Origin of the sequence: Mycobacterium neglectum (assembly GCF_002591975.1) — a bacterium.
In the GTDB taxonomy this organism is placed as follows: domain Bacteria; phylum Actinomycetota; class Actinomycetes; order Mycobacteriales; family Mycobacteriaceae; genus Mycobacterium; species Mycobacterium neglectum.
Genome location: NZ_NVQE01000007.1, coordinates 112,494 through 168,205, shown reverse-complemented (window position 1 = coordinate 168,205; position 55,712 = coordinate 112,494). Strand labels below are relative to the sequence as shown.

General features: G+C 65.4%; 58 protein-coding genes (2 of these 58 cut by a window edge). 30 read left to right on the top strand and 28 right to left on the bottom strand.

Annotation, left to right across the window (positions count from 1 at the left end; genetic code table 11):
• Together CSQ99_RS08665 and CSQ99_RS08660 are read left to right on the top strand one after the other, a co-directional pair.
• Positions 1-672 carry the 3' portion of an MFS transporter gene (locus CSQ99_RS08665; RefSeq protein ID WP_176560935.1) on the top strand. It extends 765 nt beyond the left edge of the window, so the window shows 672 of its 1,437 coding nt (coding positions 766-1,437); the start codon falls outside the window, past its left edge; it ends in the stop codon at positions 670-672.
• The gene (locus CSQ99_RS08660; RefSeq protein ID WP_099038643.1) at positions 662-1,090 is read left to right on the top strand and encodes a MarR family winged helix-turn-helix transcriptional regulator; all 429 of its coding nucleotides are present in this window, start codon (positions 662-664) and stop codon (positions 1,088-1,090) included. The genes CSQ99_RS08665 and CSQ99_RS08660 overlap by 11 nt, the downstream gene beginning before the upstream one ends.
• 10 nt (positions 1,091-1,100) lie before the next feature.
• Here CSQ99_RS08660 and CSQ99_RS08655 read toward each other — a convergent pair whose 3' ends face one another.
• A complete protein-coding gene (locus CSQ99_RS08655) occupies positions 1,101-2,573 on the bottom strand; it encodes a phytoene desaturase family protein (protein ID WP_245908824.1) in 1,473 nt (490 codons plus the stop codon).
• On the opposite strand from CSQ99_RS08655, the gene CSQ99_RS31275 reads away from it, so the two are divergent.
• Complete coding sequence (locus CSQ99_RS31275) at positions 2,499-2,684, top strand: hypothetical protein (protein WP_245908801.1); 186 nt, start codon at positions 2,499-2,501, stop codon at positions 2,682-2,684. The genes CSQ99_RS08655 and CSQ99_RS31275 overlap by 75 nt on opposite strands.
• Here the strand turns inward: CSQ99_RS31275 and CSQ99_RS08650 are convergent.
• A complete protein-coding gene (locus CSQ99_RS08650) occupies positions 2,672-2,920 on the bottom strand; it encodes a DUF2630 family protein (RefSeq protein ID WP_099038641.1) in 249 nt (82 codons plus the stop codon). The two genes, CSQ99_RS31275 and CSQ99_RS08650, sit on opposite strands and share 13 nt — an antisense overlap.
• On the opposite strand from CSQ99_RS08650, the gene CSQ99_RS08645 reads away from it, so the two are divergent.
• A complete protein-coding gene (locus CSQ99_RS08645) occupies positions 2,919-3,326 on the top strand; it encodes an FKBP-type peptidyl-prolyl cis-trans isomerase (RefSeq protein WP_099038640.1) in 408 nt (135 codons plus the stop codon). The two genes, CSQ99_RS08650 and CSQ99_RS08645, sit on opposite strands and share 2 nt — an antisense overlap.
• A 16-nt stretch (positions 3,327-3,342) precedes the next feature.
• Here the strand turns inward: CSQ99_RS08645 and CSQ99_RS08640 are convergent, their stop codons facing one another.
• Together CSQ99_RS08640 and prrA are read right to left on the bottom strand one after the other, a co-directional pair.
• On the bottom strand, positions 3,343-4,683 hold the full coding sequence (locus CSQ99_RS08640) for a sensor histidine kinase (RefSeq protein ID WP_099038639.1): 1,341 nt from the start codon (positions 4,681-4,683) through the stop codon (positions 3,343-3,345).
• A 4-nt stretch (positions 4,684-4,687) separates the two neighbouring features.
• Positions 4,688-5,398, bottom strand: coding sequence for a two-component system response regulator PrrA (gene prrA / locus CSQ99_RS08635; protein ID WP_099038638.1), 711 nt, complete (start codon positions 5,396-5,398; stop codon positions 4,688-4,690).
• Positions 5,399-5,557: 159 nt separating this feature from the next.
• Here prrA and CSQ99_RS08630 point away from each other — a divergent pair, with 159 nt between their 5' ends.
• The 7 genes from CSQ99_RS08630 (at position 5,558) to CSQ99_RS08600 (ending at position 14,398) form a co-directional block, all read left to right on the top strand.
• Entirely contained in the window at positions 5,558-6,547 is a 990-nt protein-coding gene (locus CSQ99_RS08630) for a phospholipase D-like domain-containing protein (RefSeq protein WP_099038637.1), read from the top strand.
• Positions 6,540-7,109 (top strand): chromate transporter, encoded by a 570-nt coding sequence (locus CSQ99_RS08625; protein ID WP_099038636.1) that lies wholly within the window; start codon positions 6,540-6,542, stop codon positions 7,107-7,109. The genes CSQ99_RS08630 and CSQ99_RS08625 overlap by 8 nt, the downstream gene beginning before the upstream one ends.
• Entirely contained in the window at positions 7,106-7,651 is a 546-nt protein-coding gene (locus tag CSQ99_RS08620) for a chromate transporter (protein WP_099038670.1), read from the top strand. The genes CSQ99_RS08625 and CSQ99_RS08620 overlap by 4 nt, the downstream gene beginning before the upstream one ends.
• Positions 7,652-7,716: 65 nt before the next feature.
• Complete coding sequence (locus tag CSQ99_RS08615; protein ID WP_099038635.1) at positions 7,717-8,598, top strand: ion transporter; 882 nt, start codon at positions 7,717-7,719, stop codon at positions 8,596-8,598.
• Positions 8,599-8,682: 84 nt separating this feature from the next.
• The gene (locus tag CSQ99_RS08610; RefSeq protein WP_099038634.1) at positions 8,683-10,563 is read left to right on the top strand and encodes an ABC transporter ATP-binding protein; all 1,881 of its coding nucleotides are present in this window, start codon (positions 8,683-8,685) and stop codon (positions 10,561-10,563) included.
• A 59-nt stretch (positions 10,564-10,622) separates the two neighbouring features.
• Positions 10,623-12,551 carry an ABC transporter ATP-binding protein gene (locus CSQ99_RS08605; RefSeq protein ID WP_099038633.1) on the top strand — a complete coding sequence of 643 codons (1,929 nt, stop codon included), beginning with the start codon at positions 10,623-10,625 and terminating at the stop codon, positions 12,549-12,551.
• Entirely contained in the window at positions 12,548-14,398 is a 1,851-nt protein-coding gene (locus CSQ99_RS08600; RefSeq protein WP_099038632.1) for an ABC transporter ATP-binding protein, read from the top strand. Before CSQ99_RS08605 ends, CSQ99_RS08600 begins: the two co-directional genes overlap by 4 nt.
• Positions 14,399-14,407: 9 nt before the next feature.
• Here CSQ99_RS08600 and CSQ99_RS08595 read toward each other — a convergent pair whose 3' ends face one another.
• Entirely contained in the window at positions 14,408-15,022 is a 615-nt protein-coding gene (locus CSQ99_RS08595; RefSeq protein WP_099038631.1) for a TetR/AcrR family transcriptional regulator, read from the bottom strand.
• Between the two features lie 126 nt (positions 15,023-15,148).
• Between CSQ99_RS08595 and CSQ99_RS08590 the strand changes: the two genes are divergently transcribed.
• The 3 genes from CSQ99_RS08590 to CSQ99_RS08580 all read left to right on the top strand — a co-directional run bounded on the left by CSQ99_RS08590 (position 15,149) and on the right by CSQ99_RS08580 (position 17,197).
• Positions 15,149-15,883: an SDR family NAD(P)-dependent oxidoreductase gene (locus CSQ99_RS08590; protein ID WP_099038630.1), complete on the top strand. Its 735-nt coding sequence runs from the start codon at positions 15,149-15,151 to the stop codon at positions 15,881-15,883.
• A gap of 133 nt (positions 15,884-16,016) precedes the next feature.
• Entirely contained in the window at positions 16,017-16,439 is a 423-nt protein-coding gene (locus tag CSQ99_RS08585) for a nuclear transport factor 2 family protein (protein ID WP_099038629.1), read from the top strand.
• A 134-nt stretch (positions 16,440-16,573) separates the two neighbouring features.
• Positions 16,574-17,197, top strand: a complete 624-nt coding sequence (locus CSQ99_RS08580; RefSeq protein WP_099038628.1) for an NADPH-dependent F420 reductase — start codon at positions 16,574-16,576, stop codon at positions 17,195-17,197.
• Positions 17,198-17,241: 44 nt separating this feature from the next.
• Here the strand turns inward: CSQ99_RS08580 and CSQ99_RS08575 are convergent, their stop codons facing one another.
• The gene (locus tag CSQ99_RS08575) at positions 17,242-18,618 is read right to left on the bottom strand and encodes an NAD(P)-binding protein (protein ID WP_099038627.1); all 1,377 of its coding nucleotides are present in this window, start codon (positions 18,616-18,618) and stop codon (positions 17,242-17,244) included.
• Positions 18,619-18,626: 8 nt separating this feature from the next.
• On the bottom strand, positions 18,627-19,760 hold the full coding sequence (locus tag CSQ99_RS08570; protein WP_099038626.1) for an epoxide hydrolase family protein: 1,134 nt from the start codon (positions 19,758-19,760) through the stop codon (positions 18,627-18,629).
• A 98-nt stretch (positions 19,761-19,858) separates the two neighbouring features.
• Here CSQ99_RS08570 and CSQ99_RS08565 point away from each other — a divergent pair, with 98 nt between their 5' ends.
• Positions 19,859-21,487 carry an AMP-binding protein gene (locus CSQ99_RS08565; RefSeq protein WP_099038625.1) on the top strand — a complete coding sequence of 543 codons (1,629 nt, stop codon included), beginning with the start codon at positions 19,859-19,861 and terminating at the stop codon, positions 21,485-21,487.
• Positions 21,488-21,517: 30 nt separating this feature from the next.
• Positions 21,518-21,919 carry a hypothetical protein gene (locus tag CSQ99_RS08560; protein ID WP_099038624.1) on the top strand — a complete coding sequence of 134 codons (402 nt, stop codon included), beginning with the start codon at positions 21,518-21,520 and terminating at the stop codon, positions 21,917-21,919.
• Here CSQ99_RS08560 and CSQ99_RS08555 read toward each other — a convergent pair.
• Complete coding sequence (locus CSQ99_RS08555; protein ID WP_099038623.1) at positions 21,897-23,033, bottom strand: FAD-dependent oxidoreductase; 1,137 nt, start codon at positions 23,031-23,033, stop codon at positions 21,897-21,899. The genes CSQ99_RS08560 and CSQ99_RS08555 overlap by 23 nt on opposite strands.
• A gap of 102 nt (positions 23,034-23,135) precedes the next feature.
• Between CSQ99_RS08555 and CSQ99_RS08550 the strand changes: the two genes are divergently transcribed.
• Complete coding sequence (locus CSQ99_RS08550; protein WP_099038622.1) at positions 23,136-23,678, top strand: TetR/AcrR family transcriptional regulator; 543 nt, start codon at positions 23,136-23,138, stop codon at positions 23,676-23,678.
• A 13-nt stretch (positions 23,679-23,691) separates the two neighbouring features.
• Positions 23,692-24,138, top strand: a complete 447-nt coding sequence (locus CSQ99_RS08545; RefSeq protein WP_099038621.1) for a hypothetical protein — start codon at positions 23,692-23,694, stop codon at positions 24,136-24,138.
• Positions 24,139-24,157: 19 nt separating this feature from the next.
• Here CSQ99_RS08545 and CSQ99_RS08540 read toward each other — a convergent pair whose 3' ends face one another.
• Positions 24,158-24,850: a hypothetical protein gene (locus tag CSQ99_RS08540; RefSeq protein WP_099038669.1), complete on the bottom strand. Its 693-nt coding sequence runs from the start codon at positions 24,848-24,850 to the stop codon at positions 24,158-24,160.
• Between the two features lie 40 nt (positions 24,851-24,890).
• Between CSQ99_RS08540 and CSQ99_RS08535 the strand changes: the two genes are divergently transcribed.
• Together CSQ99_RS08535 and CSQ99_RS08530 are read left to right on the top strand one after the other, a co-directional pair.
• Positions 24,891-25,631 carry an ATP-binding cassette domain-containing protein gene (locus CSQ99_RS08535; protein WP_099038620.1) on the top strand — a complete coding sequence of 247 codons (741 nt, stop codon included), beginning with the start codon at positions 24,891-24,893 and terminating at the stop codon, positions 25,629-25,631.
• A 14-nt stretch (positions 25,632-25,645) separates the two neighbouring features.
• Positions 25,646-27,640 carry a YhgE/Pip domain-containing protein gene (locus CSQ99_RS08530; protein ID WP_176560932.1) on the top strand — a complete coding sequence of 665 codons (1,995 nt, stop codon included), beginning with the start codon at positions 25,646-25,648 and terminating at the stop codon, positions 27,638-27,640.
• 6 nt (positions 27,641-27,646) lie between these two features.
• Here CSQ99_RS08530 and CSQ99_RS08525 read toward each other — a convergent pair whose 3' ends face one another.
• Positions 27,647-29,176 (bottom strand): acetyl-coenzyme A carboxylase carboxyl transferase subunits beta/alpha, encoded by a 1,530-nt coding sequence (locus CSQ99_RS08525; RefSeq protein ID WP_099038618.1) that lies wholly within the window; start codon positions 29,174-29,176, stop codon positions 27,647-27,649.
• Between the two features lie 26 nt (positions 29,177-29,202).
• Between CSQ99_RS08525 and CSQ99_RS08520 the strand changes: the two genes are divergently transcribed.
• From CSQ99_RS08520 to CSQ99_RS08490, 7 genes are read left to right on the top strand one after another with little or no spacing between them, the layout of a single operon-like run.
• Entirely contained in the window at positions 29,203-29,937 is a 735-nt protein-coding gene (locus CSQ99_RS08520; RefSeq protein WP_099038617.1) for an enoyl-CoA hydratase, read from the top strand.
• Positions 29,937-31,046: an MBL fold metallo-hydrolase gene (locus CSQ99_RS08515; protein WP_099038616.1), complete on the top strand. Its 1,110-nt coding sequence runs from the start codon at positions 29,937-29,939 to the stop codon at positions 31,044-31,046. Before CSQ99_RS08520 ends, CSQ99_RS08515 begins: the two co-directional genes overlap by 1 nt.
• A gap of 27 nt (positions 31,047-31,073) precedes the next feature.
• The gene (locus CSQ99_RS08510) at positions 31,074-32,657 is read left to right on the top strand and encodes a serine hydrolase (RefSeq protein ID WP_099038668.1); all 1,584 of its coding nucleotides are present in this window, start codon (positions 31,074-31,076) and stop codon (positions 32,655-32,657) included.
• A complete protein-coding gene (locus CSQ99_RS08505) occupies positions 32,654-35,041 on the top strand; it encodes a cation-translocating P-type ATPase (RefSeq protein WP_099038615.1) in 2,388 nt (795 codons plus the stop codon). The genes CSQ99_RS08510 and CSQ99_RS08505 overlap by 4 nt, the downstream gene beginning before the upstream one ends.
• Positions 35,042-35,051: 10 nt before the next feature.
• Positions 35,052-35,336, top strand: a complete 285-nt coding sequence (locus tag CSQ99_RS08500) for an antitoxin (protein WP_099038614.1) — start codon at positions 35,052-35,054, stop codon at positions 35,334-35,336.
• A gap of 5 nt (positions 35,337-35,341) precedes the next feature.
• Positions 35,342-35,788 carry a type II toxin-antitoxin system Rv0910 family toxin gene (locus CSQ99_RS08495; protein WP_099038613.1) on the top strand — a complete coding sequence of 149 codons (447 nt, stop codon included), beginning with the start codon at positions 35,342-35,344 and terminating at the stop codon, positions 35,786-35,788.
• 4 nt (positions 35,789-35,792) lie between these two features.
• Positions 35,793-36,158 (top strand): glyoxalase superfamily protein, encoded by a 366-nt coding sequence (locus CSQ99_RS08490; RefSeq protein WP_099038612.1) that lies wholly within the window; start codon positions 35,793-35,795, stop codon positions 36,156-36,158.
• An 86-nt stretch (positions 36,159-36,244) separates the two neighbouring features.
• Here CSQ99_RS08490 and CSQ99_RS08485 read toward each other — a convergent pair whose 3' ends face one another.
• From CSQ99_RS08485 to CSQ99_RS08425, 14 genes are all read right to left on the bottom strand, one after another.
• Positions 36,245-36,811: an isomerase gene (locus CSQ99_RS08485; protein ID WP_099038611.1), complete on the bottom strand. Its 567-nt coding sequence runs from the start codon at positions 36,809-36,811 to the stop codon at positions 36,245-36,247.
• On the bottom strand, positions 36,811-38,037 hold the full coding sequence (locus tag CSQ99_RS08480; protein ID WP_099038610.1) for a cytochrome P450: 1,227 nt from the start codon (positions 38,035-38,037) through the stop codon (positions 36,811-36,813). Before CSQ99_RS08480 ends, CSQ99_RS08485 begins: the two co-directional genes overlap by 1 nt.
• A complete protein-coding gene (locus CSQ99_RS08475; protein ID WP_099038609.1) occupies positions 38,034-38,444 on the bottom strand; it encodes a hypothetical protein in 411 nt (136 codons plus the stop codon). The genes CSQ99_RS08480 and CSQ99_RS08475 overlap by 4 nt, the downstream gene beginning before the upstream one ends.
• Positions 38,444-39,496, bottom strand: coding sequence for an NAD(P)H-dependent amine dehydrogenase family protein (locus CSQ99_RS08470; RefSeq protein ID WP_099038608.1), 1,053 nt, complete (start codon positions 39,494-39,496; stop codon positions 38,444-38,446). Before CSQ99_RS08470 ends, CSQ99_RS08475 begins: the two co-directional genes overlap by 1 nt.
• A complete protein-coding gene (locus CSQ99_RS08465) occupies positions 39,489-40,538 on the bottom strand; it encodes an NAD(P)H-dependent amine dehydrogenase family protein (RefSeq protein ID WP_099038607.1) in 1,050 nt (349 codons plus the stop codon). The genes CSQ99_RS08470 and CSQ99_RS08465 overlap by 8 nt, the downstream gene beginning before the upstream one ends.
• Positions 40,535-41,752 (bottom strand): cytochrome P450, encoded by a 1,218-nt coding sequence (locus tag CSQ99_RS08460; protein ID WP_099038606.1) that lies wholly within the window; start codon positions 41,750-41,752, stop codon positions 40,535-40,537. Before CSQ99_RS08460 ends, CSQ99_RS08465 begins: the two co-directional genes overlap by 4 nt.
• Positions 41,749-42,168: a hypothetical protein gene (locus tag CSQ99_RS08455; protein WP_099038605.1), complete on the bottom strand. Its 420-nt coding sequence runs from the start codon at positions 42,166-42,168 to the stop codon at positions 41,749-41,751. The genes CSQ99_RS08460 and CSQ99_RS08455 overlap by 4 nt, the downstream gene beginning before the upstream one ends.
• Positions 42,169-42,202: 34 nt before the next feature.
• On the bottom strand, positions 42,203-42,898 hold the full coding sequence (locus CSQ99_RS08450; RefSeq protein ID WP_099038604.1) for a hypothetical protein: 696 nt from the start codon (positions 42,896-42,898) through the stop codon (positions 42,203-42,205).
• Positions 42,895-43,023 (bottom strand): hypothetical protein, encoded by a 129-nt coding sequence (locus tag CSQ99_RS31670; RefSeq protein ID WP_006241431.1) that lies wholly within the window; start codon positions 43,021-43,023, stop codon positions 42,895-42,897. Before CSQ99_RS31670 ends, CSQ99_RS08450 begins: the two co-directional genes overlap by 4 nt.
• 1 nt (position 43,024) lies before the next feature.
• Positions 43,025-43,810, bottom strand: a complete 786-nt coding sequence (locus CSQ99_RS08445; RefSeq protein ID WP_099038603.1) for a CbbQ/NirQ/NorQ/GpvN family protein — start codon at positions 43,808-43,810, stop codon at positions 43,025-43,027.
• A complete protein-coding gene (locus CSQ99_RS08440) occupies positions 43,807-45,339 on the bottom strand; it encodes a nitric oxide reductase activation protein NorD (protein WP_099038602.1) in 1,533 nt (510 codons plus the stop codon). Before CSQ99_RS08440 ends, CSQ99_RS08445 begins: the two co-directional genes overlap by 4 nt.
• A 121-nt stretch (positions 45,340-45,460) precedes the next feature.
• A complete protein-coding gene (locus CSQ99_RS08435) occupies positions 45,461-46,072 on the bottom strand; it encodes a TetR/AcrR family transcriptional regulator (protein WP_099038601.1) in 612 nt (203 codons plus the stop codon).
• 57 nt (positions 46,073-46,129) lie between these two features.
• A complete protein-coding gene (locus CSQ99_RS08430) occupies positions 46,130-46,861 on the bottom strand; it encodes a hypothetical protein (protein WP_099038600.1) in 732 nt (243 codons plus the stop codon).
• A 40-nt stretch (positions 46,862-46,901) separates the two neighbouring features.
• The gene (locus CSQ99_RS08425; protein WP_099038599.1) at positions 46,902-47,501 is read right to left on the bottom strand and encodes a TetR family transcriptional regulator; all 600 of its coding nucleotides are present in this window, start codon (positions 47,499-47,501) and stop codon (positions 46,902-46,904) included.
• Between the two features lie 100 nt (positions 47,502-47,601).
• Here CSQ99_RS08425 and CSQ99_RS08420 point away from each other — a divergent pair, with 100 nt between their 5' ends.
• Genes CSQ99_RS08420 through CSQ99_RS08410 form a run of 3 tightly spaced genes read left to right on the top strand, consistent with a single transcriptional unit; the run spans position 47,602 to position 51,733 of the window.
• Positions 47,602-48,390: an SDR family NAD(P)-dependent oxidoreductase gene (locus CSQ99_RS08420; protein ID WP_099038598.1), complete on the top strand. Its 789-nt coding sequence runs from the start codon at positions 47,602-47,604 to the stop codon at positions 48,388-48,390.
• Between the two features lie 12 nt (positions 48,391-48,402).
• Positions 48,403-49,476 carry an NAD(P)H-dependent amine dehydrogenase family protein gene (locus CSQ99_RS08415; protein WP_099038597.1) on the top strand — a complete coding sequence of 358 codons (1,074 nt, stop codon included), beginning with the start codon at positions 48,403-48,405 and terminating at the stop codon, positions 49,474-49,476.
• 52 nt (positions 49,477-49,528) lie between these two features.
• Positions 49,529-51,733: a molybdopterin-containing oxidoreductase family protein gene (locus tag CSQ99_RS08410; protein WP_099038596.1), complete on the top strand. Its 2,205-nt coding sequence runs from the start codon at positions 49,529-49,531 to the stop codon at positions 51,731-51,733.
• On the opposite strand, the gene CSQ99_RS08405 is transcribed toward CSQ99_RS08410, so the two are convergent.
• The 4 genes from CSQ99_RS08405 to CSQ99_RS08390 form a co-directional block, all read right to left on the bottom strand.
• Positions 51,717-52,376: an SDR family oxidoreductase gene (locus tag CSQ99_RS08405; RefSeq protein ID WP_099038595.1), complete on the bottom strand. Its 660-nt coding sequence runs from the start codon at positions 52,374-52,376 to the stop codon at positions 51,717-51,719. The genes CSQ99_RS08410 and CSQ99_RS08405 overlap by 17 nt on opposite strands.
• A gap of 109 nt (positions 52,377-52,485) precedes the next feature.
• Positions 52,486-53,949 (bottom strand): acyl-CoA synthetase, encoded by a 1,464-nt coding sequence (locus CSQ99_RS08400; RefSeq protein ID WP_099038594.1) that lies wholly within the window; start codon positions 53,947-53,949, stop codon positions 52,486-52,488.
• Entirely contained in the window at positions 53,946-54,719 is a 774-nt protein-coding gene (locus tag CSQ99_RS08395; protein ID WP_099038593.1) for an SDR family NAD(P)-dependent oxidoreductase, read from the bottom strand. Before CSQ99_RS08395 ends, CSQ99_RS08400 begins: the two co-directional genes overlap by 4 nt.
• Before the next feature lies 1 nt (position 54,720).
• On the bottom strand, positions 54,721-55,712 hold the 3' portion of the coding sequence (locus CSQ99_RS08390; RefSeq protein ID WP_099038592.1) for an AMP-binding protein. Its footprint extends 559 nt past the window's final position; only the last 992 of its 1,551 coding nucleotides appear in the window; the start codon falls outside the window, past its right edge — the gene reads right to left on this strand; its stop codon occupies positions 54,721-54,723.

The window sequence follows — 55,712 nt, the reverse complement described above, 5'->3', positions numbered from 1 at the left end:
CGGTTCTTCCGAAGCATCCCTTTCGCGTCCGCGACCGTGATCGCGGTGTGCGCGTTCGCCGCGTGGGGGGCCTTCTTGTTCATGATGTCGCTGTACCTGCAAGACGAGCGTGGCTTTTCGGCCATGAACACCGGGTTGATCTATCTGCCGGTAGCCATTGGCGCGCTTGTGTTCTCGCCGCTGTCGGGCCGGATGGTCGGGCGGTGGGGCAGTCGGCCGTCGCTGCTGATCGCCGGAATTCTCATCACCGCGGCGACATTGATGCTCAGCCAGCTGAATGCGACGACGCCCGTATGGCAGCTGCTCGTGATCTTCGCGGTGTTCGGCATCGGATTCTCGATGGTCAACGCGCCGATCACCACCGCAGCGGTCAGTGGTATGCCCACCGATCGGGCCGGTGCGGCTTCGGCGATCGCATCGACCAGCAGACAGATCGGCGTGAGTCTCGGTGTTGCGCTGTGTGGTTCGGTCGCGGGATCCGCACTTGCCACGATGGGTGCGGACTTCGCCGTGGCGGCACGCCCGCTGTGGTTCGTCGGTGCCGCGCTCGGCGTGATCATCTTCGTCCTTGGCTTCTACTCGACGTCGCCGCGCGCGCTGCGCTCGGCTGAACGTCTCGCACCGTTGATCGCAGGTCCGGCAACGCAAAGGGAGATCGTGGATGTCAAATAACCCGCTGGCCGACGAAGTCTGGCGCGCCATGGCCGCCGTGGTGATCGACAACCGCGACTCCTGGAAGCGGGCGGTGATCGAACGGTCAGGCCTGCCGTTCAGCAGGATCCGCATGCTCAAGCGGCTGAGCCGGCAATCGATGTCGGTCAAGGAGTTGGCGCATGCGGCCACCATCGACGCTCCCGCGGCGACGGTGGCGGTCAACGATCTCGAAGACCGCGGGCTGGTGGTACGCGAGATCGATCCGACGAATCGACGGTGCAAGATCGTCTCGCTCACCGAAGACGGCCGAGCAACGGTTCGCGAGATCGACGCGATAACCGACCCGGCGCCCGATGCTCTGGCGGCACTCGACGACGCCGAACTCAAAACGCTGATGGCGATTTTGGTGCGCGTACAGTCGCTCAGCGGTCGTTAGCGCACCGAAATCACATTTCCAGAACCGCCATGGCGGCGTTGTGCCCGCCGATGCCCGAGACCGCGCCTCCTCGGCGTGATCCTGAGCCGCACAACAGAATCCGGTCATGGTGTGTGGCCACGCCCCAACGCTGTGCGGGCGTCTCCAGTGGCTCGTCATCCTCGGCGAACGGCCACGACAGCGCACCGTGGAAGATGTTGCCCGCCGTCATGCCCAGCGAGTGCTCCAGATCGATCGTCGTCTTCGCTTCGATACACAGCCGGCCCGCCGCGTCCTGCATCAGCACATCCTGAATAGGTTCGGCCAGAACGGAGTTCAGTGAGTTGAGCACCGCGGAGGTCAAGGTATCGCGCATCCGGTCGGGGTCGCGTCCGGTGATCAAAGAGTGTGGTGTGTGCAGGCCGAACACCGTCAGCGTCTGCGCACCGGAGGCGCGCAGGTCGTCGGACAGGATGGTCGGATCGGTCAGCGAGTGGCAATAGATCTCGCACGGCAGTGGGTCGGGCACCACGCCGTGGTCAGCGCGCGTGTACGCGGTGTCGAGTTGGCGGTAGGTCTCGTTGATGTGAAACGTCCCGCCGAACGCCTGCTCCGGCGCGACGGTCTGGTCGTTCAGACGCGGCAGCCTGCGCAGCATCAGGTTCACCTTCACCTGCGCGCCGGGCGCCTGGTCGGGCGTGGGTTCGCCCAGTAATGCAGCCAGCGCGGTCGGAGTCACGTTCGCCAATACGTGCCCGGCTTGTACGCGGTGGTCCTTCCCGTCACGGTGATAACGCACCACCCCTTCGGGATCCATGGCGTAAACCTCTGCACCGCAGACGATTTCGACGCCATAGCCGGCGGCCGCGGCGGCCAGCGCGCCACTGACCGCACCCATCCCACCGATCGGGACGTCCCAGTCGCCGGTGCCGCCGCCGAGCAGGTGGTACAGAAAGCAGATGTTCTGCGTCAGCGAGGGATCGTCTACGCGCGCGAACGTGCCGATCAACGCATCGGTGGCCATCACGCCACGCACGAGGTCGTTGGACACGGCGTCGGTGATGGCGTGCCCGATCGGCTTGTCGACCATCGCGTGCCATGCGGCGTCGTCGCCCACCTGCTTGCGCGCGTCGGTACGGGTACCCAGCGGCCGCAGCAGCGTCGGCCACATCCGCGACGTCAGCGCGCGAGCACGCCGGTAGAACTCGTCGAAGCCCGCCTCGTCGGAGCCCGCGCCGATCGCGCCGAACGTCGACGGCGGTCCGATCAGCAGCCCGGTTCGGCCCTCAGTCGCCGGGTCGGGGGTATAGGACGAGTGGCGCCTGCGCACCAGCCGCACCCGGGCACCCAGATCCTCGACGATGGTCCGGGGCAGCAGGCTCACCAGATAGGAGTAGCGGGACAACCGCGCGTCCACACCGTCGAATGCGTGGGCGGACACCGCCGCACCACCGACGTGGTCGAGCCGCTCCAGCACCTGAACGCGACGGCCCGCACGGGCCAGGTACGCAGCGGCCGCCAGCCCGTTGTGTCCGCCGCCAACGATGACGACATCGAATGTCGCCGACGTCGCGGCTCCGGTGTCGAATGTCGCTGGACCGCTCAGTTGAGGTAGCCCTCGACCTCGTCGGGCGGACGCACGCTGGCCGCCCCCGGATCGCCGCCGGTCTCACGGAGCGCCCGGCGCTGACGCAGTAGGTCCCAGCACTGGTCCAACTGGACTTCGAGCGCACGAAGGCGCTGATGTTCCTCGGACTCGTCGATCTCGCGGTGCTGCAGCTGGGCCCGCAGCTCCTTTTCCTCGGCGACCAGCTGGTTCACCTGGTCGAGAATGTCTTGGTCCTTCGCCATGGGTTCAGTGTGCCCGACTACGGTGGATACGGTGACTTCCACATCAGGGCAGAAGCCCGAGATCGAATTCATCGACGGTCCCCCGCCTGCCGAACTGGTCATCAAGGATCTGGTGGTCGGCGAGGGTGCAGAGGCGGTGCCCGGTGGCACCGTCGAGGTGCACTACGTCGGCGTCGAGTTCGACACCGGCGAGGAGTTCGACAGTTCGTGGGCCCGCAACGAGTCGATCGAATTCCCGCTGCGCGGTCTGATCCAGGGATGGCAGGACGGCATCCCCGGCATGAAGGTCGGCGGTAGGCGCCAGCTGGTCATCCCGCCGGCGCAGGCCTACGGGCCCGCGGGCGGCGGGCACCGGCTGTCCGGCAAGACGTTGATCTTCGTGATCGACCTGCTTGGCACCAAGTAACACGGGCCGCGAACAACTAGCTCGGACCGGGCAGCCTCAGCAACAGTCGAGTGCCGCCGAGCGGGCTCTCGTCCAGAGCAGCTGTGCCGCCGTGCAATTCGGCCTGCTGGGCGACCAGCGCTAGCCCAAGCCCGGAGCCAGAGCGCGACGCGGTCGAGCCACGAATGAACCGGTCGAACACGACCTCGCGTTCCTCCTCGGGAACGCCGCTGCCGTCGTCGTCGATCGCGATCTCCACGCCGGCGCGCGAACTGACCGCCGAGAGCTGCACGCGGGACGCGCCACCGTGCTTGACCGCGTTGGCGATTGCGTTGTCCACCGCCAACCGCAGACCGGCGGGCAGTCCGACGATGATCACCGTCGGCGCGGGCACCAACGACACGTCCAACTCCGGGTACACGCGCATGGCGTCGTGTGCGGCGCGGTCGAGCAGTTCAGTGATGTCGACGGGCACGTGGTCGTCCGCCGTCGACAGCTCACCCTGCGCCAGCCGCTCCAGCGCCCCGAGGGTGGCCTCGATGCGCGACTGCGTGCGGATGACGTCGTTGACGACCTCCTTGCGCTGCTCCTCGGGCAGATCCAGGGTGGCCAGCACCTCGAGGTTGGTCCGCATCGCGGTCAGCGGGGTCCGTAGTTCGTGCGCCGACACCGACGCGAAGTCGCGGGCTGACGTCAGCGCGGCCTTGGTTTTGTCCTGTTCGTTCCACACCCGTTCGACGAGACCCTGCACCGCCTCGGCGATCTCGACGGCTTCGGTGGCTCCGCTGACCTCGATGTCGGGATCCTCGTCGCCCGCGTCGATCTGACGGGTCTGTTGGGCAAGGCGTTTGAACGGCCGCACGGCGAATGCGGCAAGCACCCACCCGCCGACCGTGGCGGCGCCGATCGCCAGGGTGCAGATGACGATCACCCTGCGATGCAGGTTGTTGATGTCGGCGATGGTCCCCTCGTAGGTCGCGCCGACGGCCACCGACATCGGCTCGGGCAGCCGGATGTCCACCGTGCGGACCCGGTAGCGCACACCGTCGACGTAGGTATCGGCGTACCCCGGCTCGAGCTGCGGCAGCACGACGTCGGAGTTCGACGTCACCTGCCCGCCCTTGCGCACGGTGATGATCGCGTCCTTGTCGTTGGGCGATTTCGGGATCTCGTCGAGCCCGCGCGGCAGGAACGGAATCGCAAACCCCGCCGCCTCGTCCAGCCTGCGGTCCAGCCGTTCGTTCCACGCGTCGGTGATGCCGAACCAGACCACGGTGCCCGCGATGACGACGACGATCGCCCCGGCGATGGCACTGGTGAACGCCACTCGCTGGCGAAGGGACGGGGTGCGGCGGAAGATCCGCGTCAGCAGGCTCATCGGACTACTGCGTGCGCAGGACGAATCCCACTCCACGCACCGTGTGCAGCAGCCGGGGCGCGCCGCCGGCCTCGAGCTTGCGGCGAAGGTACCCGATGAAAACGTCGACGACGTTGGTGTCGGCGGCGAAGTCGTATCCCCACACCAGCTCGAGCAGCTGAGCTCGCGAAAGCACCGCGGTCTTGTGCTCGGCCAGCACCGCGAGCAGATCGAACTCGCGCTTGGTCAGGTCGACGTCCACGCCGTTGACCCGGGCGCGGCGGCCGGGGATGTCGACCTCCAACGGACCTACCTGGATGGTTTCCGAGGAGAACGTCGCCGTCGAACCGCGCCGGCGAAGCAGCGCCTTGACCCGTGCCACCAGCTCCTGCAGCACGAACGGCTTGACCAGGTAATCGTCTGCCCCCGCTTCGAGGCCGGCGACACGGTCGTCGACCGAACTGCGGGCCGAGAGCACGCAGACGGGGACGTCGTTGTCCATGGCGCGCAGCGCCGTGACCACGCTGACGCCGTCGAGCACCGGCATGTTGATGTCGAGCACGATCGCGTCGGGGCGGGTCTCGGTCGCGCTGCGCAGCGCTTCGGCGCCGTCGATCGCGGTGGACACGTCGAAACCGGACAGCCGCAGTCCGCGCTCGAGTGAGGCGAGCACGTCGGGGTCGTCGTCGACCACGAGCACCCGGGGTGACGCTGCACCTTCACTGCCACTGGCCATGGCCCCAATCTTGCCTGATGGTGTCCCCGCCATGTGTCAGGCGCGTAGGTAGGACTGTCTCGCCGTAGCGACGGTCTTGTCACTGCCGTGTCACGGCCCGCGAAACGATCGCGTGATAGCAAAGCGGGCAAATTCACGCGCTGCTAGCATCCGGAACTTGTGCCAGCTCCTTCGCCCCGGTTGATCGTCGAGCCCGATGACGGTGTGGATCCGGTCCGCGAATTGATTTCCTCGGCACAAAATTCGCTGCTGATCAAACAGTTCACCTTCACTGAAGAGATCCTGATCCAGGCGGTGATCGAACGGCGCAATGCGGGTGTCGACGTACGCGTCATGCTCAACCCCGCACGCTCGGGAGGCGACCGGGCCAACGACGAGACGTTCGAGCGATTCGCCGCGGCCGGTATCACCGTCCGGTGGTCCAATCCCAAGTTCTATGTCACGCACGAGAAGTCGATCGTGGCCGATGACAGAGCCGCCCTCGTCGCCACATTCAATCTCTGCACGAAATACTTCACGCTGACCCGTGACTACGGCGTGATCACCCACGACCCCGTGCACGTCGCGCAGATCATCGAAGTCTTCGATGCCGATTGGCAGGAACTCGACTGGACCTGCTCGGCGTACGAGGGTCTGCTCTGGAGCAACTCCAATTCCCGCTATCACATGGCGCAATTCATCGACACGGCCGCGCACCGGCTCGATATCCAACACCCCAAATACGTCGACGCCGTCATTCTCGAGCGAATCGCGTCCGCGGCCGATCGCGGCGTGAAGGTGCGTGTGCTCTGCGGTGGCAAGCACGGCATCAGCGAATGGGACATCCTCGACACCTTCGCGTCGCTACGCACTCTGCGCCGCTTCGGCGTGAAGGTGCACAAGCAGAAGAATCTGCGAGTGCACGCAAAGCTTCTGCTTGTCGACGACGAGCGCGCGTTGATCGGGTCGATGAACATCGATCGCAGCGCGTTTGATTTGCGTCGTGAGCTCGGGATACTCGTTTCGGATCCGCCGACGGTGGCGCGTCTGACGCAGGTCTTCGCCGCGGACTGGGAGCTGTCGCACCACTACGAGCCGCCGGACCCGCTGGAGACGTCGCATCACCACGAGGACGATTTTCCGCACGACCACGAACTCATGCATGAATGAGCCCGCAGGGCTGGAGAAGGTCTCGCTGGTCGAGTTGGCGTGGACGTTCAACCACATAGCGCTGGCTTCATTCGGCGGCGGCCTGTCGGCCTGGTCGCGGGAGGTACTCGTCGTCGAGAAGCAGTGGCTCGGCGAAGAGGAGTTCCTCTCCGCGATGACGATGTGCCGGATCCTGCCCGGCGCGAATCAGGTGAATATGGCCGTCTTCGCGGGCAGCAAGATGCGCGGGCTGCCCGGCGTGCTCGCGGCGCTGTTCGGCCTGTGCTTTCTGCCGGTGATCATCGTTCTGGTGATGGCGTTCCTGTATTTCCGCTTCAAGGAGCAGGCCGCGGTCAAGGGTGTTCTGCACGGCGCATCGGCGGCGGCCGTGGCACTGACGATTGCGATGGTGATCCAGACCGGTAGGAAGTGCCTGACCGGGGTCGTGCCGATAGCGCTCTTCGGATTGGCTTTCGTGCTGAATGGCCTTGTGCGGCTGCCCCTCCCGCTGACGCTGCTGATCGTCGCGCCGTTGGCACTGCTCTGGGCGTGGCCGAGAAACCCCGCCGCGCAATCATCATGAGCACCTACCTCGAGTTGGCTGGCATGTTCGCCGGGCTATCCCTGCTCTCCATCGGCGGCGGAAATGCGGTGCTGCCCGATATGCATCGTCAGGCGGTCGATGGGCATCACTGGATGACCAACGCGCAGTTCGCCGATATCTTCTCGATCTCGCAGACCGCACCGGGTCCGAGCATCCTGATCGTCACGCTGGTGGGATACGGCGCAGGACTGTCGGTCGGGGGCGTGCCCGGCGCGATCGTCGGGGGACTCATCGCCACGGCCGCGATGATCGTCCCCGCCGCCTCGCTCATGTACACGGTGACGCTGTTCTGGCAGAAGGCGCAGAAGTCCAAGTGGCGGGTCGCGGTCGAGAAGGGCTTCGCGCCGCTGACCGTCGGTCTGATCATGGCCACCTCGCTGGTGATGAGCCGGACCGCGGACCACGACTGGCGGGCCTATGTGCTGACAGCGGTCTGCACAGCGATCTTCGTCTTCACCAAGACCAATCCCTTGCTTGTCGTGATTGCCGCGGGTGTTATCGGCTATTTCGGGATTATTTGACGTCAGCGCCAAAAAAGAGTGCGCTAGCTATAGCAAACACACCCCCGTACTGCTATCTACATAGGGTGACGCTCACTTCCCCCGACGCTGTCGGGGCACCGCCGCCGGAACGGGTCCCCCAACCGCAGCCGGCCGGATCGAACTCGATCCCGGATCGCTGCCGCGCGCTGATCAATAACCGCAGCTTCGAACTCTTCATCGTCGGCGTGATCGTCATCAACGCGATCGTGCTGGGGATGGGGACTTATGCGGACCTCGCCAGCCGCCACGAACCGCTGTTCGCCACGATCTACAACGTCATCCTCGGCATCTATGTCGTCGAGTTGCTCATCCGACTGACGGCGTATCGGTGGAACCCGCGGGAGTTCGTCAAGGACGGCTGGAACATCTTCGACTTCATCGTCGTGGTCGCATCCTTCGTGCCTGCACTGCGGGCGAACGCCATGCTGCTCCGAATGGTGCGACTGCTGCGGATCGTGCGCCTCGTGCGCTTCCTGCCCGACCTGCGTGTGCTGGTCAGCGCCGCGGGCAGGAGCGTGCCGGGCATCGCATCGTTGGCCGCGGCGACGTTCGTGCTGATCTTCATCTACGGGATGGCCGGCTGGGTGCTGTTCGGCAGCCACGATCCGGCCAACTACGGCAACGTGGGCCTGGCGATGCTCACGATGTTCGTCATGCTCACGCTGGAGAACTTTCCCGACAATGTCGCGATGGGCCAAGAGATTTCGCAGTGGACCATTCTGTTCTTCATCAGCTACGTGCTGCTCGCCAGCTTCCTGATCTTCAACCTGTTCATCGGCATCGTGCTGAACTCGATGGAGGAGGCCAGGGCGGCCGACCGCAAGGAGCACGAGAAGGACGATTTGCTCGAGCGGTTGCGCGACGCGCGCGCCGCACTCGAGGACGCCGAACGGGAACTGCAGAAGGCGCATCGCGACGACGGCTGAGTCGCGCTCGGGCATCTGAATTCACGCCCCGACACCCGGGGAAGGCTTTGACCTCATCCATTGTTGAGGTTTTACGGTGAATCCATGAGTTTGGAAACGGTTGCCAGGCAATCGCTCTATCGGCAGACGCACGCACGCGGCGGCGATCTGCACTCGTTGGCCGACCGTCGGTTGCTCGGCCGGATCTGGCGTTTCGCCGGACGGCATCACCGCAGACTCGCGGTTTTCCTGGCGGTGAGCGTGGGCGCCGCGGGACTGACCGTGGCGACCCCTCTGCTGGCGGGTCGGGTGGTCGACGAGATCACCGGCGCAGGCAGTTCGGCGATGGTGATGACGCTCGCCGCCGTCATCGCCGCGGTCGCGGTCGCGGAAGCGGTCGTTTCGCTGGTGACGCGATGGTTGTCATCGGTGATCGGTGAAGGGCTGATCTTGGACCTGCGGACCGCAGTGTTCGACCATGTGCAGCGGATGCCGGTGGCGTTCTTCACCCGCACCCGAACGGGTGCACTCGTGAGCCGGCTGGGCAACGACGTGATGGGTGCCCAGCGGGCCTTCTCCGACACGCTGTCGGGCGTGGTGACCAATATCGTCACGTTGACGCTGACGCTCGTGGTGATGCTGCGGATCTCGTGGCAGATCACGCTGCTGTCGTTGGCCTTGATGCCGCTGTTCGTGATTCCGGCCCGCCGGATCGGCACGGCGATGGCTCGGCTGTCTCGCGAGTCGGCCGCTCACAACGCGACGATGAACACGCAGATGACCGAGCGGTTCTCGGCACCCGGCGCGACGCTGGTCAAGCTTTTCGGCGACACCGCCGCCGAGTCCCGCGAGTTCGGCGTGCGGGCCGGGCGAGTGCGCGACATCGGGGTGCGCACGGCAATGCTGCAGTCGACGTTCATGAACTCGCTGACGCTGATGTCGGCGCTGGCCCTGGCGTTGGTGTACGGGCTGGGCGGGGCGTTGGCGATCGGCGGGCATCTGCAGGCCGGCGCGATCGTGTCGCTGGCGCTGTTGCTGACCCGGCTGTACGCGCCGCTGACCGCGCTGGCCAATGCACGAGTCGAGATCGCCACCGCACTGGTCAGTTTCGAGCGGGTCTTCGAGGTGCTCGATCTGGTGCCGCTGATCGGTGAGCGTCCGGACGCCGGGACGGTTCCGGACGGCCCGGTCACCGTTGAGTTCGACTCAGTCCGGTTCTCCTACCCGGCTGCCGACAAGGTGTCGCTGGCCTCGCTCGAAGAGGTCGCCGAGTTGGACGATCGCGGCGGGGACGAGGTGCTGCACGGTATTTCGTTCACCGCCCGACCCGGTCAGATGGTGGCGTTGGTCGGCTCATCCGGCGCGGGTAAGTCAACGACGGCAGCCCTGCTGGCACGCCTGTACGACGTCGACTCCGGCGCGGTCCGCCTCAACGGCATCGACGTACGCGACCTGACCTTCGCGTCGCTGAAGGACACGGTCGGCATGGTCACCCAAGACGGGCACCTGTTCCACGAGTCCATTCGGTCGAACCTCGCGTTGGCCGCTCCTGCCGCGACCGACGACCAGTTGTGGGAGGCGCTGCGCCGCGCGCGGCTGGCCGACGTGGTTGCGGAGATGCCCGACGGGTTGGACACAGTTGTCGGTGAGCGCGGATACCGTCTGTCCGGCGGACAGCGTCAGCGGTTGACGATCGCGCGACTGCTGCTGGGAAGGTCACGGGTGGTCGTGCTGGACGAGGCGACGGCGTCGCTGGACTCGGAGTCCGAGGTCGCGGTGCAGCAGGCCCTTGCCGAAGCGTTCGCAGGTCGGACCTCGATCGTCATCGCCCACCGGTTGTCCACGGTGCGCGCCGCCGACGTCATCCTCGTCGTGGAGGACGGCCGCATCGTGGAGCGTGGCACACACGACCAACTGCTGGCCCGCCGCGGACGCTATGCCGACCTCTACGAGACGCAGTTCGGCGACGACAAGGTCGCCGCATGACCGTGCTGCCATATCGCCGGCAGGGTTATCGATTTGCCCGCAATGGGAAGATGTACTAAATGACCGACTCCCTGAACGCGCTTCGCGCGGCGCCCGCAATTGCGCCGCCGGCCAAGCGCGCCAGGCCGAGCTCGGATCTGTGGCGCATCCTGCCCTATCTCATGCCTTACCGCGGCCGCTGGATCGCGATGGTCGCAACCGCGCTGCTCAGCCTCACCGCCACGGTGGCGATTCCGCTGATGACCAAGGCCGTGATCGACGGTCCGGTGCGCCATCAGGACCAGCAGGGCCTCTGGACGCTCGGCGCCGCGGCGATGGGCGTCGGCGTCGCCGAAGCGGTGTTCTGGTTCATCCGGCGGTGGCTGGTCGCACGGGCCACCATGGGCGTGGAAGCCGACATCCGCAAGGACCTTTACGCCCGCCTGCAGATCCTGCCGATGTCGTTCCACAGCCGCTGGCCGTCCGGCCAGCTGTTGTCGCGGATCATGAACGACCTCGGGACGATTCGCCGATTCATGTCGTTCGGCCTGGTCTTCCTGTTGCTCAACGTCATCCAGATCACGGTGGTGACCGCGATCCTGCTGGCGATGTACTGGCCGCTCGGTGTGGTGGTGCTGCTGTCGATCGTGCCGATCGCCGCGACCGTGCTGCACTTCCAGCAGGAGTACACCCGACTGTCGCGGCTGGCGCAGGATCAGGGCGGTCAGGTCGCCACGCACGTCGAGGAATCCGCGCTGGGGCTGCGGGTGGTGAAGTCGTTCGGCCGTGAGGACTACGTCTACGAACGGTTCGACAATCAGCTCACCGACCTGTACGACACTCAGGTCGACAGGGTGTCGGTTTCGGCGAAGTTCTGGACGCTGCTCGAGATCATTCCGAACCTCACGCTGATCGTGGTGCTCGGATTCGGGGCTTACGCCGCCGGCCACGGTCTGGTCACCATGGGCACGCTCGTCGCGTTCATCACGATGATGCTGTCGCTGGTCTGGCCGATCGCGTCGCTGGGCTTCCTGCTGTCGATGACGCAGGAGTCGTTCACCGCCGCGAACCGCATCGCCGAGATCTTCGATGCGCCAATGGAAATCGTCGATGGCCCGGACGCTGTGGCACCGTCGGGCGGACGGTTGGAACTGGTCGACGTGGGGTTCCGCTTCCCCGACGCCAAGCCCGACGATTGGGTTCTACGCCACGTCACGGCCACCGTGGAGCCGGGGGAGACGCTGGCGCTGGTCGGCTCGACCGGCTCGGGCAAGTCCGTGTTGGCCTCGCTGCTGTCGAGGCTCTACGACGTCACCGAGGGCGCGATCCGCATCGACGGCACCGATATTCGTGATCTGTCGTTGCCCGCGCTGCGCGAGACGGTGGCCACGGCGTTCGAGGATCCGACGCTGTTCTCGATGTCGGTCGCCGAGAATCTGAGGCTGGGTGCGCCTGGTGCGACCAACGAGCAGATGACCCAGGCCATCGAGGTCGCCGCCGCACAGTTCGTCTACGACCTGCCGTACGGTCTGGACACCCGCATCGGCGAGCAGGGCATGAGCCTGTCTGGCGGTCAGCGGCAACGGCTTTCGCTGGCTCGTGCCATTTTGGCGGCACCGCGGATCCTGGTGCTCGACGACACGTTGTCGGCGCTGGACGTGCACACCGAGGCCGTCGTCGAAGAGGCGTTGCGCCGGGTGCTGCACGAGGTGACGGGCATCGTGGTCGCGCACCGCGCGTCGACGGTGCTGCTCGCCGACAAGGTGGCGCTGCTGGACGGCGGTGCCATCACCCACATCGGCACGCACGCCGAATTGCTGGCCACCGTGCCGCAGTACCGCTATCTGCTCGCCGCCGATGACGAACTCGACGACGGAAGCGAGCGTGCCTGCGACTGGCAGGAGGCCGAGGACCGAAGCCGACTCGAGGTGGCCTACGAAGAGCAGGAAGCGCTGGACCGCGATCGCGTGGAGCAAAGGTTCGTCACCTCGGAGGCGGAGGGCCGATGACCACCGTCAATGAGCCGACTCCATCGACCGCCGCGGAATGGCGCGGCAAGTTCGACGAGGATCAGAGCGACGACCTGCCGATCGACGAGAACCTGCCGCGGCGCCGCGAAGCCCGCGCGCTGCTCGGGTCGCTGCTGCGGCCGTACGCTCGCACCCTTGCGCTGCTCGCCCTCGTCGTCGTGGTGGGAAACGCTGCGCGCCTTTCCGTTCCGCTTCTGGTCCAGCGAGGCATCGACCGCGGCATTCCACCGCTCATCGACGGCGGCTCGGCGCACACCCTGATGATGGTCGTGGCGACGATGGGCGTGGTGGTGCTGGTGCAGGCCACCAGCAGGTTGTTCTTCCTGCGGCGGTCGGGCCGCGTCGGGCAGAAGGTCCTGCTGGAGTTGCGGCGCCGGGTGTTCCGGCATTTCCAGCGGCTTGATATCAAGTTCCACGACCGCTACACCTCGGGCCGTGTGGTGAGCCGGTCCACCAATGACGTCGAGGCCATCCAGGACATGCTGGAGACCGGTTTCGACGGCCTGATCACCGCGGCGCTCACACTGATCGGCACGTCCATTCTGCTTGTGACGCTGGATGTTCGGCTCGGACTGATGTGTCTGGCCGCCTTCCCGATCCTGGTGGCGCTGGTCTGGTGGTTCCGCAACGAGTCGGCCAAGATCTACCGCAAGGTGCGTGAGAGTGCCGCGCTGGTGATCGTGCAGTTCGTCGAGACCATGACCGGTATCAAGGCCGTGCAGGCCTACCGCCGTGAACCCCGCAACCAGGAGATCTTCGAGAACGTCGCCGACGACTACCGCGAGATCAACGAGAAGACCTTCCGCTTGCTCGCGATCTTCATGCCCGGCGTGAAACTGGTCGGCAACCTCACCACCGGCGTGGTGCTGCTCTACGGCGGCTACCGGGTGCTGCACGGTGAGATGACCATCGGCACGCTGGCGGCGTTCCTGCTCTACCTTCGGATGTTCTTCGAGCCGATGCAGGAGATCTCGCAGTTCTTCAACACCTTCCAGTCCGCCTCCTCGGCATTGGAGAAACTGGCGGGCGTGCTCGCCGAGCGGCCGGGTATCAGGGACCCGCGGGAGCCCGTCGAACTCGACACCGTGCGCGGTGACATCGCCTTCCACGATGTGCAGTTCTCCTACGTCGACGGGCGGCCCGTCCTGCCGGACCTCGACTTGACGGTGCCCGCCGGCCAGACCGTCGCACTCGTGGGTACCACCGGGGCGGGCAAGACGACGATCGCGAAACTCATTGCGCGCTTCTATGATCCGTCGTCGGGCTCGGTGACGTTGGACGGCGTTGACCTACGCGACCTCGCGCAGACCGACCTGCGTCGCCACGTCGTGATGGTCACGCAGGAGAACTTCATGTTCGACGGCACCGTGGCCGACAACATTCGGTTCGGCCGGCCCGACGCGACTGACGATGAGGTCGTCGCGGCGGCGAGGGCCGTCGGTGCGGACCGGTTCATCGACGCGCTTCCCGAGGGCTATGACACCGACGTCGCCAAGCGCGGCGGACGGCTGTCGGCGGGTCAGCGGCAGTTGGTCGCCTTCGCCAGGGCCTTCCTGGCCGACCCCGCGGTGCTGATCCTCGACGAGGCGACGTCCTCGCTGGACATCCCGAGCGAGCGGATGGTGCAACGGGCACTGGAGACCGTGCTGGCCGACCGGACGGCGCTTGTCATCGCGCATCGGCTGTCCACGGTGCAGGTCGCTGACCGCGTGCTGGTGCTCGAGCACGGCCGCATCATCGAGGACGGTGCGCCTGAGGACCTGATCGGCCGCACCGACGGCCGGTACGCGGCACTGCACCGCGCATGGGAAGAGTCGCTGGCCTAATTTCTCCCGTCAATGAAGATCAGGCTTGCGCCGAGGAGGCGAGGGAGCGCGGACCGCTGCGATGGGGATGGCGTTGTCGATGAGGACGGCTGCGATGGCGGCGGCGGTGGCGAAGGTTTCGGTATTGAGGACTCGGTTGCGGGCCGAGGCGCCATCCAGGAGCAGAGCCAGTTGTTCGCCGAGCTGTTCTGGGTTGGTGGCGCCGGCCTCGCGCGCGGTTTCGGTGAGCCGCGCGGCAAAAGCCTTTTTATAGTCGCAGGCGTGCATGCGTGCCGGGTGGCTGGGGTCGCGGATTTCGACGGCCGCCGCGATGAACGGGCACAGGGGCCCGTGAATGTCGAAGGCAGCGAGGAGCCGTTCGCGCGGTGTCAGGTCGGTGCGGTCGAACACTTCGGGCAGGACGTCGGGATCGAATCGGCGTAGGTACTCGGCGATCAGCTCATCCTTGCTGGTGAAGTGCTGATAGAACGTGCGCTTCGACACCTGAGCAACCGCGCAGAGCTGGTCCAGGCCGGTGCAGTTGATGCCTTGTTCGCGGAAGAGTTGCCGAGAAGCGCCGAGGATGCGCTCTCGTGCGCCCCTGCCGCGGCGCAGGCCTTGCGGCCCTTTCTCCAACTCCGTCATCAGCCCATCGTAGCTCAGTTGGGTACCGATCGGTGTACATAGCTTGCGACCTCCACTCTCGTGGGATACGTTAAGTACTCAGATCGGTGTACATAGCATCGGCACTGTCGAACGAATGGAGTGACCATGGGAAAGCTCGATGGCAAGGTTGCGGTGATCACCGGCGCGACGAGCGGGATGGCGCTGGCCGGTGCGAAGTTGTTCGTTGACGAAGGTGCTCACGTCTTCATTTCGGGCCGGCGGCAGCAAGCTGTGGATGACGCCGTCGAGCTGATAGGCGGGAACGTGACCGGCGTGCAGGGCGACTCGGCCAACCTCGACGATCTGGACCGGTTGTTCGACACGGTCAAGCAAGAAAAGGGCTCGATCGACGTGTTGTGGGCAAGTGCCGGGATGGGCGAGCAGGGCAGGCTCGGCGAGATCACCGAGGCGCAGTTCGACGCCACCTTCTCGCTGAACGCGCGCGGCACGCTGTTCACGGTCCAGAAGGCGCTGCCGCTGTTCAACGACGGCGGCTCGATCTTCATGACGGGGTCCAACGCTTCGCTCAAGGGCTACCCCGATTGGAGTGTGTACGCAGCCAGCAAGGCCGTGCTTCCCGCTTACGCACGGGTTTGGGTGTCCGAGTTGAAGGACAGGAAGATTCGGGTGAATGTGCTGACCCCCGGCCAGGTCGCCACGCCGATTCTGGAGCAGGTGATGGACGAACCGACGAAGGCGCAGTTCGAGTCCATGATCCCGCGGGGAAAGATGGGCCGTCCCGAGGAGATCGCATCGGTCGCGTTGTTCCTCGCCTCCGACGACTCGAGCTATGTCAATGGCATGGAGTTGGTCGTCGACGGCGGCACCTCAGCGATCTAGTGTCTGCCGACAAACACGTCGTCGCCCGGACACGCCACCAGCGCACAAGTGCACCGGCCTTCCGGTTTTCAGAAATCCGTTGTGGACGTTCGGTATTCGGTCACCACAAGCGAGAAGCACAACGGGAGTAGCCATGACCACCTTCGCCCCCCACCGCGACACCGTGGAATTTTTCGTCGACGCCATGCACGGCGGCGCAGACAAAGACGCTCTTTCCGGCGTCCTCGCCGAGGACGTGGTGCTGTACGGCCCGCTCAGTGACGAGCCACTCACCGGCCGCGACGCAGTCCTGCAAGCCATGCAAGGGGTCGGCGCGGCGGCCCAACTCACGTACAAGGAAGTCCTCACCGGAGAGACGCACCACGCCGCGTACTTCCGGCTGCAGATCGAAGACACCGTGGTCGACGGGATGGACCACATCTGGCTCGACGCGGACGGCAAGATCGCCGAGGTCACCATATGGTGGCGCCCGCTGCCGGCCGGCGTCCAGATGCAGGGCCACCTTGCGGATGCACTCGGCATGCAGCCCTGGGAACTGCGCACGAACGAGGAATGACGGCGAACGCCGTGCCCCTCCTTGGTCACTTTCCGCCAAACTCCACGCACTATCCACTTTGCTGACACGCCACCAACGCGGGTTCAAGGCGGAGGAATCAACCTTTTCAACCATCAACAAGGACAGGAGATTTCATGAGCATTATCAGCATCATCGGCACCGGGAACATGGCTCGCACCATCGGCACGCTGGCGGTCGCGGGCGGCAACACCGTCGAGGTCATCGGTCGCGATCAGTCCAAGGCCGCTGACCTGACCAAGACTCTTGGCGGCAGCACCACGACGGGAGAGTTCGGCGCCTTCCCCGCCGGGGACATCGTCATCGTGGCCCTGTTGTACGCCAATATCGTTCCGGTGGTAACCCAGTACGGAAACGCCCTGGCGGGCAAGGTCATCGTCGACATCAGCAACCCCTTCAATTCCGCGGCCGACGGGCTGGCCATCGCCGATGACACTTCGATCGCGCAGGAAGTCGCCAATGCGGCCCCGGCCAGCGCCAGCGTGGTGAAGGCCTTCAACACCATCTTCGGTGTCGCCCTGGCCAAGGGCCGGCCGCTGGACGTCTTCATCGCCGGCGACGACGCAAAGGCCAAGGCGGGCGTGGCGGAGTTCATCGAGAGCCTCAATCTGCGCGCGCTCGACGTCGGCGGGTTGAACATGGCGCACTGGCTGGAAGGAACTGGCCTAGTCGCCATGGGTCTCGCCAGCCACGGAGTGGGGAACTTCGACTTCGCCCTCGGCGTAACCGTTCCCGACTGAGCCGCACCGCCGGGCCCACGAGCAGCCGTTGAAGTCAATGGCGATCAGGCCTGTGCCAGCAGCGTCTCCAGTTTGTCGTTGATGACGGGCATATTGGAGTTCAACACGGAGATGATCTTCTCCCGGGCCCGCTCGCTGACACCCGCGGAGACGTGGTGCAAGACGTTGAGCCGAGACGCGTCGACCCACGCCATCATGTCCGGGTCGGTGAACCATTGAAGTTGGTTCTTGTTGAACGCCAGCATCATTCGCAACCAGTCGATGGGGTCCGACGGGTAGGGCACGGGGTTGCAGTGCGCGTTCTTCGTCGCGTCATCGGAGTATGTCGCTTCGACGTGGCCGATGACGGCGGCGCTGAACGCCGGTTGACAGGTCCGCACCGCCTGCAGGGCGATGCGCTCGTCGGTGAACACCGTTGTCGGTTCGATGCGCGCGAAACCGTCTGCACTGCAATCGATGTAGAGCACCGAGCCGTCGACGTCGTACGTGCCGCCCTCGAGCGTGATCCGGCCCGGCTCGATCGACTGGACACGGCCCATCCGCACGACATCGTCGATTCTTCGCAACTCCTCGATCTCGGCGTTCGACAGGATCGCGCACCGGTACATCGTCGGATCGATCGAGGTGTCGATGCGCTGCAAGCACCCCTTGGCCTCGAGAATCCTGAACAGGTCCGGCACCGACTCGGCCTCGAGCACCGCGTTCAGCTGGGCGGAGAAGTCTCGCAGCACGCGCTTGGCGAACTGCTGCCCGGGCTGGATGGCCGCGCGGTCGAGGATCCACGAGTCGCGGGGCTTGATCCACGTCAGCCGATCCGGCGAGACGCCGTGCCGCAGCAGCCACACGCACGCGTCCATGCCGGTCTTACCCGCGCCGACGATCACGTACCTGTCGCGGGCGGCGCGGATGCGCGGCAGGTCGTTGGGCGGGACGCACTCGACGCCGGGGGCGACGGCATAGGACGGGCCCCGCATGGACGGCACGATGATCTCGACGTGGGTGGTGACGACCCGGCCGGCGGTTACTGCGATGTCGTCGCCCCCGAGCGTGCGCACCCTGCCGTCGCCGAGGTACTCGCTCATCGGCAGGTACGTCACCCGGCCCGTCGGCAGCAGATGCTGACGCATCACCGCGTCGAAGTACGCGCAGACCTCGGCGCCGCTGGCCAGCTCGTAGTAGCCGGCGTTCAGGCCGCCGTGATCGATGGTGTCGCTGCCAAGACCCCGAGAGTTCACGCCGTAGTAGGCCGACGGCTGATGAAGCCGCACGAACGGATAGGCCGTCGTCCAGTGGCCCCCCGGCTGGTCGTTGCGATCGACCACGACGACCGTGGCGTCCGATTCGGCCACCAACGTGTCGGTGAACGCGAGCCCCATCGCGCCCGCTCCGACGACGAGGTAGTCGGCCTCGATCGTTCGCATCTGATCTCCTAGCGCAGGGTGGCGAAGAACTTGTGCACGTCCTCGACGAACAGCTCCGGCTGTTCGAATGCCGCGAAGTGGCCGCCGCGCGGCATGTCCGTCCAGTGGGTGATGTTGTACCCGGCCTCACACCAACTACGTGGCGCCTTGAGGATCTCTCGGGGGAACGCGGCAACGCCGGTGGGCAGTTCGACGCGGTCGAAGCTGCCGAATGCGTTGAAGCTCTCCCAGTACAGCCGGGCCGACGAGGCCGCCGAGGCGTTCAGCCAGTAGAGCATCACGTTGTCCAGCATCTCGTCGCGGGTCAGCACGTTCTGCGGGTCGCCGTCGCTGTCGGTCCACGACCAGAACTTCTCGACGATCCACGCCAGCTGGCCGACGGGGGAGTCCACCAACCCGTAGCCGACGGTCTGCGGTCGGGTCGACTGCTGTTTGGAGTAGCCCGAATCCCATTTCTGGTAGTACTGCCCGCGCTCGAGCGCCTGCTTCTCATCCTCGGTCGGATTCTCGAGTTTGCCGGGCGGGAAGCCGAGCGGCATGTTCAGGTGGATCCCCACGCAGCCGCTGATGTCGCCGCCGGAGCGGCTCCGGGGCCCCGCGTTGCGCCCGATCTGCGTCGTCACGGCTGCACCCCAGTCGCCGCCCTGCGCGCCGAAGCGCTCGTAGCCGAGCCGGCCCATCAGGGTGTCCCACGCCGTCGCGATCTTCTCGATGCCCCAGCCCGTGGTGGTGGGCTTGGCGGAGAAGCCGTATCCGGGCAGCGACGGGCACACCACGTCGAACCCGAGCGCGGTGAGCGGCTCGATGACCTTGTGAAACTCGACGATCGATCCGGGCCAGCCGTGGGTGATCAGCAGCGGGAAGGCGTTCTCGACCGCGGATCGCTGGTGGATGAAATGGATGTCGAGACCGTCGATTTCGGTGGTGAAGTGGTCGAACCGGTTCAGCGCTTCTTCACGTGCGCGCCAGTTGTAGTCGGTGGCCCAGTAGTCGGCCAGCTTGCGGGTGTATTCCAGCGGGATGCCCTGGGTCCAGTCGTCGACGCATTCGGGGTCCGGCCAGCGGGTGCGGGCCAGCCTGGCGCGCAAGTCGTCGAGATCGGCGTCGGGTACCGCGATGCGAAACGGAGTGATCTGGCCCATGGCCCCATCCTTAACCCCCTTCGCTCCGAGCCTGCAAGCAGTGTGCGAATTTCGGTCGATTCGCGATCTGTGCGCAGTTTGGGCGCGACGATGGGGCGATGGAGTCGCAAGACGCAGGTCCGACCGACACACCGATTCTCGAGGAGACCATCGGCGAGAACTTCGAACGCACGGTGGCAGCCAACCCCGACGGCGACGCACTGGTCGACATGGCCAGCGGTCGGCGGTGGACGTATGCCCAACTCAACGCTGACGTCGACGCGGTCGCGCGGGGGCTGATGGCGCTTGGCATCGATCGCGGTGAGCGCGTCGGCATCTGGGCGCCGAACTGCGCCGAGTGGACGATGGTGCAGTACGCGACCGCGAAGATCGGCGCGATCCTGGTCAACATCAATCCGGCCTACCGCACACACGAACTGGCATACGTGCTGAAGCAATCGGGGATCCGCACGTTGATCTCCGCCACGTCGTTCAAGACATCTGATTACGTGAGCATGGTCGACGAGGTACGGGCCGAGTCGCCGCAACTGCGGGAGGTGATCTACCTCGGTACCGACGACTGGCGCGATCTGGTCGAGAAAGCAGACACCGTCGCCGCCGACGAGCTACGTGCGAGACTGAGCTCGCTGCACAACAACCAGCCGATCAACATCCAATACACCTCGGGCACAACCGGTTTCCCCAAAGGTGCCACGCTCTCACATCGCAACATCCTCAACAACGGCTATTTCACGACCGAACTCATCAACTTCGAGCCCACCGACCGCCTGTGCATCCCGGTGCCGTTCTATCACTGCTTCGGCATGGTGATGGGCAATCTGGGGTGCACCAGCCACGGTGCCACCATCGTGATCCCCGCGCCCGCCTTCGATCCGGCGCTGACCCTGGATGCCATCGAAAAAGAAAGGTGTACAGGCGTTTACGGAGTGCCGACCATGTTCATCGCGATGCTCGGTCAGCCCGACCTCGCGCAGCGCGACCTGTCGTCGCTGCGGACGGGCGTCATGGCCGGATCGGTCTGCCCCGTCGAGGTCATGAAGCGCTGTATGAGCGACATGAACATGTCGGAACTCGCCATCGCATACGGGATGACCGAGACGTCGCCGGTGTCGTGTCAGACGCGCATCGACGACGACCTCGAACGGCGTACCAGTTCGATCGGCCGGGCCCATCCGCACGTCGAGATCAAGATCGTCGACGCCGAAACCGGTGAGGTCGTCGAACGCGGGCAGACCGGTGAATTCTGTACGCGCGGTTACTCGGTGATGATCGGCTATTGGGAGGACGAGGCCAAGACGGCGGAGTCGATCGACGATGACGGCTGGATGCACACCGGTGATCTGGCCGTCATGCGCGACGACGGCTACTGCAACATCGTGGGCCGCATCAAAGACATGGTGGTCCGCGGCGGCGAGAACATCTATCCGCGCGAGATCGAGGAGTTCCTGTACACCCATCCCGACGTCGACGACGCGCAGGTCATCGGTGTCCCCGACGAGAAGTACGGCGAGGAGATCTGCGCGTGGGTGCGGATGAAGCCGGGCACGGGCGCGCTCGACGCGCGGGCCCTGCGCGACTTCGCGACCGGCAAGCTGGCCCACTACAAGATCCCGCGGTATGTCCACGTCGTCGACGAGTTCCCGATGACGGTCACCGGTAAGGTGCGCAAAGTCGAGATGCGTGCCGAGACGGTCAAAATTCTCGGACTCGACTCCGCGGAGGGATGAGTTCTGACGCTCGCCGGAGTCTCTACCTACATGACCTCTACGTCGACGGTGGCACGACGGGCGTGCGCGGCGCTCGCGGTCGCTTCTGCGAGTCTGCACGCGGCGATGCTGGGCCACTCGCCCAACGTGATCGCGGCCGGTCTGCTCGCGACGATGATCGTGGCGTGCCTGTACTGCGCGCGCGAACTGTGGCGTGACGGTGCGGCGCGCGCCTGGGTGGTCGTCGCCCTGATGAACATCGCGATGATCGCGCTGCACCTGCCCGGCCCCGCGCATCACCACGGCACTGCAAACGCAGCGGCGCCACCGTCGTCGACGCTCATGGCGGTGGCGACACTGCTGGCACTCGTCGAGGTCGTCGCCGCGACCGCCGCGCTCTACGCAGGCAGCCGCGGCCGCGCCGTGGAGCTCACCGGTACACCAGACCGCTGAGCTTGCGGGCGAGCGCCACCCGGACCGCTGGCACCCGCCCGAGCAGGCCGATGACGGCATTGCGGATCGGGCGTGCCGCGCGCGGCAGCGTGGCCAACCGGGTGAGTCGATCCGTCATCGCCACAACGTCTTTGGCGATCGGGCGGCGAACGGCGGTGTAGTCGTCGAGCAGGGTCTCCGGTGCGCCGCCAAGGACAGCGGCCAGCGCATCGCCCAACGCGACCGCGTCCTGGATGCCCAGATTCATGCCTTGCCCGCCGGCGGGGCTGTGCACGTGCGCCGCGTCGCCGGCGAGCAGCAGGCGGCCCGCGCGGTAGGTGTCGGCGACGCGGTGATGAACGCGGAACCGCGAGCCCCAGATGACGTCGGTGACGGTCATCCGGTCCGCGCCGACGCGGGTGTCGAGAATCTGCTGGACGAACTCCGCAGTGGGTTCCTCGGGGGCGTCGGTGACCGGCGCGACGATTCGGTACACGCCGTCCGGCAGCGGCGCCACTACGGTCAGGCCCGCGGTCGCCCAGAACAGGATCACCTCGTCGTGTGGCGCGTCGCCGGCGAGTCGGACGTCGGCCAGCACGAAGGACTCGTCATACGCGCTGCCCTCGAATCCGATGCCGGCCTGCTCGCGCACGGTGCTGTGAATGCCGTCGGCGCCGACGACGTAGCGCGCGCGGAAGACCGCACCGTCGTCGAACGTCGCGGTCGCCCCATCGGCGTCCTGCTCGATCGCCATGACGGTCGTCGGTCGCAGCACCGCACCGCCGAGTTCTTCGAGGCGTTCCAGCAGCAGCCGCTCGGTGGTCGACTGCGGCACCATCAGCGAGTACGGATAGTCCGTCGGCAACCCGGAGAAATCGATCGGGATCAGCGTGCGGCCCCGGTCGCGGATCGTGAACAACGGCGCCGCGACGCCTTCCTTCACGAGCCGCCTGGCCACGTCGAGAGGTTCGAGAACCTCGAGCGTGCGGGCATTCACCACCGCAGCCCGGGACGTGTTGGCCCCAGCGGCCTGCTGATCGACGACGGTGGTCGCGACTCCGCGGGCAACCAGCGATGCGGCCAGCGTCAACCCGGTCGGACCTGCGCCGATAACGAGAACTTGGGTGTCATACATCGGTCTCTCCTTCACTCGTGCCAGCTATGCCAACGCTTGTTGGCATAGATGATTCCCCCGGATGGCCCCGATGTCAACACCTGTTGGCCTACAATCGTTGGCATGCGCAGATCGGCAGAGCAGACGAAGGCGGTGATCCTGGCCGCGGCCAGGGAGAGGTTCGCCAAATCGGGGTTCGAGCGGGCCACCATCAGGGCGATCGCCGCGGACGCCAACATCGACCCGTCGATGGTGATGCGCTACTTCGGTAGCAAGGACCAGCTGTTCGCCGCCGCGGCCGATTTCGACTTGGAGCTTCCCGATCTGTCCGCCGTCGACCGCGACCAGCTGGGAGTCGCGCTGGTCGACCACTTCATCAGTCGCTGGGAACGCGACGAAGTGCTTATCGTGCTACTGCGCGCGAGTGCCACCAATGCCGAAGCGGCGCAACGGATGCGGACGATGTTCGCGACTCAACTGCTACCGGCGGTCGCGAAGATCAACCCCGACGCACCGGAACGTCGCGCGGCGCTGATCGCGACGCAGACGCTCGGGCTGGCGTTGTGCCGATACGTGCTGCGACTGCCGCCGATCGTCGCCATGCCGCATGACGAGGCCGTCGCCTGGCTGGGACCCTCCGTTCAGCGCTACCTCGAGGCGCCCTAGATAATCGGCGGTGATGTGGACCCCGACGCTTGTCCTGATCGCCGTAACCACCCTTGCCGCCTGCGCTCTTCTCGGAGGCGGTCTCTACGAAACCGTTGTCGTCGACCCGGCCTGGCCCAAGCGGCCCGGCATCATCCAGGCGCAGAACGGGGGGATCTCCCGGCGCCGGTTCTGGATTCCCGCACACACCCTGTTCGAGGTGCTGCTGATCGTGACGCTCATCGCCGCCTGGCGCGACGCCGACGTCCGATTCGCCCTGCTGGTGGCGCTGGTCAGCCACGCCGTGATGCGGGTGTGGTCGTTTGTCGACTTCGTGCCAAGGGCGGTGAAGTTCGAGAAGGCGGATCCGGCGGGCGTCGACGAGGCCGCCGCGGTGGCGTGGACTCGGCGCAGCCTGTTGCGCCTGCCGCTGGATTTCCTCACCTGCGCGGCGTTGCTTGCGGCGCTTGCCGTCGCGTAACCCGCTCGGCGCCTAAGGGTCAGGCCTCGATCTCGCCGGCGATCTTGCGCTCGATGGCCGCGCGGGTGACGGCCGGCAGCACGATCAGCCCATCGAGTTCCTTGCGGGCTCGGGTGTAGGCGGCCTTGCGTTCTTCGTTGGTGGCGCCGCCGTCTGATGCGAGGCGCAGCAGGTGCTGTGCGCGCTCGAGGCGTTCCTGCGCGTCGGCGGAGAAGTCGCTGCGGCGCCTGCGGGTCGCCTCGGCCTCGGCTACGTCGAACGCGGCAACGTATTCGTGCACGGCGTCGCGATACTCCAGTTGCGCGTCGCGGTCATCGAGGATGTCGTCGACGCCGTCCGGGCGCAGCAGGTCGGCACGGCTGCGGGCCTTGTGGAAGGCAATGGTCAACGGATCGCGCATATCGGTCATCAGCGGAAAGTCCAACAGCCTGGCGACGTCGATCTCGTATTCCAGCCAGCGGGCGTCGGTGTTGTCGTGGCGGGCCAGCACTTTCGTCATCTCGCGACGATTGGCCGTCTCGTTGTTGCGCGACCGGTTCGATGCCTGCGCGAGTGCCACCTTGGTCTGCTGTTTGATCCGGTAGCGCTCCAGCCGTCGCTGCGCGCGACGTTCGTTGGCCGCCTGCACCGCCTTCAGTCCACCGCCGATCACGCCACTGAGCGGAAAGACCAGCCACCAGTAGTTCGAGGCGAAATGGAGCAGAGGTTCCACATTCCCCAGAATGCCACCGTCGATGTGCTGCAATTGCCCGATGTCGGTGCCTTACGGCGATCAAGCCCCAGACGAGGAGCCGCCGACACCGGCGGTGAGCGCGCGGGGAATCCGCATGAAAGGTCCGTGGGGGCCGGTCTACGGTCCCATCGATCTGGACATCGACGCGGGTGGGGTCACCGTGTTGCGGTGTCCCGCCGGATCTGGTCGCACCGCGCTGCTGATGACGCTCTCGGGCCGCATGCGTCCGATGTCCGGAGACCTCACGGTGATGGGCCGCACCCGCACCACCCATATCTTCGCCAACGCCGCGCTGGCGGGCGTCGACGAGCTCGACACCGTCGCCGAGTCCGTCACCGTCGCAGACCTGATCACCGAGCAGCTCCGCTGGGACGCCGCCTGGCACCGGTTGATCCCGCGGGCCGACCAGGCCGACCTGGCCAGGGTCTGCGGCCCGGTCTTCGGTGAGCTGCCGCTGCCGCCGCTGACCGAGTACGTCGAGGAACTCACCGAACTCGACGGTCTGCTGCTGCGGATCGCGCTGGCCAACACCGCCCGCCCCGAACTGCTCGTGGTCGGCAACCTCGACCAGGTCGCCAGCGATGACAGCCGCGCGATGCTGTTGGGTCGGCTGATCGAACTCGGGCGCGAACAGACCGTCATCACCGCCAGCGTCAACGCGGTCGCAGGCTATGTCGGTGGCCCTGCGGTGCGCGCCGAATTGGCGGTGCACAACGTCACCCGCGCCGAACTGATCGGACAACACGAGGGGGGCGAGTAACCGTGCTTGCCGGAATGTCTCTGGGCACAGACCTGAAGCGCTATTCGCGGGGTCTGCTGCCGCGCATCGCCCTGATCACGATCATCCTGATGCCACTGCTGTACGGCGCCATGTACCTGTGGGCGTTCTGGAATCCGTTCGCCGAAGTGGACAAGGTTCCGGTGGCGCTGGTCAATGAGGATCGCGGCGCGACCGCCCAAGGTCAGCAGGTCCGGGCTGGCGACGAGGTGGCCGCCGCCCTGATCGACTCGGGTCAGCTCAATCTGTCCGAGGTGTCGGCCGCCAAGGCGGCCGAGGGTGTGGCGAGCGGGGAGTACTACTTCTCGATCACGTTGCCGCAGGACTTCAGCTCCGGCATCGCGTCGGTGTCGGGTACCGATCCGCAACAGGCCAAGCTTCGTTTCACCTTCAACGATGCCAACAACTATCTCGCGTCGATCATCGGCCAGAACGCGGCGCGCGAGGTCCTCAATCAGGTCAACGAAAGGATCGGCGAACGCACGGTCGGCACCGTGGTGACCGGGCTCTCCGATGCGGGCTCCGGGCTCGAGCAGGCCGCCGATGGCGCCCAGCAGCTGTCCACCGGGCTGGACCAGGCCAACGACGGTGCGCAGCGGCTGGCGACCGGGTCTGACGCGCTGGCGTCGGGGCTCGACACCGCACAGGCCGGTTCGGCGCAATTGGCGGCGGGCACCCGGCAGCTGTCGACGGCCGTGGACACGGCGACGGACCCGCTGATCCACATGCTCGACCGGGTCGGTGCGCTGAGGCTGGACCCGGCCGAGGTCGGCGCCGCCGCACAGCATTTGAGCGCTGCCGTGCGATCGACCACAGATAGGATCGCCGCGCTCAACGTCGACCAGGTGCAGGCCGCGGCCATCGTCGAGGCGGCCGTCGGATTCCTGAGGTCCAATCCCGACCCCGCGGTGCGCCACATGGGTGAGGTGCTGGCCCGTGCCCAGGGGCTGCTGCGCGCCCAGGGGATCGACCCGACCACCGATTCAGGCCTGATTCGATTGCGCGACAGCGCCGCTGCGTTGGAGAACGAACTCGGGGACCCGAACAGCAAGCTGCGAACCTTCATCACCAGCGCGCTTGACGGCGGGCTGAGGAACGATGTCGCCAAACTGCGCGACGGCGTCGAGCAGCTGAACTCGGGAGCCAACCGCCTCGACGACGGTCTGCGGCAACTGTCCAACGGAGGCCACGAGATCGCCGATGGGGCAGGACAACTCGCCGATGGAACCAAGAAGCTGCAGGCGGGTGCACAGGAACTGGCGACGAAGTTGGGGCAGGGTGCCAAGCAGGTACCGTCGTGGACACCGACTCAGCGCACCGAGGTGGCGCGCACACTGTCGGCTCCGGTCGGCCTCGACATGGTCAACAACAACCCTGCCGCCACCTTCGGAACCGGTTTCGCGCCCTTCTTCATGCCGCTGGCATTGTTCATCGGCGCACTGATCGTCTGGATGTTGTTGACACCGTTGCAATCCCGACCGATAGTCAACGGGCTGGGTGCGCTGCGCGTCGTGCTCGCCTCATACTGGCCGGGGTTGCTGATCGTGGTCTGCCAAGTGGTGGTCATGTATCTCGTGGTTCACTTCGGAGTCGGCTTGCACGCCAAGTATCCGATCGCGACCGTCGGCTTCCTGGTCCTTGTCGCAGGCACGTTCCTGGCCATGATCCAGGCGTTCAACGCGGTGTTCGGGGTGGCGGTCGGACGTGTCGTCACGTTGGCGTTCCTGATGTTGCAGCTGGTGTCCGCCGGCGGTATCTATCCGGTAGAGACCACCGCGAAGCCGTTCCAGGTCATCCATCCGTTCGACCCGATGACCTATGCGGTCAACGGTTTACGTCAGCTCACCGTCGGCGGCATCGACTCTCGGCTGTGGATCGCGACGGCGGTCCTGGCCGCGCTGCTGGCAGCCTCGTTGGCCGCCAGCGCGTGGGCGGCCCGAAGAAACCGGCAGTACACGATGGAGCGATTGCATCCGCCCATCGAAGTCTGATCCTCATCAGAGCCCGATTCGGCGATAGCGCGCCAACCTGGCGGCGAGCCGCTCGGAGTCGGGCATCGAGCGCAACGAGTGAAGTTCGGTGGCAATGGTGGCCGACAGCCGTCGCGTGAACGCCAGCGGCTCGTCGGCCGCATCGGGAGATTCCGGCACGATCGCGTCGACGATACCGCTGCCCAGCAGGTCGGCCGACCGAATACCCTGCGCCGCAGCCAGTTCCGGCGCGTGCTCGGTATCGCGGAACACGATCGCGCTTGCCCCCTCTGGCGGCAGCGGGGCGAGCCAGCCGTGCAGCGCGGCCAGCACCCGGTCGGCGGGCACCATCGCCAGCGCAGGCCCGCCGCTGCCCTGGCCGAGCAGCACCGACACCGTCTGCGTGTCCAGTGTGACGAGATCGGCCAGACACCTTGCGATTTCACCGGCCAGGCCGTCCTGTTCGGCTTCGACGGTGAGTGCAGGCCCCGCGGTGTCGATCACGAGCACCAGAGGCAATTTGAGCCCGGCGGCCAACGTCATGCCCCGTCGAGCCTCGCGCAGGGCCGCAGGGCCGACTCGGAGGGCTGGGCCCACACCCGCAGGGTAGGGGAGAGCGGAGCGACCCGGGATTGACTCCAGCCCGCCGAGCACACGCTGCTGACCGAGCACCACGGCGGGTTGACCGCCGAACCTGGCCAACGCCAGCAGCGTGGTGGCATCCTCGCCGCGGCCGGTACCCGAGAGCAGCACCCGCTCCGACGTGCCGTGCCGCAGCAGGTAGCCAACACCGGGCCGGTCGGGTCGGCGAGAGGCCACCACCGACTCCCACGCCGGCACATCGGGTATCTGCCCGGCTTCGGGCGGTGGCGGTGGCGGATCAGGTGGGTCGGCGAGGACCTTCAGGGTGCGGTCGAGCGTCGAGCGCACCGCCTCGAGCGGAACGATCCCGTCGATGACGCCGTGGCGCTCCAGGTTCTCGGCGGTCTGGACGTCTGGAGGGAACGGTTCGCCGTAGAGATGCTCGTAAACCCGGGGGCCGAGGAAGCCGATGAGTGCACCCGGCTCGGCGGCGGTGACATGACCGAGTGAACCCCAGGACGCGAACACCCCGCCGGTCGTGGGATGACGCAGGTACACCAGGTACGGCAGATGCGCCCGCTTGTGTAGTTCGACCGCTGCCGTGATCTTGACCATCTGCAGGAACGCAACGGTGCCCTCCTGCATGCGGGTGCCGCCCGAACTGGGCGACGCGACCAGAGGCAGCCGCTCGGCCGTCGCCCGGGCCACCGCGGTGGTGATCCGCTCGGCCGCGGCGACCCCGATCGAGCCGGCCAGGAAGTCGAACTCGCAGGCCACCAGTGCCACCCGTCGGCCGAAAACCGTGCCCTCGCCGGTCAGCACCGACTCGTCCAGGCCCGTCTTGGCGGCCGCGGCATCCAGTTCCCGCTGGTACGCCTCGCTGCGTTCGACAACCAGCGGCGTGGTGTCCCAGCTGCGGAACGAATCCGCATCCAGCACAGCATCGCGCAGGTCAATGGCACCGATCCGGCTCACACTCAGAGGTTATATAGGGTGACGCCATGATTGGTGTGACCCGCGACGGCGACGTCCTGACGCTGGAAATGCAGCGCGCCGACCGCCGCAACGCGCTCAATGGCGCGCTCGTCGACGGCCTGCGCGAAGCCGTGGAGAAGGCCGCGAACGAGGATGTCAGGGCAATCGTGCTGACCGGCCAGGGTCACGTGTTCAGCTCGGGTGCCGACCTGACCGACGCAGCGGGGGTGGCCGAGGAGCTGCCCGACAAGGCCAAGGCACTCAACATCGCGATCGACCAGGCCCCCGTGCCGGTCATCGGCGCAATCAACGGCCCAACGATCGGAGCCGGCGTCATCCTCGCGATGATCTGCGATCTACGGGTCGTCGCACCCGAGGCCTACTTCCAGTTCCCGGTCGCGAAATACGGCCTGGCGCTGGATAACTGGAGCATTCGACGGCTGACGTCGCTGGTCGGGGCCGGCCGGGCCAGGGGCATGCTGCTCGGCGCGGAACGGCTCACCTCCGAGGCTGCGCTGCACACCGGTATGGCCAACCGCATCGGCACGCTGGCCGATGCGCAGGCCTGGGCCGCCGAACTCGCCGGCTACGCGCCGTTGGCCCTGCAGCATGCCAAACGCGTGCTCAACGACGACGGTGCCTATGAGGACCCGCGGCCCGAGCACACCGAGATGTTCGATCGGGCCTGGGCCAGTCAGGACGTTATCGAGGCTCAGGTGGCGCGCATCGAAAAGCGGCCACCGAGGTTCCAGGGCGCCTGATGATCTCCGCGGCGCTGCGCATCGGCTTCGGGACGGCAACGCTTGTGGCCGGGGGATGGGCCCTGCGTGCGCTTCAGGGCACCCCCTCGGCGCTTGGCGCCTCGCCGGTCGAGATCGACGGTGTTGCCAAGGAGTCCCCGAACTACAAGGACGGTGTGTTCGTCAACCTGGAGTCGGCGAGCCCGGTCAGCCTGACCCGCCAGGAGCAGTTCCTGCTCGTCCGCGAGGTCATCGGCGGAAGCTCGAGCCAGCAACCGTCCCAACCGGTCCCGCTGGTCACGCCCGACCCGAGCGTGGCGCCCGGCGATCTCGCCGCAACGTGGTACGGCCACTCCTCAGCGGTCATCGAGATCGACGGTTATCGCGTGATGGCCGACCCCGTCTGGAGCGACCGCTGCTCACCGTCGAAAACGGTCGGCCCGCGGCGGCTGCATCCGGTCCCCGCCCCGTTGGAGGCGCTGCCCGCGATCGACGCGGTCATCATCAGCCACGACCACTACGACCACCTCGACATCGACACCGTCAAACAGCTGGCACGCACCCAGCGGGCCAAGTTCTTCGTCCCGCTCGGCATCGGCGCCCATCTTCGGGCCTGGCACATCCCCGCCGACCGGATCGTCGAACTCGACTGGAACGAAAGCGCCCGCCTCGGCGACCTCACGCTGGTGTGCACCCCGGCGCGGCACTTCTCCGGACGGTTCCTGACCCGGAACACCACCCTGTGGTCGTCCTGGGCGCTGATCGGACCAAGCCACCGCGCGTTCTTCGGCGGGGACACCGGATATTCGAAGAGCTTCGGCGACATCGGTGCAGAGCACGGACCGTTCGACCTCACCCTGATGCCGGTGGGGGCTTACCACCCGGGCTGGCCCGATATCCACATGAATCCCGAGGACGCGGTCCGCGCGCACCGCGACGTCTCCGATGCGGGGCTGCTGGTGCCGATCCACTGGGCCACCTTCCGCCTCGCCCCGCACCCGTGGTCCGAACCGGCGGAGCGGCTGGTCAAGGCCGCTGAATCCGAGGACGTCCTGATCGCGGTGCCGAAGCCGGGACAGCGAGTGTTGCCCGACGCGGCATTGGCGGCCGACCCGTGGTGGCGCCTCTAAAGCGTGCCGACGGGATACGGTGCACGCATGAACGCACTGGCCAGGCTGGCTGTCGTGGGGTTGCTTGTCTTTCTGCCCGGCTGCACGGAAAAGCCTGCCGAACCGGCGCCGCCATCCACTCCGACACAGGCCGACGTCCCCCCGCCGCTGGTGCCCGCGATGCCCTTGCCCGAGAACGCCGTCGACAAAGCCGTCGCCAAACTCGACGGCATCGCCGAGGAGTTGATGCGCAAGTCCGGCATCCCCGGTATGGCGGTCGCTGTGGTGCACCAGGGAAAGACCGTGTACGCGAAGGGTTTCGGCGTACGGGATGTAGAAGCAGGTGACAGCCAGACAAACCGAGTGGACACGGATACGGTCTTTCAGCTGGCATCGCTGTCAAAGCCGCTTTCCTCGACGGTGGTCGCCCACCAGGTCGGTGTGGACGCGATCGGCTGGGACACCCCGATCGTGTCCAAGCTTCCGTGGTTCGCACTTTCTGATCCGGTGGTCACGCGAATGGTCACCGTCGGCGACATGCTCTCGCACCGCTCCGGCCTTCCCGACCATGCGGGCGACATGCTCGAGGACATCGGCCACGACCGCCGCTATGTGCTGGACCGGTTACGTGACTTTCCGCTGGATCCATTCCGAATCTCCTACGCCTACACCAACTACGGTTTCACCACTGGGGCCGAGGCGGTCGCGGTGAGCGCCGGTAAACCGTGGGATGTGCTCGCCGACGATGTGCTGTTCGACCCGCTTGGTATGCCGTCGACGAGCTACCGGTTCGCTGACTACGAGTCAAGGGCAAACCGCGCCCTCGGTCACATCCACATCGATGGTCGCTACGAGCCGATGTTCTTCCGCGACGCGGATCCGCAAGCACCCGCGGGCGGTGTGAGTTCGTCCGTCAACGACATGACCCGCTGGCTCGCGATGGTGTTGGCGGACGGAACGCACGACGGCAAGCAGATCGTCGACGCCGACGCGCTGTTGCCCGCGATCACCCCGCAGATCGTGTCGAGTCCCGCATCCGAACCCGCGATGCGGTCGGGCTTCTACGGATTCGGCTTCAACACCGGGACGACGTCGGGTGCGCGCACGGAACTGAGCCATTCCGGCGCATTCGAACTGGGAGCGGGGACGAACTTCGTGATCCTGCCGTCGGCCGACGTGGCGATCGTCGCGCTGACCAACGCCACCCCGTCGGGGGTACCCGAAACGCTCACCGCCCAGTTCGCAGATCTGGTGCAGTTCGGCGAGGTTCGGGAGGATTGGTACGGCCTCTACAGCGGGGTCTTCGCTGAAATGGAGAAGCCCGTGGGGTCTCTCGTCGGCAAGGTGCCGCCGTCGAGCCCGGCGCCTGCCGCGCCGTTGCCCGCATACGTCGGCACCTACAACAACGACTACTGGGGCCCGGCCAGAGTTACCGAGAAAGACGGCACGTTGATGCTGGCGCTCGGACCGAAGCTCAGCGTGCCGTTGGAGCATTGGGACGGCAACGTCTTCACCTTCAAGTTCGTCACCGAAAACGCTCCGCCCGGAACGATTTCCAAAGCGACCTTTGACGGTGACAACCTGGTGCTCGAGTATTACGACGAGTACGGAAAGGGGACGTTTACCAAATGACAACCGTCCCCGTCGTGACCGCGGGTCTCACCGATACCGAAGTCGCGCAACGTGTCTCCGAAGGCAAGACCAACGATGTGCCGACCCGTGCGGCGCGCAGCGTCTCCGAGATCGTCCGGGCCAATGTGTTCACCCGTATCAATGCGATTCTGGGTGTGCTGCTCATCATCGTGCTGTCCACCGGGTCGGTGATCAACGGTGCATTCGGTCTGCTGATCATAGCCAACAGCGCGATCGGCATCATCCAGGAACTGCGGGCCAAGCAGACACTGGACAAGCTGGCGATCGTCGGGCAGGCGAAACCTCTGGTGCGCAGGCAATCTGGTAGCAAGGCGGTGCTGCCCGCCGAGATCGTCCTCGACGACATCATCGAACTCGGGCCGGGAGACCAGATCGTCGTCGACGGTGAGATCGTCGAGGAGGCAAATCTCGAGGTCGACGAGTCGCTGCTCACCGGCGAGGCCGACCCGATCGCGAAGGACGCCGGCGACGGCGTGATGTCGGGCAGCTTCGTCGTCGCGGGCAGCGGCGCGTACCGGGCCACCAAGGTTGGCCGGGAAGCCTACGCGGCCAAGCTCGCCGACGAGGCCAGCAAGTTCACGCTGGTGAACTCCGAACTGCGTAGCGGCATCAACAAGATCCTGCAGTTCATCACGTACCTGTTGATTCCCGCGGGTCTGCTGATCATCTACACACAGTTGTTCACCACCGACTCGGGATGGCGGGAGTCGGTGTTACGGATGGTCGGCGCGCTCGTGCCCATGGTGCCCGAAGGCCTCGTGCTGATGACGTCGATCGCCTTTGCCGTCGGCGTCGTGCGACTGGGCCGCAGGCAGTGCCTGGTCAACGAACTACCCGCCATCGAAGGACTGGCCCGTGTCGACGTCGTATGTGCCGACAAGACGGGCACTCTCACCGAAAACGGTATGCGGTTGTCGGATCTCAAGAAGCTTGACGAGTCGGCCGCGGCCGATGTGCTGGCCCAACTCGCCGCCGACGATGCCCGGCCCAACGCGAGTATGCAGGCCATCGCCGAGGCCTACAAGATGCCACCCGGATGGCAAGCCACCGCAACCGCACCGTTCAAGTCCGCCACCAAGTGGAGCGGCGCGTCCTACGCCGACCATGGCAACTGGGTGATCGGCGCTCCCGACGTGCTATTGGAGCCGGGCTCTGAAATCGCCCGGCAGGCAGAGGAAATCGGCGCAAAGGGCTTGCGGGTGCTGCTGCTGGGCTCCTGCGAGCTGGCCGTCGATCACGCGCAGGCGCCCGGCCGAGTCACGCCGGCGGCATTGGTGGTTCTCGAGCAACGCGTGCGCCCCGATGCCCGCGAGACCCTGGAATACTTTGCGGAGCAGAAGGTTTCGATCAAGGTGATCTCGGGCGACAACGCGGTGTCGGTCGGCGCGGTGGCCGGCTCACTCGGCCTCGAAGGCGAGACGATGGACGCGCGTCAGTTGCCCGACGAGCCCGACCGGCTCGCCGACACCCTCGAGGAGTACACCACGTTCGGTCGGGTGCGGCCCGACCAGAAGCGCGCCATGGTGCATGCGCTGCAGTCACGCGGACACACGGTGGCGATGACCGGCGACGGCGTGAACGACGTGTTGGCGCTCAAAGACGCCGACATCGGTGTGGCGATGGGTTCGGGCAGTTCGGCCTCACGTGCGGTGGCTCAGATCGTATTGCTGGACAACAAGTTCGCGACGTTGCCGTATGTCGTCGGCGAGGGGCGCCGCGTGATCGGCAACATCGAGCGGGTCTCGAACCTGTTCCTCACCAAGACGGTGTACTCGGTGCTGCTGGCGATCCTCGTCGGCCTTGGCGGGCTGTCGTCCAAGATCTTCGGGACCGATCCGCTGCTTTTCCCGTTTCAACCCATCCACGTCACGATCGCGGCGTGGTTCACCATCGGCATCCCGGCCTTTGTCCTGTCACTGGCCCCCAACAACGAAAGGGCCCACACCGGATTCGTCCGCCGCGTCATGACCGCGGCTCTGCCGTCGGGCACGGTGGTGGGCATCGCGACATTCACGTCGTATCTGGTGGCGTATCAAGGGCGTGCGGCGACACCGGTGGAGCAGATGCAGGCGTCGACTGCGGCGTTGATCACCTTGCTGGTCTCGGGAGTCTGGGTGCTTGCGGTAGTGGCGCGGCCGTACCAGTGGTGGCGGGTGGCGCTGGTGGTCGTGTCGGGGCTGGCGTACGTGGTGATCTTCTCGATCCCGCTGGCGCGAAAGGCGTTCATGCTCGACGCGTCGAACATCAAGATCACATCGACGGCGCTGATCATCGGTCTCGTCGGGGCGGCGGCGATCGAGGTCATCTGGTGGGTCCAGGGAGCCATTTTGGGGGAACGCCGCAGGTTGTGGCGGTCGGAGTAGGGTTGGTCGCATGGCATTCCTCGACAAGCTGAAGACCGTGCTGGCCAAGAACGCCGACAAGGTGGACACCGCGATCGACAAGGCCGGTGACATCGTGGACAAGAAGACGCAGGGCAAATACACCCAGCACGTCGACAAGGTGCAGGACGCGGCCAGGAAAGCCGTGGACAAGAACACCGCCGACCAAACCGGGCAGGTGCCCCCGACGCAGCAGTCGGGCCAGGCCCCGCCATCTGCGCCCCCGCCAGGGACTCCGCCGCAGCAGCAACCCCCGACGGCCCCACCGAGCCCCTAGTACGGATGGCCAAACTCTCTGTTTCCGTCGACGTCCCGTTACCGCCGGAGCAGGCGTGGGAGTGCGCGTCTGATCTGTCGCGCTACAAAGAGTGGCTCAGCATTCACAAGGTCTGGCGCAGCAAGCTGCCCGAGACCCTGGATAAGGGCACGATCATCGAGTCGATCGTGGAAGTCAAGGGCATGCCCGTCCGGATCAAGTGGACCATCGTGCATTTCAAGCCGCCGGAGACCATCACCCTGGACGGCAAGGGCGAGGGCGGAGTCAAGGTCAAACTCATCGGCAAGGTGAAGTCCTCCAAGAAGGTCAAAGCGGGCTCGTCAGTTACCTTCGACGTTCATCTCGGCGGGGCTGCGTTGTTCGGTCCCATCGGCATGGTCGTGGCCAGTGCGCTGAAGAGCGACTTCCGAGAGTCGTTGGACCGCTTCAAGACTGTGTTCGCGCCGGCCTGAACGCATGGAATTCGAGCGCGCCGTTCCTGTCCTCCGCATCTTCGACCAGGCCAAGGCCGAGGAGTTCTATCTCGACTACCTGGGCTTCACCACCGATTGGGAGCACCGGTTCGGTCCGGACTTTCCGCGGTACGCCCAGATCAGCCGATCGGAGCTGATCATTCACTTGTCCGAGCATCACGGTGATGGCACACCGGGCAGCGTCGTGTTCGTGCCGATGCAGGGTATCCGTGAGTTCCACGCCGAGATCAGCTCTCGCGATTACCGATTCGCGAAACCCGGACTCGAAGACGAGCCGTGGGGATTGACGATCGACGTGACTGACCCGTTCGGCAATCAGTTGCGCTTCTGCGAACGGGCCGGGGGCTGACGGCGGAAGCGGCGAGTGGCTACCTATCCGACGCAACTCAGCCAAATCCGTAGGCTAACTGGCCACTCGGCGAGGGGGACGGGGGGTTAACGGCGGAAGCGCTTGCCGACCAGCTTGGCGAACTCGACCGTCGAGCGGCGCACCGATTCGAACTCCAGCGACACCAGCAGGGTGTCCACCATCGCGAACGGCAGGGTGGTGGCCACCGCACCGCGGCCATACTCGATATGCCATGACCCCGGATGGATGGTCATCCCACGGGCTTGGCCCCTCACCATGTGCGCGTGTTCACCGGGCAACAGGGTTGCGGCGGAAATATCGTCCGATTCGATGTCATACCAGTCGATTTGGCCGGCCATCAGGAACTTGTGCACGTCCACATGCTTGTAGCGACCCGAAAAGCCCTGGGTGCCAGTGGGCGAGCCGAAGATGACGATGTACTCGCGCGGGCTGAAGTAGAGGAACCGGACCTTTCCGAGGATGCCGCCGGCCTTACTCCCCACCCAGCGTCCTGGTGTCGGATCGATGAGGTCGGGGTATTCGTCGGCGAGTGCCCGGATCGCCTGGCCGATCAACTCACCCTTCTCCAGCGGCAGGCCGACGACCTGCTTGGCCACCTTGCCCAGCACGTCGGGATCGATCTGGTAGGACATCAGCCGAACTCTATCGGCAGGCTGGTCGGCCCACTGAGACCCAGGAGGGGTTTCCAGGGCACCGATTCGGTGCGTTGCGGGTTGGGGATGCGCTGGGCGAGTATCTTGAGCGCCTCCGCGAGTTCCAGCCGCGCCAGGTTGGCGCCGAGGCAGTAGTGCACGCCGCCGCCGAAGGTCAGGATGGGTGGGGGTGCGTCGCGGGCGATGTCGAAGCGTTCCGGGTCGTCGTAGATCGCGCTATCGCGGTTGGCGGCATAGGTATTGACGATGATGAACGTGCCGGCCGGAAAGGTGTAGTCGCCGATTGCGATGTCCTCGGTGACGCTGCGCACCGTGCTGCACATCGACGGCGAATGCCGCATCGTCTCCTCGACCGCGCGCATCGCCAGGTCTGGCTGGTCTCTGAGCAGCGACCATTGCTCGGGATGATCGCAGAGCACCTGCATGGACGCGGCGAGCTGGCTCCGCGTGGTGTCGGTGCCGGCCACCAGAATGCTGAACGCCAGCATGCGCAGTTCACCGCCGTCCAAGCGGTCGCCCGCATCCTCGATGCGAATGAGTTCGGAGAGCAGATCATCGGTCAAACTCTTTCGCCTGGCCGCGATCATGTCGTCGATGTAGGCGTCGAACTCGTCCCATGCCTTGAGGACGACGGGCTCCTCGTCGGCGAGATTGCAGTCGAAGCTCACGATCTTGAAGATGTCGTCGGCCCATCGTGAGAACTGTCGCCAGTCCTCACGCGGAGCGCCGAGCAAGGCGCAGATGACCGGGATCGGATACGGACGCGCGATATCCGTGACGAACTCACAGCGGCCCGAGTCGGCCACCCGATCGATGAGCTCGTTGACCACCGTGTGAATGGTGTCGTGCATCCGTGCTGTCGCACGTGGGGTGAATGCCTTCGAGACCAGGCTTCGCAGCCGACGGTGTTCGGGGCCTTCCATGTTCAGGATGCTGCCGGTAACCCTGTCCCACAACGGGCCTGACGTGATGCCGTGGGCGGAGAGGTGGATGCCCTTGGGGACGACGAACCGCGGGTCGCGGAGCACGGTTCGGGCCAGCTCATAGGAAAGTACCTCGGGGCCGATCGGTCCAAGCGCGATGGGGGCGACCTGCTGCGCGGCCCGAAACTGGGGATAGATCTCCTGCGGAGTGTCGGTGACGTCGTAGCTCAGCGTCGGAAGGCCCGCGTCGAACACGCTGGGTTTGGCGGCGGCGACAGTCATGGCACGTTCGTTGCGAGAAACGTCAGCGGTAGGCTGAGCGCCGAAAGGTCGATTTCGTCGAGAAAGGTACCGTCTCCCGAGAAGCTCTGACGGAAGCGCGTTTTCGACCCGTAGCGTTCGGCGACGGCCTCCGCCGCCGAGGCTGCGGGAACCTGCAACACGACGGTGTAGACGCCATCGCCCTCTTCGGCCAGGAACTGGCTCACCGATTTCGCGACCGATGCAGTCGCGCCGGGTAGCGGGCTGATGATTTCGATCCCTCGTGCCCAGTCCAGGTTGATCCGCACGCCGAGTTCGGTCAGTTCGGCCGGAGCGAGGGCGAAGCCGAGGTCAATGAACATCTGCGCGACGGACTCGTGGCGCTCGTCCGCCACGGCGAAGACAACGTGATGCAGCGACGGCGTCATCAGCGGACCAGCCCCCGGGGTTGGATCAGACCGAGGTCGAGGTGCGTATGCCAGCCCGGTGCGGCATCGCACACATCCGGGATGGCGTTGATCGCACCCATCGCGGTCCAGTCATAGCCGGGATGCGTCATGGTGCCGTCGGCCCGTTCGACGCCTTCGAGGGTCAGCGCGGTCGGCGGATCCCCTTCGATCTCGATGCGGTACAGCGTCTTTCCCAAGCTCCACGGCGGGTCGAGCTTGTCCGGAGTCGTCGTCGTATACAGGGCCTCCAACACGATGAGCCCAGTGCCGTCGACCCATGCCGTCCACTCATGGCGCTGTGCTGCGACCGTGCCCTGCGGAATCACACCGAGTTCGTGAGTGATGTCCTCGGTGGCGACGGCGGCCTCCAATGCCGATGTCACATTGTCGATCGTGACGCCGAGCCCGTCGGCGACCATATACATCGACTGAGCGAAGAAGACGGTACCGAGCCCCAGAATCGTCGGTTCGGAGAGGAACTTGTCCTTCTCCTTGCCGAACCCGAGCCAGTCGATGTGGTCCAGCGGCGCATCGGTCAGGACGTTCACGACTTCGAGGACCCTGATCTTCTCGATCTTGCTCATCACGCGCGCAAGGGTGAGGGGAAGGATGTCGCCTGCGTAACCCGGGTGAATCCCGCCGGCGTGGAATGACGTCCCGCCGTCGCTGCAGGCGGCGCGGATCTGCTCGCCGCCCTCGCGGAAGGTCTCGGTGGGATGGAAGAACCCGCTTGTGGTGACGACGTTCTTACCCGAGCGCAGCAACCGGCACACAGTGTCGACGTCCATGATGATCGGCGTGTAGAACACGCAGTCGGCATCCATCGCGACAATCGCTTCGATGTCATCGGTCGCAACGACACCTGTCGCTGCGATGCCTGCGATCTCGCCCGCGTCCTTACCGACTTTGTCCTTGCTGTGCACCAGGACACCCACCAGGTCGAACACCGGATTGTCGGCGAAGTGCCGGATTCCGACCTGGCCGACGTCACCCGTCATCCACTGGATGATTCGGTAGCTCTTCTCAGACATTCAGGACCCCTCGCGGGAGTGGCAGCGGCAGATTGTTGTACGTGGCGATGCCGGGCGGTGCGGCGATGACAGCGGGGACCGCGGTGATCGCGGGCACCGCGGTGATCGTGAGTCCCAGCAGTATGTAGTCCTCGATGGTCTCGCCGACAAAGTCCGGCGGTGGCTCGAAGGCCAAGGTGGTCTTGATCGTCGGTCGCCCCTCGACCGTGATTTTGTAGCCGAATCCCATCTCCCACAGAGGATCCAGTGCTTGGCCTTTGGTCCATACCGCCCGTACTTCGACGACGTCCCGGTCACCGGCATAGCCCTTCCAACTCACGTCGATTCCCGCCACGCAGCCCTTGGCGATGACCCAGTCGCCGGGTAGGTTGACGTCCTCCGTGGCCTGGGCGTACTTGGCTTGGCAGCGAATGTCGTCGAGTTCGACCCCAAGGGCGTCGGCGACGAGCATGACCGCTTCACGGAATATTCCGGATCCCTGCGCGGTCACCGCAAGCAGGTCCGGGTAGTCGATCGGGTATCCGAACCCCATGATCTTCTCGGTCTCCGGAGAGTTGTAGATCGTGGTGTCAAAGGATTCCTCGATGTACACCCGATCGATCCGGTCGGACAGCCCTGCCGAGACGATCGCGAAGAGTTGGATGAAACCGGGGTTCAGTCCGCTGCCGAAGATCGTCGAATTGCCGACCTCGCACGCCCTCGCGACGCGATCACGTCCGTCACCGAGCCGATGGCCGGTGATGAATTCGGACGTGGTCACGACGTTGATGCCCGCTTCGAGAATGCGAACGAGATGGTCGACGTCGGCGAACATCTGGTTGTAGACAACGCAATCCGGTTTGAGTGCGATCAAGGCGTCGACGTCGTCGGTGGCCAGCACACCGAGTTGTTGGATGCCGCATAGTTCGCCGACGTCGCGGCCAACCTTTTCCGGCGACCACGCGTAGCACCCGATCAACTCAAGCTGTGAGTTCTCGACGACTGCGTGTACCGATTTCCTGCCGATGTTGCCGGTCGTCCACTGGACGACGCGGTAGGTCATGCCGACTTCTGGTCGGGAGTGAAAGTCACTGGAATAGCACGGAAACCCCGGGTGACGGAGTTGCCGTGGAAAACGGCGTCCTCGCCCGGCGCCAGGCTGTAGTCGGGCATCCGGGTCAGCACCTGTTCGACTCCGATGCCGAACTCCAGGCGGGCCAGGTTGGAGCCGAGGCACCGATGGACACCGGCGCCGAATCCGAGGTGGCGATTGGACTTGCGGTCGAGGATGCAGCGGTCCGGATCGGGAAACTCCTCCGGGTCGCGATTCGCCGAGGCGTAGTTGACGATGACGGATTCACCGGGGCAGAAGGTGTGTCCGCTCAACTCGACTTCCTGGGTGACCGTGCGCGGGATTCCGTGAATCGACCCGGAGTAGCGAAGGAACTCCTCGATGGCGCGGGGCCGCAACTCGGGGTGGTCGATCAGGCGATCGCGCTCCTCGGGATGCGTCGCAAGATAGTGAAAGGCGAACGACATCGCGCTCGCTGTCGTTTCGAGACCCGCCTGGACCAACAGCATTGCATTGCCGACGATGTCACCGAACTGCAGTTTCTCGCCGTCGATCTCGGCGTTCAGTAGGACGTCGATCATGTCGTCGCGCGGCGGCTGGGTGGTTCGCGCGGTGATCGCGTCGTGCAGATGTTGGTACAACCCGCCCCACGCGATCCCGCGGGCCTCCTCGGTGTCACCGTTCAGCGCGGTGTCGGTGAGCTCGATGCACAGCGGAACGTCGTCGACGGGTAGGCCGAACAGGTATTTGAAGAACACGATGCCGGGCTGTCGCCAGGCCACCTCGGCTAGGTCGCCGTGACCGCGTTCGATGAAATCATCAATGAGTCTGTCGGTTTCATCTCTGATCTGCGGTGTCAGCGCCTTCATCCGTCCCGGTGAGAAGTACGGGTTGAGGACCTTGCGGAACTGCTGTTGGCGCGGCGGATCGAGGGTGATCACCAGATCGCCGGTGAGCTGCTCGGATGCCTCAGGAGTCGGGTTGGACGAGAAGTGCTCCCAGTCCTGCAGGATCTTGTAACAGTCCTCGTAGCGGACCGCCACCCAGGCACCGCCGGGCGTCGCGCTCAGGAACGGCGTATCGGTGTGCGCGAAGGGTGAATTGCGGCGCATCACCTCGTAGACGTTGTAGAGGAAGTCGTTGTCCTTGAAATCGTCGTGGCGCAGGTCCCAGTTGTCCGCTTGCTCTTCAAGAGATTTCGTCACGGCGCCTCCTGCTCGGCGGCCTGACGCGCCTCTCGCTCCTCGTGGATCCGGACGAGTTCGCGCCAACCGATCCGGTTGTACTTCGGAACCGGTTGAATGCCCCAATCGTCTCGTGCGGTGTCCTTACCCTCGGCCCCTTCCGGGGGGCCCAGCGGTGGATAGGGAACCTTGCACTCCAGGGTGTCATCCGAGTAGCGCACCTTCAGCAGCTCGCTGCAGATCTCGGTGAGGCTCAGCGTCGGGTAGCCGTAGTAGACGGCCATGAACGGCAACGTGAATGCACCCTCGATGACGAGCGCGACGAGGCACACCAGCACCGCACGCTTGATCCACTTGTGCATGTTCGCGTAGTACGGCGTGGTGCCCGGCGGGAGATCCTCGGCCTTGGGGTTCGTTTCGGATTCAGGTGTCGTCATCACAGTATCGCTCCTCGATGCTCTTCAATCATGGTCAGTCGGAGAAGATTTCGCGATTGACCGTGTGCAGGTACGGGATCGCGAGGAACGGGGTGATGTAGAAGATGTCGTAGAGCCACCACCCGATGACCGGGAAGACCACGCCGGCGTAGCGCACGTCGGCGTACATGGTCATGTTGAACACGTACAGGCACCAGATGAGCACGCCCATCCAGCAGGTGATGATCATCCACTGGTGTCCCCAGCGCTTCATCTGCAGGAATCCGATCGCCGCAGCGCAGCGCATCGCAAAGACAGTGACGATCATCCCGAAGACCATGGATTTCTCGCCGGGACCGGCCGCCCCTCCGACCCACGCCTCGTTGTAGTGCCAGAAGTAACCCGCGTCGAACATGGCGCCCCAGCCGACCATCAGCACGCGGTTGATCAAGGTGTGGTTGGCGACGAGATCCAGTGCCCAGCCGAGGCTGTTGAGCATCCCGTCGATCAGCACGAGATATCCGATCAGCGTGACGATCATCGGCCGCATCGACAGGCCGGCGCGCGCGGCCTGGCGCTGCAGCCACACCCCGCGCAGGAAGATCGGCAAGCCGAAGATCCCCGGGGCCCACATCCCCATCAGGCCGGCGCCGACGATCATCCATTTGTCCGCCCGGCGTTGCGCCAGCCGCGATTCCTCGTCGTGCTCTTCGAGGCCTACCGTGCCACCGGCCCGCACATCGGAACTCACAACTCCCACCACCCCCGGGCGAACGACATGTAGAGCTGGATTCCGAACATCGTCAGCAGATAGCCGTAGATTACGATCTGCAGGACGATGAGCGCCCTCTTGCGCTTGCGTTCCTTCTGGTCCATGTCAGTTGACTCCTTCCAAGAGGCTGGCCGCCGCGACTTCGCGTAGACCTTCTGAGATCGCTCCGTCGCTCGACAGCGGCGCGAGGATGCAGGCCTCGGCCGCCTCCAATTCCGTTGCGCCCGCAGCGATCAGTTGTGCTGCGGTGACCAGAACCCGGGTGGACGGCGGTTCGAAGTGGAATGCCTCGTCCGCGGTCCTGATCGCCGTGGCGCACCGCACGAGTCGCTGAGCCGATTCGAGCGCGATACCCGCTTCGGCGACGATCACCCTGGCTTCGCGGTCGGGCTCCAGGTAGCGCATCGACAAGGTGACGAAGCGTTGGCGGAACGACGGCTTGAGTTCTTTGAGTGAACTGCGGTACGCGGGGTTGTAGGAGCACACCAGCATGAAGTCGTCGGGTGCCCGGACCACTTCACCTGCGCGGTCCAGGTAAAGAGCGCGGCGGTGATCGGTCAGCGAGTGCAGGATCGCCAGCGAATCGTGGCGTGCCTCGACCACCTCGTCCAGATAGCAGATGGCTCCGGCCTTCACGGCCCTGGTGAGCGGCCCGTCGGTCCACACGACGTCGCCCCCGGTGACCATGAAGCGCCCGACGAGATCCGAACTGGTGAGATCGTCATGGCAGCTGATCGTGACGACAGGCCGTCGCAGGAGCAGGCCCATGTGCTCGACGAGTCGTGTCTTGCCGCAACCGGTCGGTCCGGTGAGCATCACCGGTAGGCGCTGGCGATACGCCTGCTCGAACAACTGAACTTCGTTGCCGTTGGAGTAATAAGTGTCCTTCACGCTGCCACCAACTCTCGATGCACATGGGCCAGTACGCGGGGAAGTTCCTCGATGCGCCGGATGCGTTGGGAGCGCCGAGGTCCGAAGACTTCGGGAAGCGGATCGACGCGGGTCGGCCCGACGCCGACGTAGTACATGCTCACGCCCGCTTCGTTGGCCTCCTCCACGGCGTGTGCCGCGTCGGCCCAGGCGTAGCGGCCCTCGTAGCCCTCGTCGGAGATCAGACCGTCGCCGATCACGATGAGCAGCCGACGCTCCGACGGTTGGGCCAGCAGCCGGCTGGTCATGTGGCGCAGCGGTGCGCCGAGCCTGGTGTAGCCGCCGGTGGCCAGACCGAGTCCACCCGGCGGCACGAACCTGCGGTCCTCGAAGTCCTTGAGGCAGGTGACCTCGACGCGGTGGCGGGTGTTGCCGGTGAACACGAAGATCCCGTGGCGTTCGCGGGCCAGGGTCATCGCCTGCGAAAGTGCATCGGCACAGGCCAATTCGAGCTTGAAGATCCTGCCGCCGTGCACTCCCAATGACGAGCTGCCGTCGAGCAGCAACGCCGTGTTGACGTCGCGGCTGCTTGGCAGCAGATCGCGGAAGATGCGGGGCTCGCCGGCCTCGCCGGCGATCAGGTCGATGTAGTGGCTGACGTACTGCTCGACGTCGAGGTCGGAGCCGTCCTCCAGCCGGTTCTTCATGGCGCGATGGGTCTGTTCGGAGAACCACTTCCGCAGATCGGCCGACGCCGTCACCGGATGGCGGTGATTGTCCGTGTGCATGCGCTCGAGCACCGCGACATGGTCGGCCAGGAAGCTCTCGGTCCACGCGTTCCACTCCGGATACGGGATACCCGGGCGATGTTCGGGTGTGACGTCCAGATCGTTGTCACCAGGACGGCTAGGCGGGGGCAGGTTGGGGTTGCGCACACCGCCGTCGCCGCCGACGGGAACGGAGTACGGCCGCGGAAGGCGCTTCTGCGTTGTGGTCCAGGGCATCCGGCCGAAGGTGCGACGCAGTTTGTCGGCCATTCCCTGCGGATCGGTGTACGCCCGGGGCAGGCTGCCCAGCAGCGGGTCGACGATCAGCGGTTGTGACGTGCGGGCGAGTGCGACCGCGCGGTTGAGCATTTCCTTCGCGTCCATATCGCTGGGTGCCGGCTCGAGGTCGGGCAGCAGCCGACGCAGCTCACCCAGGAGTCCGGGCCAGTTGTGCGCGATCCAGCCCAGGGCGACGCCGGCCTCGACGAGCGTCAGCGCGCTCAGGTCCCGCGCGGAGAGTTCATTCAATCGATACTCGACGACGCGATCCTTCGACGGTGAACATTGCAGCGCGACACCGCATGTCAATGTCCTGCGTGTCCAGTCGCCCACGGGTGGCGGATACGGGACGTGGATGAAATCCAGCGTCGAGCTCAGGCCGAAGTCACGCCGCTGGCCGCTGACGAGGCGTACCCCGTCGCGGCGTTGCCCGCTCAAGGCGACGGCTGTGACCGCGCAACTGCGCTCCACCGCGAGCGCATGGGTATCGGAGAGCTCAGACATGTCGAGTCGGATCGCTCAGAACGTGCCGATATTCGAGAACATCCAGTACCAGAACCAGATGATCAAACCGGTTCCGCCCCACGCGGCGACGTACCGCAGGATCTCCCAGACCCAATCCACGTCAGACCTCCTTGCTGTTACCCAGACCGCGTACGGCGGTGTCGACCAACTTGGCCAGCATCGTGTCCCGCACCTCGGCGTTACCTGTCGTCGTGAGCACGCCGTACACACCGAGAAGGAAGAACGCGGCGCTGTAGAACGCATCGACGGCCGGATGCACTTCACCGTCACCGCGCGCCCGCTCGACCTCGCGGACCAACAGCACGATGACCGGGTGGTCCGTCCATTCGTCCCTGGTCGGGCGCGTCGGCGAGAAGTGCAACGCAAGTAGCTCTTTGAAGAGCAGAGATCCGAGCCGTTGTTCGAGGCCGGTCACCAGGTGCACGGTTTCGTTGAGCACCGTCACCAGATCGTGTGTGTCATCCAGGAATCGCGCGAAGTCCGCCGCCATCCTGGCCTCTTCGCGACTCTCCAACTCGAGCAGCACGTGCTCCTTGCTCGGGAAGTGGAAGAAGAAGGTTCCGTGAGCGACGCCCGCGGCCGCGGCGATAGCGTTCACATCGGCGTCGGACATGCCGGCAAGCTTGAACTCGGCGATCGCCGCGGCGAGGATGCGTTCTCGCGTCTGGATCCGACGCATCTCCCGCGCCGATTGCTTGACCTGAGGCGTCATGGTCCGCTCTTTGTAACCCACTAACTGACCAAAGTCAATGAGTTGAGTCACTGACTGCTAGTCGGAGAAGATCTCTCGGTTGACCGAATGCAGGTAGGGGATCGCGAGGAACGGGGTGATGTAGAAGATGTCGTAGAGCCACCAGCCCACGACGGGCAGGACGACACCTGCGTAGCGCACATCGGCGTACATGGTCATGTTGAACACGTACAGACACCAGATGAGGACGCCCATCCAGCAGGTGATGATCATCCACTGGTGGCCCCAGCGCTTCATCTGCAGGAATCCGATCGCCGTGGCGATCCGCATCGTGAAGACGGTGAGGATCATCCCGACTTCCATGGCCTTCTCGCCGGGTCCGGCCGCACCGCCCAGCCACAGTTCGTTGTAGTGCCAGAAGTAGCCCGCGTCGAACATTGCACCCCAGCCGTTCAACAGGATTCGAGCGAGGATCGTGTGGTTGGCGACCAGGTCGAGCGCCCAGCCCACGGTGTTGATCGCCGCATCGATGATCACCAGGTAGCCGAGCAGCGTCACCAGCATCGGCCGCACTGTCAGGCCTTCGCGTTGGGCCTTGCGAAGCAGCCATACGCCGCGAAGAAACAGTGGGAGACCGAAGACGCCCAGCGCCGCGGTGCCGATCAAAAGGCTGCCGGAGATGAGCCACTTGTCGGCTTGACGCTGTGCCGCCTGCGAAGCCGCCATGTGCTCGTCGAGCCCGCTACCTGAGGGCTTCGGCCCCGCCTGGGCGTCGCGTTTACGGCCCAGATTCAGCGTGGGCAGATTCATGCAGACTGACTATAGTCAATGAGCTGTGGTAGTCAATCGGCTACTTTGCTTCGATGCTGCGAAGTGTCCTGGTCACGTAGTCATCGATCATCGCGGCCTGGCCGGGCCAATCGTGTGTCGTCGTCAGCAGCGCATACAGGCCAAGCAGGAAAAACACCGCACTGTTCATCGGGTTCACATCGGGATCGACGCCGCCCTGACTCTGGGCGTACTCGATCTCCTGCGCGACCTCGACGATGACGGGGTGCTTTCGGCTCTCGTCGGCAGGACGGGTCTGCGAAAAATGCAGTGCTAGAAAGTCTTTGAACAGCACAGCGCCGAGGCGGCGTTCTAGGCCCATCACGAGGCGGACGGCCTCACTCAGCGTAGAGGACAGGTTGTGCGTCGAACCCCTGGAGCGCGCCAACTGCTTGGCGATGCGCTCTTCCTCGCGTTGCTCGAGTTCGAGCAATACGTGTTCCTTCGTCGGGAAGTGGAAGAAGAATGTGCCGTGGGCGACGCCTGCTGCAGCGACGATCGCCCCAACGTCTGATTCGGCCATCCCCGCGCGTTTGAACTCGGCGATGGCTGCTCCCATCAGACGCTCACGTGTCTGCAGCCGCTTGGTCTCTCGCGCTGAGGGCCTGTCTACCACCGCCATACGCCGACTCTACCGTGTGACGCACAGTCTTTGACGGATCTGTTATTGACTTCAGTCAATGGAGGTCGTTAGATGGGCTGCACTTGATGAGAGGACGGGCATGGCGCTGGAGCAATTCAATCTGGATGGACAGGTCGCCATCGTCACCGGCGCGGGAAAGGGTGTCGGTCAGGGGATCGCGAGGGTCCTCGCAGAAGCCGGCGCCACTGTCGTCGGCACCGCCCGAACAGAGTCCGACATCGTTGCGACGATCGACGGTATCGAGAAGGCCGGCGGCAAGGGCCTTGCGCTCGTCGCCGACGCTATCAGCCGCCCCGATGGCGAACGCGTGGTCAACACCACGATGGAGCAGTTCGGCCGCATCGACATCCTCATCAACAATGTCGGCGGCTCGACCTACGGTCAATTCCTCGACATCACCGATGAAGACTTCAAGCACACCTTTGACTGGTGCGTCACATCGGCGTTCATCATGAGCCAGCTCTCGGCGCGTCACATGATCGAAGCCGGTCACGGCAACATCGTCAACATCTCTTCGGGCTCAGCGCGTTTCGGTATCCGCGCCTTGACCGCTTACTGCACCGCCAAAGGTGCTCTCGAGGCGCTGACGCGTGCGATGGCCCAGGAACTGGCGCCGAAAATTCGGGTCAACGCGATAGCGCTTGGCTCGTTCGCCACCGATGGCCTGAAAGGCAGCCTGGACATGATGCCCGGGTCCTTGGAGAAGATGAACGAGGCCACGCCGCTGCATCGGCTCGGTGACGTGGAGGATCTCGGGCGACTTTGCGTGTACCTGTCAACGAAGGACTGCTATGCGACGAACGCTATCTTCCATGTGGACGGCGGCATCGACTCCAACAACTCGCCGCTGCCGATTCCCGACTACTGAGCGAGGACCCAGATGCGACGAGTTGTGCAGTTCTCCACCGGCAACGTCGGTCAACATTCACTCAAGGCCATCATCGGGCGGCCGGACCTGGAGCTGGTGGGCGTGCACGCCGCCAGTCCGAACAAGGTCGGTCGGGACGCAGCGGAACTATGTGGGCTGACCGAGCCGACGGGCATCATCGCCACCGATGACGTCGATGCGCTGATCGCCCTGGCGCCCGACTGCGTCGTCTACACCGCGCAGGCCGAAACCCGGCCCATGGAAGCCGTCGAGCAGTTGACCAAATTACTCGCTGCCGGCATCAACGTCGTGGGCTCGTCGATGGTGTGGCTGGTGACGCCCCGCCAGGCCGATGAGTGGTTGACGGGCCCACTGGAGAAGGCCTGCGAAGAGGGCAACTCCTCGCTGTATGTGAACGGCATCGATCCCGGTTACTCCGGCGACACCGAGGTGCACAGCGCGCTCAGCCTGGTCACCCGGGCGACGTCGATCCTCGTCCAAGAGGTCTTCGACTACGCCAACTACGACGACTTCGAGTTCACGGGCAAATCAATGGGTTTCGGGCTCAAAGCAGATGAAGAGCAGCCGATCTTCTTCCTGCCCGGGGTTCTCACCACGATGTGGGGCGGACCGGTTCGCAACCTCGCCGACCAACTGGGCATCGAACTCGACGAGGTGCGGCAGCGGATCGAGCCCTGGTACACCGACCAGAGGATCGAGTGCAAGATGTGCACCGTCGAACCCGGCGGGATGGCCGCGGTTCGCTTCGCCGTCGAGGGTGTCCGCAACGGCGAACCGGTGATCACGATGGAACACATCACCCGCCTCACCGAGGCCGCCGCCCCCGAGTGGGAGTACCCACCCGACGGCAAGCCCGGCGTGCACCGCGTCGTGGTCGAGGGCGAACCGCGGGTCGAACTCAACACCCATGTCTCCGATCCGGTGCTCGATGTCACCGAGGCCGGCTGCGTCTCCACCGCAGCCCGCGTGGTCAACGTGATCGACTGGGTGTGCGCGGCTCCCAAAGGATTGATCGCCGTCGAGGACATCCCTCAGGCAGAAGTCATCCGCGGGTTGATCTGGTGACGTAATCGGCATTCCGGCGCGGGAGTGCTGAGCGTTCGCTTAGCATCGATCGATGGCCCATCCCACGACCCAGCCGGGAATCTGCCGGATCTGCTCGGCGCACTGCGGGGTGCTGGCGACGGTTACCGACGGCCGGCTCACGAAGGTGACGGGTGACCCCGACAACCCCATGTTCAAGGGCTACACCTGCGTAAAGGGCCGGACGCTGCCCGAAATCCACAACAACCCATTGCGGCTCCTGCACAGCCAGAAACGGCAGGCCGACGGTACCTACGCGCCGATCGAGTCCGAGCGCGCGATGGACGAGATCGCGGCCAAACTGCAGGACTTGATCGCCACCCACGGCCCCCGTTCGATCGCGATGTACCTGGGCACCAACGGTCTGCCGTATCCGGCGTCGGCGTTGATGGGCAACGCGTTTCTCAGAGCCATCGAGTCGCCGATGTTCTTCACCGCCAACACGATCGATCAACCCGGCAAGCAGATCGCGCTCGCTGCGCACGGGCATTGGCTCGGCGGGGACGTCGACTTCCACGAGGCCGACAGCTGGCTGCTGGTGGGAACGAACCCGCTGGTCTCCAAGGCCATCGGCATACCAGGGCAGAACCCCGCGCAGAACCTGCGGACGGCGATCAGCCGCGGGATGAAACTCATCGTGATCGACCCGCGCCGGTCCCAGACGGCGGCGCGCGCAGCGATTCACCTGCAGCCCCGCCCCGGCGAAGATGTGACGATTCTCGCCGGGATGATCAACTTCGTCATCCGTGAAGGTCTGTGCGACCACGCGTTCATCGAGGACAACGTGGCCGGCTTCGATGATTTGGCGGCAGCAGTGGCCGGATTCACCCCGGCTTACGTCGCCGAGCGCGCCGACGTTCCCGAGGACCAGTTCATTGACGCCGCGCGACTGTTCGCAACCTACGGTGAGCGGCGCGGAATGGTGAACGCGGGAACCGGTGCGAACTTCGCGATGCACGGCAGCCTGCTCGAATATCTGTGTCTGGCCCTGACGACGATATGCGGCCGCTGGCAGCGTGCCGGCGAAAAAGTGTTGCGGCCCAACACATTGATGCCCGCGTTCACGGCCAAGGCGCAACCGCATCCGCCGTACGAGGGATGGGGCTACGGCGAGAAGCTGAGGATGCGCGATCTCACCGACACCGTGGCGGGTATGCCCACCGCGGCGCTCGCCGATGAGATCCTGCTCGAGGGCGATGGTCAGGTGAAGGCGCTGCTCTGCATCGGTGGCAATCCGATGGCGGCCTGGCCCGATCAGCGCAAGACGCTGCGCGCGTTGGAGAGCCTCGACCTGCTGGTCACCCTCGATACGGAGATGTCGCTGACATCGCGACTCGCGGATTATGTCATCGCCCCGATGATGCAGATGGAGACGCCCGCGATGACGATGGGCAGCGAGCTCATCAAGTACTACACGAGCGGCACCGGTATTCCCGCCGCATACGGGCAGTACGTGCCGCGACTCATCGACCCGCCGGCCGGTTCCGATCTCACTGAGGAGTGGCAGTTCTTCCTCGGGCTGACGAAGCGGATGAACCTGGACGTGTGGTTCGTGAACTTCTTCGGCGGCGGTGGGGGCAGGTTCATGGAATCACCGCCGGTGGTGCTCAACATGAATCGCGATACCGACCTCACTACCGAAGAACTTTTCGCACAGATGTGTTCGGGCTCGCGCATACCCTTCGACGAAGTACGCAGCCATCCGCACGGCAAGATCTTCGACGTCGATGCAGTGGTGCAGCCGCGGGACCCCGACTGCACCGCGCGACTCGACATCGGCAACAGCTACCTGCTTGGCGAGCTCGCAGAGGTGCTGGCCGAGGACTTCGTCACTGCGCGAAACGATTCCGCGTTCCCCTTCCGGCTGATCCCGCGACGCAGTCAGAACTTCATGAACTCCTCGGGTACCAGCCTTGCCGCGCTGCACCGGGGCAAACCGTACAACCCCGCGTACATGCATCCCGATGCGATCGAAGCGCTCGGCCTGCAGTCCGGGGCTTCGGTGCGAATCGGCTCGCCACACGACAGCGTTCCCGCGGTGCTCGAAGCCGACGAGACTCTGCGTCTCGACGTGATCGCGATGCATCACGCCTTCGGCGGATTGCCCGAAGAAGACGCCGAGTTCCGCGACCGAGGGACCAACGTCGGCCGACTCGTCCCCACCGACGTCGACTACGACCGCATCACCGGCTTACCGCGTCAGGGCAACATTCCCGTGGATGTCACAGCGCTCGGGTAAGCGCATCGGCGATCGGGGTGTCACCGGAGATCACCTCGAACGTCCGGCCCGCGGTGGCTGGGGTATCGAGGACAGCGAGCAACACCGCGGCGACGTCTTCGCGGGGGATGTCACCAAGGCCGGTCTGGTCGGATATCTCCACCCGGCCGGTACCGGGGTCGTTCGTGAGATGCCCGGGGCGCACGACAGTCGCGTCCAGTTCCTTCCGCGTCCGGATCGCGTCGTCCGCAGCACCTTTCGCGCGCAGGTAGGCCACGAAGACCGGATCGCCGATGTCGTCGGGTGCCTCGACGTCGGCTCCGATCGCCGAAACCATGACATAGCGCCTCACCCCTGCGGCCTCGGCCGCCTCGGCGAGCAGTATGGCGGCGTCACAGTCGACCGTCTGCTTGCGCGCCGCTCCGCTGCCGGGGCCGGCGCCCGCCGCGAACACGACCGCGTCAGCGTCCTGCAGGTGTGCGGCGATATCGGCGACCGTGGCCGCTTCGAGATCCACGATCACCGGCTGGGCGCCTGCCGTCTCGAGGTCGGCGACATGGTCGGGGTTCCTGATCAGGCCGACTGCCCTGTCCCCGCGCTCGGAGAGCAGACGTTCGAGGATCAGGGCGATCTTGCCGTGCCCACCGGCGATGACGACGCGCATATCGCCATGCTACGGAAGCCGCGCGCTGAGCCCATCGCGCGCGAGTGTGCGGATTTCGACGCCGCCGCGGCGTGTCGCGAATGAAACCGCACAGTCGCGGCCGGCGGCGCTAGGTCAGGCGCTCGCGCAGGTCGCGCTTGAGCACCTTGCCGTAGCTGTTCTTCGGTAGCTCGTCGATGTACTCGTAGCGCTTGGGTCGTTTGAAGCGGGCGATGCGATCGAGCAGGTGTGCGTCCAGTTCGGCGGGCGATGCCGATCCGACGATGAAGGCGACGACGACCTCGCCCCACTCTTCGTCGGGTGCGCCCACGACTCCCGCTTCGTCGACTCCCGGATGCTCGAGCAGGATCTCCTCGACCTCACGGGGATAGATGTTGCTGCCACCGCTGATGACGACGTCCTTCGAGCGATCCCGCAGCGTGAGAAAGCCGCGCTCGTCGAAGGACCCGATATCGCCGGTGCGCAGCCAGCCGTCCTGAAGCGCCTTCGCCGTGGCATCGAGATTGTTCCAGTAGCCGGTCATGACAACGTCTCCGCGACAGACGATCTCGCCGATCTCACCTGCGGATGCCGAGGTGCCGTCCTCGCGCAGCACAGCGACGTCCACTCCTGAGCGCGCGTAGCCAACCGACCCCAGGATCGCATCGTCGGCGTCGACATGATCGGCCCGTCGCAGGCCGGTGATGGTCATCGGCGCCTCACCCTGGCCGTAGAGCTGCACGAAGATCGCGCCGAATGCCGCCATCGCCCTCTTCAGGCTGTCGATGTACATCGGGCCACCGCCGTAGACGACCGTTCGCAGGTTCTGTGGCCGTGCGCGTCCGGTCTGTACCAGTCGCGCCACCATGGTGGGGGCGAGGAACGCGCTGCAGCCGGGGTGGTACCCGCAGAGGTCGAGGAACTCGTCCGGTTCGAACGCGGCGGACTCCGGAATCACCTGCCGCGCACCGCGTAACACGTACGGCGGGATGTAGAGTCCGGAGCCGTGTGACATCGGCGCCCCGTGCACCAGGCTGCAGTTGTGGTCCGGCGAGTCGAAATCCGCGAGATGGGACACCGTCATCGCCATCAGGTTGCGGTGTGTGAGCATCGCACCCTTCGAGCGACCGGTGGTGCCGCTGGTGTAGAACAGCCACGCAAGGGCTGCCGGATCGGTGACGCGCGGCGGGTCCACCGGGCAACTCGTCGCGCGAGCCGAATAAGCCTCCGAATCAACGGTTTCGACGGGAACCTGGGTAACCGACGACAGTGCCCCACCGATCTTGGTCGACGCGAATACCCGCGAGACGCCGGCGTCGTCGAGGATCTGGACCATCTCGCGGGGGTGCAGCTTGTAGTTGATCGGCACCACCACGCATTCGGCCGCCCACGTCGCGAACATCAACTCGACAATCTCGGGCCGGTTTTCACTGGTAACGGCGATGCGGGTGCCAGGCGCCCCCAGGGTGGATGCGATCCGCAACGCCCGCTCACGCAATTCGGACCAGGTGTGCAGCTGGCGGTCGCCGCAGAACACCGCCCCGCGGTCGCCGAAACGGTCGGCGGCCTGGTCCAGCAGCCCGAACAGGTTCAACTTTCAACCCATTCTGAGTTCAATGCGAAGTCAGACAGGTACTTGGTCGACGTCCAGCCGCCATCGACGACGATCTCCTGACCGTTGATGAAACTTGCACCCTCCGAGCAGAGGAACGCGACGGTGCTCGCGATGTCGTTGACTTCGCCCAGCCGCGGGTACGGAGTCATCTCGGTGTTGATTTTGCGGAACCGCGAGTCTTCTAGGCGGCTCGCCACCATCGGAGTGAGGGTGACACCGGGAGCGACGGCGTTGCAGCGAATGCCCTGCGGTCCGTACTGGCAGGCGATGTGCCTCGTCAGTGAGGTCAGCCCGCCCTTGGCCGCCGAATATGCACCGCCACGCAGTCCGCCGACGACGGCGAACGTCGACGTGATGTTGATGATCGCCGAGCCGGGCTGCATGTGCACGACGGCTTCACGGGCAAGTCGGAACGGCGCGCGCAGCATCAAACCGAGGAAATAGTCCAATGATTCGTCGTCGGTCTCGTGCAGCGGCTTGGGCTTGCCCACGCCGGCGTTGTTGATCAGGAAGTCGATGCGGCCCCATCGCGCGATGGCGGCGTCGACGATTTGTCGCGGCCCGTCGTCGGTGGTCAGGTCGACGGCGATCGTGGCAATGCGCTCGGGATCACCGACCGCCCGCTCCAGGTCGCCGAGTCGTTCCGCGTCGCGGCCCGTTCCCAGGACGGCCATCCCCTGTTCGGCGAGTTTGGTCGCGCATCCGAATCCGATGCCGCTGCTCGCACCCGTCACGATTGCAACCTGCATATCAGTCCACCTTCATAAGCGTCGTACGGATCTGATGCTTCAAGACCTTGCCCGCGTCGTTCCTCGGCAGTGCGTCCCAAATGACGATCTGCTCAGGGATTTTGAACTTGGCCAGTCCTTCACCGATCAGGAGAGCGGCAAGGTCGTCCAGTGTGGGGGCGTGCTGATCGACGGTCACGACCACCGCGCATGCCCGTTCGCCCGTGCGGTCGTCGGGCACGCCGACGACCGCGACCTCGGCGATCGCCGGATGCGCGATCAGCAGGTCTTCGACCTCCTTGGGCGAGATGTTCTCGCCGTTTCGGATGATGATGTCCTTCGCGCGACCGGTCACCACCAGGTATTCGCCGTCGACCCAGCGCGCGAGATCGCCGGTGCGGAAGTAGCCCTCGGTGTCGAACGACGCCGTTTCGTCGTCGGTGTGCAGATAGCCGACGAGCATCTGCGGGCCGCGCGCGCAGATCTCGCCATCGGTCAGTTTGATGTCGGCGATGCCCGCCAGGCCGTCGGTGTCGGCGGCATGGTCGACGTCGCCGAGAGAACCCACGGTGGTCACAGGCACTTCGGTCGATCCGTATACCCGGGAGACGGCGGCCTTCTCCAAATAGTCTGTTGCCCTGCGGATCAGCGACGGCGGAACCGATGCTCCGCCACAGATGAACACCTTCAGATCCGGCAGCTGGGTGCCTGCTCGATGCGCGGCCGCGAGCACGCCGTCGAGAAACGGTGTGGCACCCGCCATGTGAGTGCAGCGTTCCGCCAGCATCAGCGACACCGCGGTATCAGGGTCCCAGCGCTCCATCAGCACCGCGGTCGTGCCGAGCAGCAGCGGGCATTCGAACGCATAGATCGATCCGCCGATGTGGGCGATCGGCGACGGGACGAGGAACCTGTCGCCGTCGGTCACCAGCCAGTGCTCGCCGATCTGGCGGATCAGTGCGTGGATCGAATTATGGCTGTGCAGAACGCCCTTAGGCCTTCCGGTCGTGCCGG

Bases quoted from the DNA above. Each gene is read 5' to 3' on its own strand.
- CSQ99_RS08530 (WP_176560932.1), top strand. From the start codon at position 25,646: ATGTCTCTGGGCACAGACCTGAAGCGCTATTCGCGGGGTCTGCTGCCG.
- CSQ99_RS08550 (WP_099038622.1), top strand. From the start codon at position 23,136: ATGCGCAGATCGGCAGAGCAGACGAAGGCGGTGATCCTGGCCGCGGCC.
- CSQ99_RS08560 (WP_099038624.1), top strand. From the start codon at position 21,518: ATGACCTCTACGTCGACGGTGGCACGACGGGCGTGCGCGGCGCTCGCG.
- CSQ99_RS08520 (WP_099038617.1), top strand. From the start codon at position 29,203: ATGATTGGTGTGACCCGCGACGGCGACGTCCTGACGCTGGAAATGCAG.
- CSQ99_RS08430 (WP_099038600.1), bottom strand. From the start codon at position 46,861: ATGAATCTGCCCACGCTGAATCTGGGCCGTAAACGCGACGCCCAGGCG.
- CSQ99_RS08440 (WP_099038602.1), bottom strand. From the start codon at position 45,339: ATGTCTGAGCTCTCCGATACCCATGCGCTCGCGGTGGAGCGCAGTTGC.
- CSQ99_RS08435 (WP_099038601.1), bottom strand. From the start codon at position 46,072: ATGACGCCTCAGGTCAAGCAATCGGCGCGGGAGATGCGTCGGATCCAG.
- CSQ99_RS08595 (WP_099038631.1), bottom strand. From the start codon at position 15,022: ATGACGGAGTTGGAGAAAGGGCCGCAAGGCCTGCGCCGCGGCAGGGGC.
- CSQ99_RS08485 (WP_099038611.1), bottom strand. From the start codon at position 36,811: ATGTCCTACCAGATCGATCCCGACGTGCTGGGCAAGGTGGCCAAGCAG.
- CSQ99_RS08395 (WP_099038593.1), bottom strand. From the start codon at position 54,719: ATGCAGGTTGCAATCGTGACGGGTGCGAGCAGCGGCATCGGATTCGGA.
- CSQ99_RS08510 (WP_099038668.1), top strand. From the start codon at position 31,074: ATGAACGCACTGGCCAGGCTGGCTGTCGTGGGGTTGCTTGTCTTTCTG.
- CSQ99_RS08475 (WP_099038609.1), bottom strand. From the start codon at position 38,444: ATGACGCCGTCGCTGCATCACGTTGTCTTCGCCGTGGCGGACGAGCGC.
- CSQ99_RS08545 (WP_099038621.1), top strand. From the start codon at position 23,692: ATGTGGACCCCGACGCTTGTCCTGATCGCCGTAACCACCCTTGCCGCC.
- CSQ99_RS08405 (WP_099038595.1), bottom strand. From the start codon at position 52,376: ATGCGCGTCGTCATCGCCGGTGGGCACGGCAAGATCGCCCTGATCCTC.
- CSQ99_RS08495 (WP_099038613.1), top strand. From the start codon at position 35,342: ATGGCCAAACTCTCTGTTTCCGTCGACGTCCCGTTACCGCCGGAGCAG.
- CSQ99_RS08585 (WP_099038629.1), top strand. From the start codon at position 16,017: ATGACCACCTTCGCCCCCCACCGCGACACCGTGGAATTTTTCGTCGAC.
- CSQ99_RS31670 (WP_006241431.1), bottom strand. From the start codon at position 43,023: ATGGACCAGAAGGAACGCAAGCGCAAGAGGGCGCTCATCGTCCTGCAG.
- CSQ99_RS08410 (WP_099038596.1), top strand. From the start codon at position 49,529: ATGGCCCATCCCACGACCCAGCCGGGAATCTGCCGGATCTGCTCGGCG.
- CSQ99_RS08575 (WP_099038627.1), bottom strand. From the start codon at position 18,618: ATGCGAACGATCGAGGCCGACTACCTCGTCGTCGGAGCGGGCGCGATG.
- CSQ99_RS08505 (WP_099038615.1), top strand. From the start codon at position 32,654: ATGACAACCGTCCCCGTCGTGACCGCGGGTCTCACCGATACCGAAGTC.
- CSQ99_RS08625 (WP_099038636.1), top strand. From the start codon at position 6,540: ATGAATGAGCCCGCAGGGCTGGAGAAGGTCTCGCTGGTCGAGTTGGCG.
- CSQ99_RS08500 (WP_099038614.1), top strand. From the start codon at position 35,052: ATGGCATTCCTCGACAAGCTGAAGACCGTGCTGGCCAAGAACGCCGAC.
- CSQ99_RS08490 (WP_099038612.1), top strand. From the start codon at position 35,793: ATGGAATTCGAGCGCGCCGTTCCTGTCCTCCGCATCTTCGACCAGGCC.
- CSQ99_RS08590 (WP_099038630.1), top strand. From the start codon at position 15,149: ATGGGAAAGCTCGATGGCAAGGTTGCGGTGATCACCGGCGCGACGAGC.
- CSQ99_RS08660 (WP_099038643.1), top strand. From the start codon at position 662: ATGTCAAATAACCCGCTGGCCGACGAAGTCTGGCGCGCCATGGCCGCC.
- prrA (WP_099038638.1), bottom strand. From the start codon at position 5,398: ATGGCCAGTGGCAGTGAAGGTGCAGCGTCACCCCGGGTGCTCGTGGTC.
- CSQ99_RS08470 (WP_099038608.1), bottom strand. From the start codon at position 39,496: ATGTCTGAGAAGAGCTACCGAATCATCCAGTGGATGACGGGTGACGTC.
- CSQ99_RS08640 (WP_099038639.1), bottom strand. From the start codon at position 4,683: ATGAGCCTGCTGACGCGGATCTTCCGCCGCACCCCGTCCCTTCGCCAG.
- CSQ99_RS08580 (WP_099038628.1), top strand. From the start codon at position 16,574: ATGAGCATTATCAGCATCATCGGCACCGGGAACATGGCTCGCACCATC.
- CSQ99_RS08535 (WP_099038620.1), top strand. From the start codon at position 24,891: ATGTCGGTGCCTTACGGCGATCAAGCCCCAGACGAGGAGCCGCCGACA.
- CSQ99_RS08565 (WP_099038625.1), top strand. From the start codon at position 19,859: ATGGAGTCGCAAGACGCAGGTCCGACCGACACACCGATTCTCGAGGAG.
- CSQ99_RS08555 (WP_099038623.1), bottom strand. From the start codon at position 23,033: ATGTATGACACCCAAGTTCTCGTTATCGGCGCAGGTCCGACCGGGTTG.
- CSQ99_RS08455 (WP_099038605.1), bottom strand. From the start codon at position 42,168: ATGACGACACCTGAATCCGAAACGAACCCCAAGGCCGAGGATCTCCCG.
- CSQ99_RS08415 (WP_099038597.1), top strand. From the start codon at position 48,403: ATGCGACGAGTTGTGCAGTTCTCCACCGGCAACGTCGGTCAACATTCA.
- CSQ99_RS08480 (WP_099038610.1), bottom strand. From the start codon at position 38,037: ATGACTGTCGCCGCCGCCAAACCCAGCGTGTTCGACGCGGGCCTTCCG.
- CSQ99_RS08610 (WP_099038634.1), top strand. From the start codon at position 8,683: ATGAGTTTGGAAACGGTTGCCAGGCAATCGCTCTATCGGCAGACGCAC.
- CSQ99_RS08605 (WP_099038633.1), top strand. From the start codon at position 10,623: ATGACCGACTCCCTGAACGCGCTTCGCGCGGCGCCCGCAATTGCGCCG.
- CSQ99_RS08465 (WP_099038607.1), bottom strand. From the start codon at position 40,538: ATGACCTACCGCGTCGTCCAGTGGACGACCGGCAACATCGGCAGGAAA.
- CSQ99_RS08420 (WP_099038598.1), top strand. From the start codon at position 47,602: ATGGCGCTGGAGCAATTCAATCTGGATGGACAGGTCGCCATCGTCACC.
- CSQ99_RS08620 (WP_099038670.1), top strand. From the start codon at position 7,106: ATGAGCACCTACCTCGAGTTGGCTGGCATGTTCGCCGGGCTATCCCTG.
- CSQ99_RS08645 (WP_099038640.1), top strand. From the start codon at position 2,919: ATGGGTTCAGTGTGCCCGACTACGGTGGATACGGTGACTTCCACATCA.
- CSQ99_RS08600 (WP_099038632.1), top strand. From the start codon at position 12,548: ATGACCACCGTCAATGAGCCGACTCCATCGACCGCCGCGGAATGGCGC.
- CSQ99_RS08570 (WP_099038626.1), bottom strand. From the start codon at position 19,760: ATGGGCCAGATCACTCCGTTTCGCATCGCGGTACCCGACGCCGATCTC.
- CSQ99_RS08650 (WP_099038641.1), bottom strand. From the start codon at position 2,920: ATGGCGAAGGACCAAGACATTCTCGACCAGGTGAACCAGCTGGTCGCC.
- CSQ99_RS08425 (WP_099038599.1), bottom strand. From the start codon at position 47,501: ATGGCGGTGGTAGACAGGCCCTCAGCGCGAGAGACCAAGCGGCTGCAG.
- CSQ99_RS08515 (WP_099038616.1), top strand. From the start codon at position 29,937: ATGATCTCCGCGGCGCTGCGCATCGGCTTCGGGACGGCAACGCTTGTG.